This window comes from Mycobacterium yunnanensis, assembly GCF_025823185.1.
Lineage (GTDB): Bacteria > Actinomycetota > Actinomycetes > Mycobacteriales > Mycobacteriaceae > Mycobacterium > Mycobacterium yunnanensis.
In genome coordinates this window covers 1,298,624-1,355,220 of the sequence record NZ_JACKVK010000008.1, presented here as the reverse complement: position 1 = coordinate 1,355,220, position 56,597 = coordinate 1,298,624, and the positions used below count along the sequence as shown (strand labels likewise).

Sequence of the window (56,597 nt, the reverse complement as noted above, 5' to 3'; positions counted from 1 at the left end):
CTTGTGCCACGATGGAACTGGGTTCGACGGCGCTCTCGTCATTGGACAGCGCAACACTCAACTTCATTGCGCCACAATCCCGTTCGTGCTGAACGTACCACGGTTGCGGATTCCGAACCCATTCGATGTCATGCGCCGAATGGTAGAGTCTGACATCTATGTCAAGGTCAAGCCCCATGCCGCGCGTGGCGTCGACGACGATCTCGATCGGTGAGCTGTCGTCGAGGTCGGGCGCCTCTCCGCGGATGCTGCGCTACTACGAGCAACAGGGTCTGTTGGACCCCGTTCGCGCCGACAACGGCTACCGCCGGTACCGCTCGGACGCCGTGACGACCGTCGCCCAGATTCGCGGATTGCTCGACGCAGGCCTGCCCACGGACACGATCCGCACGATCCTCCCGTGCGCACACGGGAGCGAGCCGACGATCGACCCCTGCCCCGAGATCCTGGCCTCCCTCACCCACGAGAGAAGGCGGCTCGACGAACGGATCCGGCACCTGTCCGCCAGCCGGGACACGTTGGACCGCTACCTCACCGCCACTCATCAAGCGCTGCGCCAGGAATGAGCGAGCCGGTTGGACTCGCGGGTCATCTGGCCATCGCCAGAACGTCGCAGACCAACCGCGACGCGTAGTCGTCGTCGACCTCCAGCGCGAACGCGATGCGGTGGTAGAGCGGCGAGATGACGTGATCGAGGATCTGCTCAACCGTGGGTGCCGACTCCCCGCGCGTGCGGGCGCGACGCACCATCTCTGCGACTTGCCCGCGCCGCGTCTCCATGACCGGGCAGCTCGACACCAACTCCGCCCGTGCGGAAACCATGGCGCGCAGGTAGCGGGTGCGCTCGGGCCGGGTGATGTCGGCGGCGATCACGGTCGCCCACTGCGTCAAGTCCTCGGACAGCGATCCGGTGTCGGGGGGCACGTCACCGTCACCGGTGAGGGCGGCGACCGCGACCTCCTCGAGTAGCGCGTTCACGTCGTTCCAGCGTCGGTACAGCGTGGTCGGGTTGACCCCCGCGCGTTCTGCGATGACCGGAAAGCTGATCCTGGTGGCGCCCTCGCCGACGAGTTGGCCGACCGAGGCGTAGACCGCGGCCATCACCCGACTGGCCCGCCCCCCTGGACGGCTCGTGGCGCGATTGGTCATTCCGCGATTGTACGCAAAGGACTTTGCTTTTACGGCGCGGTGCCGTAGCGTCCCAAAAGCAAGGACTATTGCCTTAACGGGAGAATCCATGTCCGACCACTCGAACGCAAACTTGACCTCACGCCTCTTCGGCACGCCCCGTCACACCACCCACTTCCTCGAATGTGGGCCCGACGACGGGCCACTGATGCTGTTCGTCCACGGCTGGCCGAGCATCGGGCTGATGTGGCGCGCGCAGATGTCTGCGTTCGCCGCCGACGGATGGCACTGCGTCGCCCCCGACCTCCGCGGCTACGGCGGATCGTCGATGCCCGAAGCGGACGACGCGTACACCGTCGACGAGGTCGTCGCCGACATGATCGAACTCCACGATCACCTCGGCGGTGACCCGGCGGTGTGGGTCGGGCACGACTGGGGCAGCGTCGTGGTCGCCGACCTGGCCGCCCACGAACCCAACCGATGCCGCGGCCTCGTGCTGACGTCGCTGGCCTACTACCCCGAGGGCCACGCCCTGCAGACCGTCGTCCCGTTGGTCGACAGGTCGATATACCCGGCCGACGAATTCCCCGACGGCCAGTGGGATTACTACCGCTACTACGTGACCCACTTCGCGTCGGCCGTCGCCGACCTCGATGCCGACCTGAGGTCGTCGTTGGCGTCGATATTCCAGCCGGGCAATCCGGCCAACGTCGACGAGGTGTCGCCGAACGCTCTGGTCTCGCGCAACGGCGGCCGCTTCGGCGCCGCGCACCACGCCCCGCCGACCGAGCCCGACCCAACCATCTGGCCGCCGGACGACTTCGACGTGCTGGTGGAGACATTCCGCGTCAACGGTTTTCGCCCGAGTTGCGCCTGGTACGTCAACGATGAGGCCAACGTCGCCTATGCGCGCTCAGCCCTCGACGGCGGCCGTCTGTCGCAACCAGTGCTGTTCGTCAACGGAGACTTCGACCAGATTTGCAGCATCACCGGCAACCATCAGGGCGACGCGATGCGTGCCGCGTGCTCGGACCTCACCGAAGCATCCCTACCCGCCGGGCACTGGCTGCCGCTGGAGCGAAAGGGCGAGCACGTCGACCTCATCCGGGCCTGGCTGCGGGAGAACGATCTGTAGTGCGGCGGACCGGAATAGTCCTGGGCGTGTTGGCCGCTCCGGTGTCCGTCGCGATCGGGGCGCCCTCGGTAGCCCTACCGTCGGTGGCCCCGGCCCTGGGGGTGTCGTTCTCCGCGACCGAGTGGATCATCTCGGCGTGGTCGTTGGGCGCAGCGGTGGCGATGCCGCTGGGGGGACGAATCGCCCAGCGCTGGGGGCTGCGCACCACGCTGGGTGTCGCGGTGGTGACGATGGCGGTCGGGTCGATCGGCGCCGCGACGGCGCAGAATCTCGTCGGCGTGGTGGGGGGTCGGCTGTTCGGCGGATTGGGTGCCGGTGCCATGGTGATCTGCGTCTACGCGTGCATCGACCAGACCTTGGATCGACGGGGTCGGGTCAGCGCTTTGGCGACGGTCGCGGTCTGCCAGACCACCGCGTCAGGGAGCGGGAGCCTGATCGGTGGTCTGCTCACGGCCCATCTTGGTTGGCGGGCGACGATGGCTGTGCCGGCAATGGCGTTGGTGGCGCTCGTCCCGGCGTTGCGGCTCACTCCCGGTGACGCCGACCGCGGCCAGCGCGTCGACGTGACCGGCGCGGTGCTGTTGTCGGTACTGGCGGCGGCCACCATCACGCTCCTGCACAGTGCGACGGCAGACCTTCCGCGGGCGGTGCCGTTCGGCATGGTCGCCGTCACCATCTGCGCGGCAACGGCACTGGTGTGTCATGTGCGCAGACACCCCACGGGTTTCGTGCCGCGCGACGTCGTGACCGCACCCGGACTGCTGTCGGGAGCCGTCGTGGGGCTGACGCTGTTCGCCGGGTACTACGGAGTGCTGAGCACCGCGCCAGAACTCCTTGCACGACAACATGTGTCCACCCTAGGGATCGGACTTCTCCTGCTCCCCGCAGCGGTCTGCGGGATCGTGACCGGGCCCGCCCTGGCGGCTTTGTGGCGTCGCCGCCGACCCCTGTGGCAGACCACCGCGCTACTGGGAACGGTCACGGCGATCGCGGCTCTGATGGCCGGGTGGCGACCCCATCCCGCGGTGGTGGCTACCGCCGTCGCACTGGCCACCGTCGGCTTCGCCGCCGCTCAGGTGATCTTGGTGGGTCGCGTTCGCGACTTGGTCGACCCCGCCGACCGAGCCACGGCCGCAGGCCTGTTCAACTTCATGCTCTACAGCGGCGGGTCGATCGGTCCAGCGCTGGCGGGCGGTCTGTCGGCGGTGTCGATGCAGCTCGCGCTGAGCGGCGTCGCGGCGGTGGCAATGGCCGGGACCGTCACCAGCGTGCTCACCCGCCTTCGAGCGAGGCCGGAGAGGTCCGGCACGGACAGACCGCTCACCTCACGGCTGCGGCGATGATCAGCTCGGCAGCTGCGTCGACGCGTGGCCGGTCCCCCGTCACCAAGCCGTCCTGGCACAGACCGCGCAAACCCGACACGACCAGTGTCGCGCGCGCCCTGGCCTCGGCCCGCGGCCGCCCCAGGGAGACCAGCACCTCGGCGATGGGGTCGAGCATCACCTCGACCGACGTACTCGCGTAGGGCTGGTAAGTATCGGGGTCAGTGGTGGCCAGGCTAAGCACCTGCAGCATCATCCTGACGGTGTGGCGCTGCCGACCCCGCGTGATCGCCCGCCACAACGCGGTTGCCGCCGTGACGAATTCGGCATCGGTGGTGACGCCGTCGAAGATCGCACCCGCGTCCGGCCTGCTCGCACCGAGCGCCTGAGCCAGAAGCTCGCCCCGATCCCCGAAGTAGTAGAGCAACATGCGCTTGCTGGTGCCCAGCGCCTCGGCCATCGGCGCCAGGGACATGTCGCCGACCCCGCGGTCCTGTAGGTAGCCGACGACGGCGCGGAGAAGCTCCGCACGCTTGAGGGGATCCGGTGTGCGCGCCACCACTTGAATGTATCGATCGGTACGTCTATGGTCAATCGTGTGCCGATCGGTACATCATTGGACAGTTACGGGAGGTTCGTCGTGACGAGCAACGCATCACTGCGGGTAGCGGTCGTGGGAGCAGGCATCGGAGGGCTGACCGCCGCCATCGCCCTTCGCGCCAACGGCGTCGACGCCACCGTCTACGAGCAGGCCTCCGAATTGAAGGCCCTCGGCGCCGGGGTGTCGATCGCCACCAATGGGTCACGCATCTTGACCCGGCTCGGACTCGGGGATCAGCTGGCAGCCATCGCAGTTCGTTCTCGCACTACGTCTTTCGCACGTGGTCCGGCGAGCCGATCGCCGGAGAACCCTCGACGCTGTCGTTCGGGGACCCGACGCAGACCTGGTTCCTGCACCGCGGCGAGTTCCAAGCCGCCCTCTGCGCCGCCCTGCCCGCCGACGCCGTCCGGTTGGGCCGGCGCGTCGTCGACGCGGTGGAACGCCGGGACGCGATCGAGGTGTCCTTCGCCGACGGGACTGGCGCGGAGGCCGACCTCGTCGTCGCCGCCGACGGGATTCACTCCCGCCTGCAAGCGATGGTCGGCAAAGCGGCCCAACCGGTCAGCGAGGGTGTGATGGCCTACCGGGGCCTCATCCCCGCCGAGCGCCTGAACGGAATCGCCGACATGGACGCCAGCTCGATGTGGCTCGGCCCCAACCGAAGTTTCCTGGCCTACCCCGTCTCAGCGGGCGCCCTGCTGAACGTCGTGGCCTTCACTCCAACGAACCTCGACGTCGTCGAATCCTGGACCGCCCCCGGCGACGTGCGCGACGTGGCCGCCGAGTACGCCGGCTGGGAGCCCACCGTTGCGGGCATCGTCGACGCCATGGACCAGACGTTCCGGTGGGGTATCTACGACCGCGAGCCGCTCCCCCGTTGGACGGCGGGACGCGTTGCGCTGCTGGGCGATTCGGCCCACGCGGTGACTCCCCACCTCGGCCAGGGCGCCAACCAGGCCATCGAGGATGCGATCACGCTGGCGGTCCTTCTGCGGGACTGCGGGCCCGCCGACCTCGAATCACGGCTGAAGTGCTACGAGGACCTCCGCCTCGACCGCACCCGTCAGGTTCGCGCCGGAGCACGCGAAGCCGGCCGCACCTACCGCTCCGCCGACATGACGCCCCGCGCCCAAGCGGAGCGGATCGCAAGCATCTTCGACGGCATCGCCGTCGACGCCTACGACGCCGAGAACGTCGCCGAGGAGGCATTGGCCTCCGTGTGACACGTCGTCGGTCTACCGTGAGATGCATGACCGGCGCCGACGCATTTCACCCGGACTTTCCCGACGACCACGAGCACCCCGCGCCACGCAATCGCGTTCGGCACGTCAGATCCTCTGAACTCGACGCGAGCACGGCCCAGTCCGAGGGGATGCGCCGGTTCGCCGCTCTCAGCGGGGCCACCGTGGGCACCGAGAAGCTGTGGATGGGCGAGACGATCGCCGGACCACGGACCGCGTCCGCCAACCATCACCACGGCGACTCCGAGACGGTGATCTTCATCCGCGCCGGGCACCCCGAATTCGTGTTCCTCGACGGTGCCGAAGAAGTCCGCATCCGCACCGAACCCGGTGACTACGTCTTCGTCCCTCCGCACCTGCCGCACCGCGAGGAGAACCCCGATCCGACCACCCCGGCGGAGATGGTGATCGCGCGCAGCAGCCAGGAGGCCATCGTGGTCAATCTTCCTGCGCTGTACGCACTCTAGGGCTCCCGCCGCCCCCGGAGGTTGAGGTGACGGCACAGCAAGAGGAAGGCCGCCGGAACAGCCATCATCACCAGCAGTTGGAACAGGTTGCTCATGAGCCATGCCTACCCGTGCGACCGGGCCGACCGCCACCGCCTCTACGAAATCAATACGGCGGCCGAAGGGTTCGTTGACGCCACCGATGTCGCTGTGACGCAGACGGGGGTGTAAGGGAACCGTCAAGATGGTGGCCGCGACCCCCGTCGTCGGCTGCAATGGCTCCATGAGCTCCCCTGGGGTCGGCGACTCGGCTCGGTTGGCCATCGTCATCGGCGCCTTGGGCGTGGTGTTCGGTGACATCGGCACCAGCCCGATCTACACGTTGCAAACGGTCTTCAACCCCACCGACCCGCACCCCGTGCCGTTGTCCGACCAGAACGTCTACGGCGTCGTCTCGCTGATCTTCTGGTCGGTGATGACGATCGTGACGCTGACCTACGTGGCGCTGGTGATGCGGGCCGACAACCACGGCGAGGGCGGCATCATGGCGCTCATCACGCTCCTGCGCCGTTGGGCCACCCGCGGCGGACGACGGACCGCGACGACGCTGGCCGCGTTGGGAATCTTCGGGGCCGCCTTGTTCTTCGGCGACAGCATGATCACCCCGGCGATCTCCGTGCTCTCGGCCGTGGAGGGCGTGAAGGTCATCGCTCCTGGCTTCGAGGCGTGGATCGTCCCCGTCACCACGGTGATCATCCTCGCGCTCTTCGCGGTGCAGCGGCACGGCACGGCGGCCGTCGGCAGATTCTTCGGGCCCGTGATGGTCGCCTGGTTCGTTGCCATCGGGGCATGTGGCGTCGTGGGCATCGCGGACAACCCCGCCATCCTGCGCGCCCTGTCCCCGACCTATGCGGTGTCATTCCTGTTCGGACACTTCGACATCGCCTTCTTCGCACTGGCCGCCATCGTCCTCGCGGTGACCGGCGCCGAGGCGCTCTACGCCGACATGGGCCACTTCGGCCGCAAGGCGATCACCCGGGGCTGGCTGCTGCTGGTGCTGCCCGCCTGCACCCTGAGTTACCTGGGCCAAGGCGCGCTGGTGCTGGCGGACCCCGACGCCGTTGCGGCACCGTTCTTTCTCCTCATACCGGACTGGGCTCGCATCCCCATGGTCCTGCTCGCCACCGCCGCGACGGTGATCGCGTCTCAAGCCGTCATCACCGGCGCCTTCTCGGTGGCCTCACAGGCCGCGCAGCTGGGGTACCTGCCGCGTCTGCGCATCCAACACACTTCCCCGTCGGTGATCGGTCAGGTCTACGTGCCCTGGGTCAACGGAGTCTTGATGGTCGCGGTGGTGGCCCTCGTCCTGGCCTTTCAGAGCTCGGCAGCGTTGGCGTATGCCTTCGGCATGGCCGTGACCGGGACGATCACCATCACGACGGTGCTGTTCCTCTACCTGGCCCACACGCGATGGCGTATCCCGCTGCCCGTCGTCCTGATTGGTGGCGGCGTACTGCTCGTGATCGACGGATTGTTCCTCGCCGCCAACATGACCAAGCTGGTGCACGGAGCGTGGCTGCCGTTGCTGATCGGCGTCGTCGCCTTCACCGTGATGACCACCTGGCAGCGCGGTCGCGCCATCGTCACCGACGCCCGCGAACGGCTGGAGGGTCCGCTTCGCGACTTCGTCGTCGGTCTCGCCCACCGGGATCCGTCCCTGGTGCGAACCCCGGGAACGGCGGTGTTCCTCAACCGCGGCAACGACACCGCGCCGCTGTCGATGCTCAAACTCGTCGAACACACCAACGTGCTCCACGACCATGTGGTGATCCTGTCCGTCGACGTCGAACCCGTACCCCGGATCGCCGACGCCGACCGGATCGTCGTCGACGATCTCGGCCTGACCCACGACGGCGTGTTCCACGCCAGCCTGCGGTACGGCTACATGGAACGCCCCGACGTGCCGGCAGCCCTGCGGCTCATCGATCCCGCACGTACCGAAGGACCCGTCGACCTGGCTCGCGCGTCGTTCTTCCTGTCGAAGGTCGACCTGAGTCCCGGGCCAGGGCACGAGATGGCGGCGTGGCGAAAGCGATTGTTCCTCACCACGTCTCACATCGCGGCCGATGCGGCGAGCTACTTCAACCTTCCCCTGGACAGGACCGTCGTCGTCGGGTCGCGCATCGAGGTCTGACGAGTCAACGAATCGTCAATGTTCGTCGCGTGGGTGTCAAGATCCCGTCTGGACGCGCGACATTCGTCGTCGTGCGTTTCACGATCGTGTTTCGGGGCCACCGTCGTGGCGCACTGACGAAGGGGACGCCCGATGCACGCTCTCACCTTGGACTGGCGGCACCGGCGCGGGTACTCATTGCAGCGCGCGGTCGCCAACCCCTTCGCCGCCGCGGTCGAGCAAGCCGTCGACGGTAATCCGACGGTCGATCAAGTGCGCAGCCGGCACGAGGCGTTCCGGTCGGCGTGCACGCTCGGCGTCATGACGTGTTCGGCGGCCCAACTCGACGACCCGGCCCTGGCGGCCTGGGTCCGCAGCCGTGGAGTGAGCGTCGAGGTCGTGAGCATCGAGCAACTCGACTTCGCCATCTCTGCAGGCATCCGTCCCGCGCACATCGTCGTCCAGGGCAGCGAATCGGCCGCCGCGCCCCTGCGCAGGGCCGCCAACATCGGAGTCGGCGGCTACGTCATCGGGTCGGCGGGGCAGGCGGCCGTCCTCGCGACGGCCGTAACCCGTCGGACCCCCATCGTCGTCGACGTCACCGACGACGACGGGGCGCTCGAGCACGCCATACGCCGCACCAGTCCTCTCGAGCTGGTCGGCGTGCGGATGAGACTCGTCGGCGGCCGCGTCTCGCACCTCGGCGAGGCGACATCGGCCGTGATGGCCACGATGGCCGACGTCCGACTGCGCCACGGAATCCTCATGACCCGGCTCAACCTCGCCGACGTCGAAATGCGCGGCCTCACTCCAGGTCTCGTTGCCCGCAGCGCCGCCGCCATCGAGGACGCCGTGGACGAATCGTGCGCCCGACACCGCTTCCCCCGGCCCATCGTCGTCCTCTCCCCACCGACGAACCCGACGAGGCCCTAAGTGGGTGACGGTCGAAATCCGTCAAGGTCCGCACCGGCGGCGTAAGGGAAGCGTAAAGAGCGCCGGTAGCGCCGTTTTCGAGAGCTAGCTTTCAAATCGGTGGCCGTCGCGCGAGCGCCGAGGCCGCCGCGAGTGGGGCGTCCGCCCTCTTGCCCCCTGAACGGAGATGAAATGTCGGTGTTGCTGTACATCGTGCTGACGGTGGCGATCTTCGCGCTGCTCGGCCTGGTGCAGAAGTTGGTCGAGGGACTGTGAGCATCCAAAACGCGATCGGCCTCGTGCTGGCCGCAGGTCTCGCGGTGTTCATGGTTGCCGCCCTGCTCTTCCCGGAGAGGTTCTAGTGAGTTCGACGACTGCGGGCTTGGTCTTCCTCGCCCTCCTCATCGTGGCGCTCGCCGCCGTGCACGTTCCCCTTGGTGACTACATGTTCCGCGTCTACGACTCGGAGAAGGACACCCGCGTCGAGCGGCTCATCTATCGGGTCATCGGCGCCGACCCGAAGGCCGAACAGAGTTGGGGCGCGTACGCCCGCAGCGTGCTCGCGTTCTCGGCCGTCGGCATCCTGGCGCTCTTCGCGCTGCAATTGCTGCAGGGCAAGCTGCCGCTGCACCTGAACGACCCGGCGACGCCGATGACCCCGGCACTGGCCTGGAACACGGCCGTCAGCTTCGTCACCAACACCAACTGGCAGGCCTACTCCGGTGAGAGCACCCAGGGGCACCTCGTCCAGATGGCCGGTCTGTCGGTGCAGAACTTCGTCTCCGCCGCCGTCGGCATGGCCGTCGCGGTCGCGCTGGTCCGCGGTTTCGCCCGGCGACGCACCACCGACGTGGGCAACTTCTGGGTCGACCTGGTGCGCGGCACGATTCGCATCCTGCTCCCGATGGCACTCATCGCGGCGGTGATCCTCGTCGCCGGTGGCGCGATCCAGAACTTCCACCTGCACGACCAGATCGTGACCACCCTGAACGGGACGCAGCAGACCATCACCGGTGGCCCCGTCGCCAGCCAGGAGGCCATCAAGGAACTCGGCACCAACGGGGGCGGCTTCTACAACGCCAACTCCGCGCACCCCTTCGAGAACCCCACGGCGTGGACCAACTGGGTGGAGATCTTCCTGCTGCTGGTCATCTCGTTCTCGTTGCCGCGCACGTTCGGCCGGATGGTCGGCGGGCCGAAGGGTCGCAAACAAGGTCTAGCCATCGTCGCCGTCATGGGCGTCATCGCCACGTTCAGCGTGTCGCTGATGATGCTGTTCCAGATTCAGGCCCACGGCACCGTCCCGACGGCGGTGGGCTCGGCGATGGAGGGTGTCGAGACGCGCTTCGGCGTGCCGGACTCGGCGGTCTTCGCCAGCGCGACCACGCTGACGTCGACCGGCGCGGTCAACTCCTTCCACGACTCCTACACGAGCCTCGGCGGGTTGATGACGCTGTTCAACATGCAGCTCGGCGAAATCGCCCCTGGTGGTACGGGTTCGGGTCTCTACGGCATGCTGATCCTGGCGATCATCACGGTGTTCGTCGCCGGGCTCATGGTTGGACGCACCCCGGAGTACCTCGGCAAGAAGATCACCCCGAGGGAGATCAAACTCGCCGCCGCCTACTTCTTGGTGACCCCGCTGATCGTCTTGACCGGCACGGCCGTCGCGATGGCGCTGCCCGACCAGCGCGCCTCGATGCTCAACACCGGTCCCCACGGCCTGTCGGAAGTGCTGTACGCCTTCACCTCCGCGGCCAACAACAACGGCTCGGCCTTCGCCGGCATCAGCGTCAACACCACCTGGTACAACACCGCGTTGGGCCTGGCCATGGTGTTCGGCCGCTTCCTGCCAATCATCTTGGTGCTCGCGCTGGCCGGCTCGCTGGCCCGGCAAGGAAGCACCCCGGAGTCCGTCGGGACGCTGCCGACGCATCGGCCGCAGTTCGTCGGCATGGTCGTCGGCGTCACCGTCATCCTCGTGGCCCTGACGTTCCTCCCCGTCTTGGCGCTTGGTCCCCTCGCTGAAGGAATCCACTGACATGTCCACCCCCACAATCGATTCGACCCCAACCGAGCTCTCCCACCACACCCCGGCGAAGGCCGGCGTCAAGGGCGGGCTGCTGGATCCGAAGATGCTTTGGCGCTCCATGCCCGACGCCGTGAAGAAGCTGGATCCGCGCACCCTGTGGCGCAACCCGGTGATGTTCATCGTCGAGGTCGGTGCCCTGTGGGCATTGGTGTGCACGGTGCTTGACCCGTCCTGGTTCGGCTGGCTCACCGTCGTCTGGCTATGGCTCACGGTGGTCTTCGCCAACCTCGCCGAGGCCGTCGCCGAAGGCCGGGGCAAGGCCCAAGCCGACACGCTGCGCCGCGCCAAGACCGACATGGTCGCGCGACGACTCGACGGCTGGGCCCCCGGTGTGGCGGGCACCGAGGAGGAAGTGGCAGCCCCACTGCTGCGCCAGGGGGACCTGGTGGTCGTGGAGGCCGGTCAGGTGATCCCCGGTGACGGTGACGTCGTCGAGGGCATCGCCTCGGTGGACGAGTCCGCCATCACCGGCGAGTCCGCTCCGGTGATCCGTGAGTCCGGTGGAGACCGGTCCGCGGTCACCGGCGGCACCACGGTGCTGTCGGACCGCATCGTCGTGAAGATCACCCAGAAGCCCGGCGAGAGCTTCATCGACCGGATGATCGCGCTCGTCGAAGGCGCCAACCGCCAGAAGACGCCCAACGAGATCGCGTTGAACATCCTGCTCGCGGCGCTGACCCTAATCTTCGTCTTCGCCGTCGCCACCCTGCAACCGATGGCGATCTTCTCCAAGGCCAACAACCCCGGCGTCGCAGACTCACTGGCGCTCGACGCCAACGGCGTCACCGGCATCGTGATGGTGGCCCTGCTGGTGTGCCTCATCCCGACGACCATCGGCGCCCTGCTCTCGGCCATCGGCATCGCGGGCATGGACCGCCTGGTGCAACGCAACGTGCTTGCCATGTCCGGACGCGCCGTCGAGGCCGCCGGAGACGTCAACGTGCTCCTGCTCGACAAGACGGGCACCATCACCCTGGGCAACCGGCAGGCGGGTGAATTCCTGCAACTCGACGGCGTCACCCCCGAACGATTCGCCGATGCCGCCCAGCTCTCCAGCCTGGCCGACGAGACGCCCGAGGGCCGTTCGATCGTGATCTACGCCAAGGAACGCTTCGGCTTGCGGGCCCGTACGCCCGGGGAGCTCACCGGCGCGCAGTGGGTCGAGTTCACCGCCGCCACCCGCATGTCGGGGGTCGACCTGGAGGACGGTCACCAGCTGCGCAAGGGTGCGGCCGCGTCGGTCGCCGAGTGGGTCCGCGCCAACGGCGGAACGGTCTCTCGGCAACTCGGCACGCTGGTCGACTCGGTGTCCTCCACCGGCGGCACACCGCTGGTGGTCGGTGAACTGCGCAACGGCACGGCCACCGCCCTCGGCGTCATCGCGCTCAAGGACGTCGTCAAGCAGGGCATGCGCGAACGGTTCGAGGAGATGCGCCGGATGGGCATTCGCACGGTGATGATCACCGGCGACAACCCGTTGACCGCCAAGGCGATTGCCGACGAAGCCGGCGTCGACGACTTCCTGGCCGAGGCCACCCCCGAGGACAAGCTCGCCCTGATCAAACGCGAACAGGAGGGCGGCAAGCTCGTCGCGATGACCGGTGACGGCACCAACGACGCGCCCGCCCTGGCGCAGGCCGACGTCGGCGTCGCCATGAACACCGGCACGTCGGCGGCCAAGGAGGCCGGCAACATGGTCGACCTCGACTCCGACCCGACCAAGCTCATCGAGATCGTCGAGATCGGCAAGCAGCTGCTGATCACCCGGGGCGCCCTGACCACGTTCTCCATCGCCAACGACATCGCCAAGTACTTCGCGATCATCCCGGCGTTGTTCGTGACGTTGTTCCCGGGCCTGGACCTGCTCAACGTCATGCGGCTGCACAGCCCGCAGTCGGCGATCCTGTCCGCGGTCATCTTCAACGCCATCGTCATCATCGCGTTGATCCCGTTGTCGCTGCGCGGTGTGCGCTACACCCCCAGCAGCGCCTCCAAGCTGCTGAGCCGCAATCTGCTCATCTACGGCGTCGGCGGCATCGTCGCCCCGTTCGTCGGCATCAAGCTCATCGACCTGTTGATCCAATTCCTCCCAGGGATGTCCTAAACATGAACGTGCAGAACCTCATCCGTCAACACTGGGCCGCGGTCCGCGCCCTGCTGGTGCTCACCGTCGTCACCGGGGTTGCCTATCCGCTGGTCGTGTGGGCGGTGGCCATGCTGCCCGGCCTGAACACCCGGGCCAACGGGTCGATCGTCGAGGTCGCGGGCAAGCCGGTCGGCAGCTCGCTGATCGGTCAGCTCTTCACCGACGCCGACGGCAACCCCATCCCGAAGTACTTCCAGAGCCGGCCGTCGGCTGCCGGTGACGGCTACGACCCGCTGTCGACCAGCGCGAGCAACCTCGGGCCGGAGAGCATCGTGGACACGCCGGCCGACCCGTCGCAGCTCAAGCCCGGCGGCGACCCTTCCGAGGCCGGCTACAAGCCCAGCCTGCTGACCGAGGTGTGCTCCCGCAGTGTCGCGGTCGGAACGGTTGAGGGCCGCAACGGCTCTCGCCCGTTCTGCACCGGTGGCGGCGTCGGCGCCGTGCTGTCGGTCATCGGTCCGCGTGACGCGCAGGGCAACGTCGTCAGCCCGACCCGGGTGATCAGTGTCAACGAGCCGTGCACTACCACCAAGGCCCCGTTCCTCAACAGCTACGAGGGCGTGAAGGTCGAATGCGCCACCTTCGGCGAGGACTACGCCATTGGCCAGATCGTGCCGATTCACGGTGCAGCCAGCGGCGATCCGGCCGTGCCCGCGGACGCGGTCACCGCCAGCGGCAGTGGGTTGGACCCCGACATCTCCCCCGCCTACGCCGACATCCAGGTCGACCGGGTGGCGAAGGCCCGCGGCATCGGCGTCGACCAGGTCCGGGAGCTGTTGAGCGCCAACACCGATGGACGCGTCCTGGGCTTCATGGGCGAACCGACGGTGAACGTGCTGCAACTCAATCTGGCCCTGGACCAGAAGTACCCGGCGAAGAGCTGACCGATGACGGGTGCCTCGTGACCCCGACCGCCGACCGCGCCAAGTCGACCCCGGCCAAGACCAAGGTTCTGGTGGTCGACGACGACGCGCAGGTGCTACGTGCGCTGCGGATCAACTTGTCGGTACGGGGTTACGAGGTCATCACCGCCGCCTCGGGGGCGGCGGCGCTGCATGCGGCGGCCGAGCGCCGACCCGACGTCGTGATCCTCGATCTCGGACTGCCCGACATGTCCGGCGTGGACGTGCTGGAGGGGCTGCGCGGGTGGATGACCGCGCCGGTAGTCGTGCTCTCGGCGCGCACGGATCCTGGTCAGAAGGTGGAGGCGCTGGACGCCGGTGCCGACGACTACGTGACGAAGCCGTTCAGCATGGACGAATTCCTCGCCCGGCTGCGCGCAGCGGTGCGACGTGGCGTGACGACGGCCGGTGCCGCTCAGCCCGTCGTACACGCGGCCGCGTTCAGCGTCGACCTGGCGAACAAGAACGTCACCCGCGCCGGGACCAACGTGCACCTGACCCCTACCGAGTGGGGAATGCTCGAGATGCTGGTCCGCAATCCGGGCAAGCTGGTGGGGCAGGAAGACCTGCTCAAGGAGGTGTGGGGACCCAGCCACGCCACCCAATCCCATTATCTGCGTGTGTATCTCGCACAACTTCGCCGCAAGCTCGAGGACGATCCGTCCCAGCCCAAGCACTTGCTCACCGAACCGGGCATGGGATACCGGTTTCAACCGTGACACGCGAAAGGGCCGACGGGCGCGAGGCGCCGTCGGCCCTTCACCGTCGGAATCAGGCCGCTGCGATACGGCCGGAGGTGGCGGCGGCCGGGGTGAGGGTGACGGCCGGCCGGGCGAGCTGCCACCGCGCGCAACCCTCGGTGAGGGCGTCGTCGACGGCCGAGACGATGGAGGACAGCTGGGCGCCGTGGCCCTTGACCCAGATGTCACTGGACCCGCCGCTGAGCATGATGCGGTGAATCGGTGAGCCGCAGGTCTTCAGCAGCGCCGAGCGGCACAGCAGCCGCTCGGCTTGCGAGGCCCACTCCACTGCGCCGCCGGAATCGTCGACGTCGCCGTGCAATCCGATGACCTTGAGCCTGCGGTTGCCCAGTACCAGCGGGGCGTCGTCGTCGAGGTAGACGTACTTGGTGCGTTGCGCAACCTCACTGAGACGGCCGATGTGACGTTCGGTGGACACGATGAAGCGGAAGACACCGAGGTTCACGGCACGACGGATGGAGTCCGTCTGGACACCGCACCGGAAGACGACCTGCGTGGGGCGCACGCCGTTGAACTGGACGAGGTCCAACTCCTCCTCGTCGCGAGCGGTCACGGTGACGCCGTGGACTCGCACCCAGGCCGCCAACTCGCGATCTCGCAACGTGGCGGCGGGCACGCCGCACCCCGCGCCGGCGAGGACGTTGCGCATGAGTCGAATCGACTCGTGGAGTAAGGGAACGGAATCGTCGGTGTCCAGAGCTAGCGTCATGTCCTCAGGTCTACGCCGGGCGACGGCCGCAAGACCGGGTCCATACGCAGCTCTGACGACGGGTCGGCGAATACTTACGCCTCCTTGACCCCGACAGCTGATGCCGTGTGGCCGGCTCACGCCCGGGTGTGGGGGTCGTCGCCGTCGCCAGCGCGGCGAATCTGAGGCCACTGGCCAGATGTGTGGCATAGCGGGCGGAGAACGTGCCCCAACGATCGCTCGGCCTCGCAAGACTGGGAACTGCGTCGAGGACCCACTGGTGGATCACCTCGACGGACCCTTCCCCCGCCGGCTCTGCAGCCTCGGAGACGCCCCACCTACCGGCGATCGGCCCGTGCCGATCGCCGCCGAACGAGGAGCACGCATGCCGTCAGTCTTGATCACCGGCTCCAACCGCGGAATTGGGCGAGCCATCACCGGGGAGTTTCGTCGCCGCGGCTACCGCGTCGTCGCCACCGCGCGAGATCCGCGCTCACTGGCAGCGCTCGACGTCGACCAGCGCCTCGCCCTCGACGTGACCGACGACGCCAGCGTGACCGCCGCCGTCGACGCCGCCGGTGACATCGACGTCGTAGTGTCCAATGCGGGCGTCATCTTCTACGCCGCCGTCGAGGCCACCCCGTTGACCGCGCTTGAAAACGTGTTGCAGCTCAACACCATTGGCGCCATCCGCGTAGCCCAGGCAGTGCTCCCCGGCATGCGTGCGCTGGGCCGCGGGCGCCTGCTGTTCATGTCCAGCGTCGTCGGACGCATCGTCCTACCACCCGGTGCCGCTTACGCGGCGACCAAGTGGGCGCTGGAAGCCCTCGTCGAAGCGCTGGCCATCGAGATCGAGCCCTTCGGAGTGAAGGCTGCCCTCTTGGAACCTGGTGCGGTGAGTTCGGGTGCGTTGGACGACGTCACGACCTACGCGCTACTCGACGACCCCTATGCGGGCCAATCCTCTGGCGGCGGAGCGCGGTCCGAGCTGATCACCCCCGAGCAGGTGGCCGTGGCAGTCGCCGACGCGGCCGAGACCGACCCGTTGCCCCTGCGAATCCCGATCGGCGATGCGGCTCTGCGACTCCTTGCCGCCCGCAAGCGCGCTCCCGACGATGCCCCCTTCCGGCCGGACAAGACGTCATGACGGCCGCGATACTGATCACCGGGGCAAGCGGTCTGTTGGGCACGCACGTCGTCGAGTCCCTGCTGACGCGGGTAGCCGCCAGGCACGGTGGCCGCGTTGTGCCGCGATCCGACGGCTCCCGACGATCTCGGCGTACGTGCGGTCGACGTCCGATGAAGACCGGCCGCAGGGCAGGACGGTCGTGTCGCGGCATTCCAAGCAGAACGACAGTGACACCGAGACACCCCGGTGCAGACGAAGGGAACACGAGCGTTGAACGGCGAAGATCGCAACCTGCACCCCATCTTGGTCACGGGTGCCACCGGCGGCCACGGCAACACTGGCGAACACCTCGTCCGACGATTGACCGCTGCGGGACATCCGGTACGGGTGCTGTCTCGACGACCCAACGCGCGGACTCGGCGAATGACCGAGCTAGGGGCGGAACTCGCTGTCGGTGACCTGCACGACCGACGCACACTGGTTCCGGCGTTGCAGGGTGTCGACCTCGCCTACTTCGTCTATCCGATCGACGACGGAATCTGTTCAGCCGCTGCCAACTTCGCCGCCGCGGCGCGGGAGGCGGGACGCTACCCACGCACGGTGGTGATGTCCATGGGCCCCGCGAATCCCGAGCATCCCAGCGCTCTCGGCCGGGCGCAGTGGCTAGCCGAGCAACTCCTTGGCTGGGCCGGGTTGAACCTGACCATCCTGCGCGTCGCGGCTCTGTTTCACGAGAACATCGTCGCGCTCCACGCTCAGTCGATACGACACGACAACACGATCCGCAACTGTTTTGGCCAAGGGGCGGTGCCCTGGATCAGCGGTCGTGACGCCGCCGACCTCGCTGCGACGGCGCTGCTGAATCCTGAGGTCTTCGGGTCGGATCCCGTCCAGTACGTGTCTGGATCCGAGGACGTTGGCCATGCGGAGATTGCGCAACTGCTTACCGACCTCCTGGACCGACCGATTGACTTCGAATCCGTCGGTATGGAGCAATGGCGTGAGGAACTGGTCGACTTGTCCGACATGGACGACACTGGGACGGTGAACCCAGCAATGGCCCAGCACATCTCGGCGGTTGCCGCCCGGATCGCTCAGAACGCCCCGACGACGACCGCCGATCCCGATCGGCTGGAGCATCTGATCGGACGCCCGTGCACCCGGTTGCACGCATTTCTCAGCGCCAACCGCGACGCGTTCGGCACGCCGCTTTGAACGAGCCCGTCGAGCGTGCGACGGCCCTCCGCGGCGACGCGCCGCACCGCATTGGTGTACTCGTCGTCCCGGACAGCGTGCCACTGGAGGTACTGGTCAGTCAGTCGGTATTCGGACCACCCATTCCGGCAGTCGCCGACGTGATGGGCATCTCTCGCCAATTGCCGTACGAGGTCGTCCTGGTCGGCGAGCGTCCACGCTTCGTGCTGGCGCGGGGGGTGGACGTCGGCCCATTGGCCCCGCTGGACTCGTTGCAGGACTGCGACACCGTGATCGTGCCCGGCGTCGCCGAACCGCTCGTCGAGCGAAGTGCGGAGCTGCTCGACGCGCTAAGGAAGGCCGCCGTGACCGGCGCCCGGATGGTGTCCTTCTGCGGCGGTGCATTCATCCTCGGCCAAGCCGGCGTGCTCGACGGTCGTACCGTCACCACGCACTGGCTGCTGGAGCCGGAGTTTCGCGCAAGGTTCCCGCACATCAGTCTCGACGTCGGCAAGCTTTACATCGACGACCCCCCGGTACACACCTCTGGTGGCATCATGGCGGCTACCGATCTGGCGATTCACCTCATCGCGCTCGACCGAGGCCAGGCCGTCGCCAACGACGTCGCCCGGGTGCTGGTGAGTGCCCCGCAACGCGACGGCGGCCAGGCACAGTTCGTCAAGGACCAACTGCGCAGCGACGGCAGATCTTCCGTCGACGGACTGTTGCGATGGGTCAGAGACCACCTGCACGAACCCATCACCCTCGCCGACCTCGCCCGGCACGAGCACCTCAGCGAGCGAAGCTTGGTTCGTGCCTTTCGCGCGGAGGTGGGAATGACCGCGCTGCAATGGATCACCCGCGAGCGGATCAATCGCGCCAAGGTGCTTCTCGAGACGACCGACTTTCCCGTCGGCGACATCGCCGTCATGGTCGGCTTCGGGTCGCGCGAGACCCTGCGCCGCAACTTCGAGCGGATCGCCGGCACCACCGCCGGCGGCTATCGTCGGATGTTCCGCGACCGGAGCGCCGACGTCGCGGGAAGAATTGCCTGAGGGCCGTGCCCCCGGCCTCGACGCCAACGATTCCGGCCCTCGATGCCCCGAAACGATCAGCCAGCGTCCCCGAGTGGATAGGGTAACCGTCTCGGAACCGGCTGTCACCACCCGAAGGGCGACAGGGGCAGTTCCCGCTGATGGACGAAAGGGTCTCGCGTGCAACAGAACACGGCACCAGCCGCCACGTCTCACCTGTCGCGGTCACTTGGACTTTGGGCAATCGTCGGGCTCGGTCTTGGCTACATGACCCCCATGACGGTCTTCGACACGTTCGGCATCGTGTCGGAGGAGACCAACGGCGTGGTGCCGCTCGCCTACCTCGTCGCGCTCGTCGCCATGGTGTTCACCGCGGTCAGCTACGGCCGGATGACCCGGGTCTTCCCCTCGGCCGGGTCGGCCTTCACCTACGCCTCGGAGGTCATCCACCCCAACGTCGGCTTCCTCGTCGGATGGTCCTCGTTGCTCGACTACCTGCTGTTGCCGATGGTCAACGCGGTCATCGGGCGGATCTACTTCGAATCGTTCTTCCCGGACGCCCCGTCGTGGATCTTCGTCCTCGTCTACGTCGCGATCGTCACCGTCCTCAACTGCTGGAGCATCAAGGGCACGTCGAACGTCAACGGCGTGCTCGTCGTCTTTCAGACGGTGCTCATCGGCGCCTTCGTCGTCCTGACCTATCTCTCGTTGTCGCGCGGCCTTGGCCAGGGCACCGCCCTGACGCTCGAACCGCTGTATCACGCCGGCGTGGACATGGGGGCAGTCATCGCCGGCGCCACCGTCGTGTGCTTCTCGTTCATCGGGTTCGACGCGATCACGATGTACAGCGAAGAGGCCAAGACGCCCAGCACCGTGCCGAAGGCCATCGTCCTTGCCCTCCTCATCGGCGGTGCGATCTTCCTTCTCGGGGCATGGTTCGCCCAGAGCGCATTCCCCACGCTCGACGGCTTCGAGGTCACCGACGACACGCTGCCGGAGCTCGCACTCAAGGTGGGCGGCGAGTTCTTCAAGATCCTGTTCGTCTCGGCGGCGTTGGCCGCCATGTTCGCCTCGAGCCTGTCCTCGCACGCCAGCGTCTCCCGCATGATCTACGTGATGGCCCGCAATCAGACGGGCCGCATCCCGCGCTTCCTGTCCTACATCCACCCCAGGTTCCTGACCCCGCTGCACGCCGTGCTGATCGTCGGCGCCGTGTCGCTGCTGGCCTTCAGGTTCACGCTCGAATTCGTCTCGGCGATGATCAATTTCGGTGCCCTCATCGCCTTCACCGTCGTCAACCTGACCGTGCTCCTCTACTTCGCCGTGCACCAGAGGAAGCGACACACGCCGGTGGAGATCTTCACCAACATCGTGCTGCCCGTCATCGGCATGTCCCTGACGGCGGTGCTGTGGCTGAACCTGCACTTCGACGCGCTTCTCTACGGTGCCATTTGGTTCGTCATCGGCCTCGTACTGCTGGTGTACGTCACCCGCGGGCTGCGCAAGCCCCTCACGATGAGGATCGAAGAGGAAACCCTCTCCGAGGAGGGCACCCCGATCGAGCACGTCGAGCACGGCAAGAGAGGTGCGGACGAATGAAGCTCGTCGTCGGTTACCTCGCCACCGCAGGCGGTGCCGATGCGCTGGCGCTTGGAGTGCGACTCGCCCGGACCCTCGGCGCCGAGCTCGAATTGCGAATGGTGTTGTCGCCCGATGACGTCACCACGCCTCGCATCACCGCCGACAAATTCCACGACGTGCTCGCCGGGCAGAGCTCGGCCTGGCTCGACGACGCCATGGCCCTGGTGCCCGACGACGTTGTGGCCAAGGCCGAGGTGCTCATCGGGGAGTCCGTCGCCGAAGTGCTTGGCGAGGAAGCACTCCGGCTGGGCGCCGAGGCCCTGGTCGTCGGCGGATCCGGCGGCGGTCTGGCCGGCAGCCTGGCGCTGGGTTCCTTCGTCGACGACCTGCTGCACTCGGCACCCGTGCCGGTGGCGGTGGCGCCGCGAGGAACCCGGCACTCCGAGGTGCAGCGCGTCCGCAGCGTCACCTGCGCGATCGGCGATCGCCCCGGCGCTGCGCGCCTACTCGACATGGCGGTCGCCGCGAGCCGAGCCACCGGAGTGCCGCTGCGGTTGGTCTCGCTGGTGGCGCTCGACAAGCACGGTGAGGAGGGTGTCGAGGCCGCTCGCGCGCATGCCTACGCCACTTTGGCTGCCGTGAAGTCCACCCTCCCAGAAGGCGCTGCGGTCACCGCCATCGTTGCCGACGGCGACACGGTCGAGGCAGCCGTCGACGGACTCGACTGGGACCCAGCCGATCTGCTGATGCTCGGGTCGAGCCGCCTGGCCCCGCCCCGCCGTCTGTTCATCGGTTCGACCGCGGCCAGGATCTTGCGGGTCCTGCAGGTGCCCATCGTCGTGACTCCCGGCGAGGACGCCGCCCCGGGCACGTAGTCACGGCCCTCGTCGGCGCAACCGGTCGGCGTCGAGAAGAATCGACGCCATGGCCCTGGACCGAACCCGACCCACCGTCACCGTGTGCCGGGGATGCTGCTGCGGCACCGCGAAGAAGCACCCCGACACCGACCACCCAGCTCAGCTCGGCGTGCTGCGCGATCTGATGCGCGACGTCGCCGATCTGCGGGTCACCGACTGCCTCGGGCCGTGCGAGCGTTCCAACGTCATGGTGGTCACGCCGTCGGACGGCGGACGCCGCTGCGGCGGACGGTCGACCTGGCTGGGCTACGTCTTCACCGACGACGCGGGATCGGACATCGCCGACTGGTTGCGCGAGGGCGGGCCCGGATTGGCCGAGTTCCCGCGAAGCCTGCGGCGGTATCGATTCACGAGATCGAGAAGGCGTCGTTGACGACGGGCATCAGCTCGAGACTGCGCAGCTGCCGCGGTCGACGGACGTCGGCCCTGCACCGCTGGGCCGGATGTCGAAGTCGAAGATCGCCGTCGGCAGATAGAGCGAGCAGCACGCGTTCGGAATGTCGACGACACCGCTGACCCGGCCTTCGATTGGCGCCGCGCCGAGGAGCAGGTACGCCTGGGGGCCGGAGTAGCCGAACTTCTCCAGATAGCGCACCGCGTTCAGGCAGGCATTGCGATAGGCGACGGTGGTGTCGTTGTACAGCTGAGTGTCGGTGTCGTGGTCGACGCCGATCCCGATGAACGTCACGAATTCCGAGTACCGCGGTTCGACGTTGCCTGGCATGAGGATCGGGTTCGTCGTCACGCCGTAGGTCTCCATGCCGCCCTTGATCAGGTCGACGTGGAAGTCGATGAAGCCGCCCATCTCGATGGCGCCGCAGAACGTGATCTCGCCGTCGCCTTGGCTGAAGTGGAGGTCGCCGCCGGAGAAGAGTGCGCCCGGCACGTGCACCGGATAGAAGACTCGCGAGCCGCGGGTGAAGTTCTTGATGTCGTGGTTGCCGCCGTTTTCGCGGGCCGGTACCGTTCGGGCGCCCTCCCGACCGATCTTGGCGAGCACCTCACCGGTTGCCGTGCCGCCGAGCACCGATTCCTCCAGCGGGGGCAGGGCCAACGCCGGTATCCGGCCGGGGTCGGTGTCGATCAACGCCTGCTCGCGGCGGTTCCACTGCGACAACAGTTGTGGTGACGGTGCGGTGCCGAAGAGTCCCGGATGGGTGATGCCGGTGAATTCGACACCGGGGATGTGCCGCGACGTGCACTTCTGGCCGGAGAAGTCCCAGATGGCCTTGTAGGCGTCCGGGAAGTAATCGGTGAGGAAGCCGCCCCCGTTGGCCTTGGCGAAGATGCCGGTGTACCCCCAGCCCTGTCCCGGTAGGTCACCGACTTCTTGTGGCACCGGGCCCAGATCGAGGATGTCGACGACGAGCAGGTCGCCGGGCTCGGCGCCTTCGACGTAGATGGGGCCCGACAACATGTGGGCATGACTCAGGTCGACGTCGCGCACGTCGTTGGCCGAATCGTCGTTGTGGATCTGTCCGTCGGTCCACTCCCGGCATTCCACCCGGATCGACTGTCCGGGTCGAACGTTGACCGCCGGCGGGATGTCCGGGTGCCACCGGTTGTGACCGGGTACCGCCTGGTCGCGCATCGAACGGGCTTGGTCCACGGTGAAGACAACGTCGGGCACTGGGGTTCCTCTCGTCAGGGGCGCGGTAACCGGGCGTGCCGCGGATCGGTGGTGATCGGCGTGGCTCGGCGCGAGCGGCCCGGCACCGACCGCACGACCGCCGGCTCGCTGGCGCTCGCCGCCGCGGCGTCGTGTCGTCGACGCAGGTTGGGATCGAGTGCGTTGAGCCCCGGTGCGCCGAACACGCGTCGCGCCGGGGAGGTGCACTCGGGGCATCCGGCGTCTGCAGAGACCGCCGACATCGGTCGGTTCAGCTCGAAGCTGCCACAGGAGTCGCAGTCGTAGGTGTAGGTCGGCATGGCCGCTCCATTGCAACACGACGGGTGTCGGCATGCATCTCGCGCAGGGCGCCCATTGCACCTCGCGACAGTGAATGTTGCCGCCGCGCAGCACTATTCGGTCGTTGTTAACACTGTGGGTCCGACGGGCGCCGTTCACCCTTCTCCACGTCAACGTTGGGTCTCGGCGTGCGGTCGGAAATTGGTCGTTCGTCGGGGTTTGGCGCCCCTGCCGCGGGGCACTGCGCCCCGAGACACGACGAGGAGCACCATGCCTGCAACCACCACACGCCGCCAACTCCGCGAATGCCTCGACGACGTCGACTTTCCAGCGGACAAGGACACTCTTCTATCAGCGGCCGAACGCCGCTCCTGCGACGACGACACCATCCGGGCGCTGCGATCGATCCCGCCCGAGACCTACGCCGGATTCGCCGAAGTGCTCGCGTCCGTCCCGCTGACCGACGACGTCATGACCAATGGCGAGAGGGGTGCCGCGCACCGAGTACACGCCAAGCCGGGTGTCACCCAAAGGGACCGAGACGTGCCACCAAATCCGATCACCGAGGAACTCGGCGAAAACCGCAAGAAGTGAGGGCTCGTCACCATGAGCGGACCCATCAGCCCCGACCCGGTGCGGGAATGGCGCCCTGACCACCTACCGGTCTACGTGTCCAACGGGCTGATCGGGTTGCGGTTCGAGGCCGTGCCGCTGCACGGCGTGGCCACGGTGAACGGCTTCGTCGGCCCGGACCCCCGCGACGAGGTGGAGTCGCTGTTGCCAGTCCCCTACCCGTTGACCGGTGACGTGGTCATGGATGGCATCCCGATCTCGGCATTTCCCGCCGGAGCACTGCTGCGCGAGCAGCGGTACGACTTCGCCCGTGGCGAGGTGCGCACTGCGCTGGCCGTGACCATCGGGGGTGTGCGCGCCGACGTCGGCGTCCTCACGGTGTGCAACAAGGCCTTCCCGACGATCGCGATGCAGGAGGTGACCGTACGGGTCGACTCCGGTTGCGAGCTCGAGCTGTCCGCCGGCGTCGACGCCGGCGGGCCGCTGGGCATCCCGTTCCTTGCCGAGCTGGGTTCCGACGGCCGGTACGGGTCCGCGGACGGCGTGCTGGGCTGGCGCGAACCAAGCGGCATGTCCTCGTGCGGCTTCGCCTGGGCCACCGAGCTCGCCGGCGCCGAAGGCTGCACCCCCGAGTTCAGGCACACCGTCACAGGCCGCACCACGACCGCCTACCGGATCGCGGCCCAGCCGGGCCGCGAGTACCGGCTGCGCCAGCTCACCAGCGTGGTCACCGACGCGTTCCACTGGGAGCCGCACCTGCAGGCAGTCCGAATGCTCGACGACGCGTCGCAGCGCGGCTTCGACGCGTTGCTCGCCGAGCACGCGCAGCGGTGGGACGAACTGTGGCGCGGCCGCGTCGAGCTGACCGGCGCGCCCAGCCGGTGGCAGGCGCTCACCGACGCGGCGTACTTCTACCTTCAGACTTCGGTTCACCGCGCCTCACCGGGCCACACCTCGCCGTTCGGCATGGCCTACTGGCCGGACTACCACTACTACCGCGGCCACGTGATGTGGGACATCGAGACCTTCGCGGTGCCCACCCTGCTCCTCACCCAACCCGACGCGGCGCGGGCGCTGCTGGGCTACCGCCGTTCCCGACTGGGTGGTGCGCGTTCCAACGCCGAGGCGCAGGGATACGCCGGGGCGCAGTTTCCGTGGGAGAGCGGCCCCCGCACCGGCCAGGAGGCGACCCCGATGGGCGGGGAGGCGCCGGCCACCGAGCATCACGTCAGCGCCGACGTGGCGCTGGCCCTTGCCCAGTACGTGCACGCCACCGGGGACGACCAGTTCGCCCGCGAGGCGACCTGGCCGGTGCTCACCGAGGTCGCCCGATGGATCGCCAGTCGCGTTCGGCAGACCGGACGGGGCTACGAGTTTCAGCGCGTGGAGGGGGTTGCGGAGACGGGCGGACCGGTGAACAACAACGCCTTCGTCAACATGTCGGCGGCCATGGCGCTACGCGAGGCGACGGCTCTCGCCTCCGAGCTCGGCTTCCGCGCGAACGACGTGTGGACGCGCATCGCCGACGACCTCGTGCTGCCCAGGAACGCGGACGGGGCGATCGTCAACCACGACGACTACAGACCGGACGAGCCGAAGGGATCCACCCCCGAGGCCGCCGCCGGACTCTTCCCCGTCGGTTATCCGGTCGACCCGGAGACGCAGCGGCGCACCCTCGCCGCGGCCGTCGGCAACGTCGACGACTACCTCGGTTCACCGATGCTGTCGGCCGTTGCCGGTGTGTACGCGGCGCGACTCGGCGAGCGGGACCGGGCGCTCGAGCTGTACGAGCGCGGCTTCGCCGAGTTCGTGCAACAACCGCACGTCGTCGTCTGCGAGTACAGCCCGTCGGTCTACCCGGACCAGCCGCGCGCGGGCCCGTTCATCGCCAACATGGGCGGTTTCCTCACCGGCTGCCTGTACGGGCTCACCGGGATGACTCTGCGCGCGGGCGATCCTGCCGGCTGGTGCAGCGGACCGGTGACGATGCCGCAGGGCTGGGACGGCGTGCACGTCGACCGGCTGTGGGTCCGCGGCCGTCCGGCGACGCTGACGGCCGTCCACGGTGAGGACCGCGCGCGACTGGACTTCGCGTGATCGCGGACGCCGAGGGCTGCGCCCATTCCGGTTGACGAACGAGGTCTTCGTCCTCAGTGGTCTCACAGCGCTGCGCTGCAATCGTGGGCGTCATCGGCACCACATCCACCGTGGCGCCACGAGAGGAGCACCGAGATGCAGAAACGTCGAACTGTGGCAGCGGGATTCGCCGCGGCCACCCTCCTTCTAGGCGGGGCGGGCGCGGTTGCGGCCGCCACAGTGATGAATGGCCCGGCCCCACAGGGGCCGGCCACCTCAGATGCCCCCGACGTCCCCGGGGCCCCGGACACCCCGGAGCCAGGCGACACCCCCGATGCCACCGACGCACCGGACGTTCCTGGGGTGCCGGACACCCCGGAGCCAGGTGACACCCCCGACGCGCCACCGCCGGCGGCTCCGACGCGGTAGCGGTCGACCGTCACGGTCGGCCGCTCCCCCGCGCGCCAACCGTGACCGGTCGGCCTCTCGGCCACACTGGTAGTGGACACGTCGCGAATGGAGGATGACACGGGTGAAGGTGCTCATCGTCGAAGACGAACCCCGGTTCGCCGCCACGCTGTGCATGGGCCTGCGGGCCGAGGGCTTCGTGGTCGTGCACGTCGACGACGGGGTCGACGGCCTGTGGGAGGCAACGGAGAACCGCTACGACGTCATCGTTCTCGACATCATGCTGCCTGGCATCAACGGCTACGAAGTCCTTCGTCAGATGCGGGCCAAGGAAGTCTGGACGCCGGTGTTGATGCTGACGGCCAAGGACGGCGACTACGACCAGACCGACGCGTTCGACCTCGGCGCCGACGACTACCTCTCCAAGCCGGTGGCGTTCATCGTCCTCTTGGCTCGATTGCGCGCGCTACTGCGGCGCGGGGCGCCCCAACGGCCCGTCGTGATGACCGCCGGCTCACTCACCCTCGATCCTGCGCGACGCGTCGTGGAACGCGCGTCGGTCCCCATCGAGCTGACGCCCCGCGAGTACGGCGTCCTGGAATACCTGATGCGCCACAAGGACACCGTCGTCACCAAGAACGAGATGCTGCAACACGTCTGGGATGCGCACTACACCGGACCCGACAACGTCGTCGAGGTGTACGTCGGGTATCTGCGCCGCAAGATCGACACGCCGTTCGGCACCACCACCATCACGACCGTCCGTGGCGCCGGCTACCGACTTGACTCCGGTGAGTTCACCACCGGAAGCTGAACGCTGACCAGCGTGCCGCCACCGGGCCGGTCCCGGATCTCCACGTTGCCGCCATGCGCCGCAACGACTTCCGACACGATCGCCAAACCCAGACCCGCTCCCCCACTCCTGCGGGCGCGGTCGTAGTCCAGCCGAACGAACCTGTCGAATACCCGTTCACGATCGTTCTCCGGGATTCCCGGGCCGTCGTCGGCAACCGTCACGATGGCCCTGCCCCCTTGGATGCCCACGCGAAGCTCGACCCGTGACGTGGCGTGACGCGCGGCGTTCTCCAGCAGATTCCTCAAGACCCGGGTGAGGCCGCCAGGATCGCCGACGACCCGCGTCGGAGCCAGATCCGCGTCGACCGTCTTCGTCGTCTCCCTCATCAGCCGCCCCAGCTCGGCGGAGGCGATGTCGTCGAGGTCGACGTCCCGGTGGCCCAGACTGAGTCCACGTTCGTCGGCTCTAGCGAGGAGCAGCAGATCCTCGACGAGCGCCTCCATCCGCTGCGCCTCCGGCCGCAGCGTCGACGTCGCGAGCTCCTCGTCGAGGAACTCCGGATGCGCCGAGACGACGTCGAGCGCAGACAGGATGGCCGCCACCGGACTGCGTAGCTCGTGTGATGCGTCGCCGACGAAGCGGCGTTGAGCATCGTGCCCCGCTTCGATGCGCGCCAGCATCTCGTTCATCGTCACCGCCAGCGCGGAGATCTCGTCGTAGTTCCGTGGCACCGGAACCCGTTCGGAGAGATCGGAAGTGCTGATGTCGGCCACCCGGGTTCGGATCGCGTCGACCGATCGCATCGACCTGCCCACCAACAGGTATGCCGCACCGGCTGACACGGCGATCACGATGGGCGCCGCGGCCGCCAGCAGCACCACCACCGTCTGAACCGTCGTCTCGACCCCTTCACTGCCGGCGCCGACCAGCACCGTGTACCGCCCGCCCTTGCCGTCCACGGTCTGGCCGCTGATCCGCATGTCGCCGTCCGGCGAGGCGTCGTCGGGCAACCCGGCCTGCAGCCTTGCCCCGATGGAGCTCGGCGCGACCAGCGGTGTGGCCGGTGCCGTGGGCGACCGTTGGACGACCGTCCCGTCGGGACCGATCACCTGCACGGCGACGATTCGCTGATCCGTGGACACCAGCGCGGCGTCGAGTTCGGCTGCGGTGTCGAATTGCAACGCCGCCACCACGTCTCGAACGCGGCCAGAGGCGGCGTCGTCGACTCCGGAGAGAAGGGAGCGGTACAGCACGATGGCCAGTCCGGAGCCCGCCACTACCAATGCCATCAAGACGACCGTCGCGGAGACGAACGCCGACCGCGCCGAGATGCCCCAGTAACGCGGGCTCCACCACGTCCGCGGCTGTCTCATCTTCGGCAAGGGCGCTGCACCTGCGTGGTCGGCACGGGCACTCCCCGTCTCTGCGTTGGCGATCCGTCGCGGCGCGACTGTCCGGATCATGCCACCTGGGGCACCGTCGACGCTGGTGGCTCGGTGAGCCCGTCGACGCTGACCGCGCGCGCCGGCATCACCCGGTCGAGCACGGCCGCGCCGCTGAGCACCGCAGCGCCACCGAGCAGGCATCCGCCGACGACGTCGGTCAACCAATGCACACCGAGGTACAGCCGGGTCAGCGCCACCAGTGCGGTGGCCACGAGGACGACGCCGGCCAACGCGGCCTTGATCACCCACGCACGGTTCGTTCCGCACACCACCGCGACGATGCCGACCAACGCCAGGGTTCCCGTGACGTGTCCGGATGGATAGGACTGGTCCACTTCGAGCAGCAACTGGACCGCTCGCGGTGGCCGGTGCGCGCCGACGATCGTCTTGGTCAGAGTGCTCGCGCAGTACGCCACCGCAAGGGTTGCCGCCACGACTGCTCCAGTTCCCCACGAGTGCCGTCGCCAGAGAATCACGCATGCCACGAACGCCAGCACCGCCATCGCGACCGGACTGCCGGCGTTGGTGATCGCGATCGCCGCGGTGGTGATTCCGTCGCGGCGGTGATCCACGAGCCACCCCAGCACCTCGTGGTCGAGCGCGGTCCCCGCCGTCGCGCGGTGCGAAACGACTGCGAGCCCGATGAAGCCGACCAGGAGCGCACACGGACCCAATGGGACGCGGGTCCCTCGGGGCGTGTCGTCACAGTTGGGGTTCGCTGTCGAAGATTGGCTCACCGACGCCAGCATCGGCGGACGCCGCTGAGACGACGCTGAGAGCGACTGGACCTTCTCAGCGGGCCTTCAGCGGGCAGCCCCTATCTTCCGGCGTCATGACCGAGTCGACGAGATCCGAGGCCACCACCGCCCGACGCACGACACTGAGCAAGGTCCCCGAGATCACGGTGTGGTTCTGGATCATCAAGATCCTGTGCACCACCGTCGGGGAGAGCTTTGCCGACTGGATCAACATGACGTTGGGTGTCGGTCTGTCGTGGACTGCGGTGATCTTCACCGTCGTGCTCGTCGCGGTTCTCGGTTGGCAGCTCAGCCTCGACCGCTATCGGCCCTTCGTGTACTGGCTCACCGTCGTGGTGATCAGCGTAACCGGCACGCTCTACACCGACATCCTGACCGACGACCTGGGCGTCCCCCTGGCCGTCAGCAGCGCGGTGTTCGCCGCGGCCCTGGCGGTGGTCTTCGCAGCCTGGTTCGCACGCGAGCGCACGTTGTCCATCCACAGCATCACGACCCTCCCGCGGGAGGCGTTCTACTGGCTGGCCATCTTGGTCACCTTCGCTCTCGGGACCGCCGTCGGCGACTGGACCTTGGAGATCACGGGCTGGGGACCGGGCGTCTCGGTGCTCCTGCCCGCCGGGTTGATCGTCGCGATCTTCATCGGCTGGAAGCTCGGCGCCAACGCCGTACTCTCGTTCTGGCTCGCCTACATTCTCACCCGCCCGTTGGGCGCGAACCTCGGTGACTGGCTTGGCTTTCCGAAGGATCAGCAGGGCCTCGGTCTTGGCGTCGCGATCACGAGCGTCATCTTCCTGGCCGCCATCCTGGCCACGGTCGTGTACCTCACCGTCACCCGCGCCGACGTCATCGAGAAGACGTCGGCATCACGCGAGGCGAGCCCGGCACGGGAAAAGGTGATGCTGGCGTACTTCGCCGCCGTGGCCGTCGCCGCCGGCGCGCTGCTCACCTGGGCCAACGCGCAGCCCCACGCCACGGCCTCGGCCGAGTCCGAATCCGGCCCAGTCGTCGACGCTCCCATCGCACCGGGGCAGGCATCCGCACGGTTCCCGGCCCAGGACGTCGCGAACTTCCGCACGATCACCGGAGGCATCCTGGCAAAGGTCAAGGCGGGTGACCAGTCGGGAGCCACCGCGGGCGCCAAGGACCTCGAAACGGCATGGGACGACGGACAATCCAGGCTCCAAGCCATCGACGGAACTACCTGGACCGCCGTCGACGGACGCATCGACGCCGTGCTGACCGCCGTCCGGGATCGCACCCCGGACCCCAACACCGAAGCGCAGGCACTCCACGAACTTCTGGCCGCGCTTACGTGATCGGCGGCAACCAAGGACACGAGGGGTCGAGCAGTCGTCAATAGTCTGCGAATGCCGGCAGCTCGTTCCAGCTCGGCCATGTCGTCTCCCACACTCGCGAGATGCGACCGTCGACGAACGCGGCAATCAGCACGACTTCGATGCGGGTCGGCTCCTCCCCCGGCCTGCTCGTGGTGATCCACACCCGACCTGCGACCTTGTCCGCCGATTCCACCCAGGCCTGCTCGTCGTATTCGATCGAGTAGGAGATATCGGTGGTGTACAAGCCTCGGTGGCTCTCTGCGAAGGCCTCGTAATCCTGAGTGAGCCCGTTGGAGAACATCACGAACGTCGGATCGTAGAACCGTTCGATCGCAGTGGCATCCTTGCGCACCACCATGTGGTCGAACATCTCTCGCAACAGTGCAACGCTCATGGCGTGCAGTCTGCTCGGGGTGTCCAAGGGCGTCAATGCCGTGACCCGCAAAGGCCACGACTCACCCGCGCAGCGTCTGGTGCGGGCTCTCGCCGTATTCGGTGCGGTAGTAGACGGCGAACCGGCCCATGTGAGCAAAACCCCAGGCACGTGCGATCGCGGCGACGGTGGTGTGCGCGCGGTCGGCGGCAATCAGTTCGAGGTGCACGTGGTGTAGCCGCACCCGGCGCAGGTACTCCATTGGGGTCTGGTCGCGGTGCTTGCGGAACATGTACTGCAACGCTCTTGGTGTCACGAACACCGACTCCGCGACGTCGGTCAGCGCTATGTCGCGATAGGCGTTGTCTTCGAGGAACGCGATGGCGCGACGCAGCAGCACGGGTGTGCTGTCGTGACGGTCCTCGATCGTGGTCTCACGTTCGGCATCGTTGGGAAAGGCCGTCAACATCGTTGCCGCAACGTGGTTTTGCGTCGCACTGACGATCAACGGGTGCGTCGCGATGTCGGCGAGCGCCGCCATCGCGACCACGTGATCGACGACGGCGGCGACGCGCCGGTTCGCAGTCTCGGAGATCGGCACCACGCAGGTCAGCGCGACGTGCCCGGCGGCGTTGGTCGCGACCCGGTCGAACAGCGAACGATCGAGAGTGAGAACGTCGTAGCCAACGCGGCCCACCCGACCGGTTACCCGGCGGCCCTCTACGGCCCCGCCAACTCCGACGTCCCCCGGCCCGTAACGATCTACGTGTTCGCCGTCGATCTCCACCACCCCGGCCCGCATCCGAAACAGCGTGAGGTGTTCAGGAGGCGCCATTTCATAACGCATCGTGTATCCGGATTCGATGGAGTCGACGGGCAATGAACCAATCATCGACCGCACCACACGGGTTCTGGTCGGCAGGCCGCGAGCCACGCTGAGGCGCACGCTGGCGAAAGTCTCGCTGATCGCGGCCTCGGCCTCGGCAAGGTCGGTGGTGTCGAGCAGGACGGTGCGCATGTGTCGACACCTCCCCAGCTCGACGCACGGTGACGGGGCCCGCGCAGGGCACGCCGCTGAATCGATTATCGCTCTTCAACCCCTGCTAGCACAGGGCGAGCCTGTCTCGCGTGTAGAGAAGGAAGACATTCCTCCGGGCGGCTCGTCGACGTCTGACCCCACGTCGTCTAAAGCTGTCTCCCCCGATCGGGGGACATGGGTTTCGTCCGGTTCCGCGACCGATCACCGGACATACGTCGCCGCCTCGCCGGGGCACAGTAATGACATCACCCGGCACCAGCCGCGGACACCACGAAAGACCAATCTAGACAGGGGATCTGCCATGACCACCACCACCCGGATGCGCCGCGTCGCCGGCGGAGCCGTCCTGGCCGCCGCGTCCGCTCTGATCGCGCTGGGCGCCCCCGCCATCAGCCACGCCGACGCCACCCCCGGCCCCGGCATGGGATGCGAAACCATCCACTGGGGCTTCCTCGGAAACGACCGCCGTCAGATCTGCGACGGCCCCAAGCAGTCCGACGGCACCTGGCAGCGCACCCGCACGGTGTACACCCCGGCATCCAACCCGCCACTGACCTGCTCCACCTACACCTACTCGTGGGGCAGTAGCACCACCACCTGCCGCGGTGGATCCCCGCTCCCCCAGGTCACCCAGGCCCAGGACACCTACCCGGTGGCACCCGACACCGTGCTGCCCGACGAACCCGGCTGGCTGCCTCCCTTCACCGACAACATCCTCTAACGGCGAGGGCACCTCGCCCGCTCGATCCGCCTTCGGCGTCACTCAGGCACGACCCCACCAATCCACGTAGGAGCAGAACCATGAAGATCAACTTCCCTTCCATCCCCCTCGCTGTTGGCGCGCTGACGATCGCTCTCGCGGGAGCAGTCATCGGCATGGCTCCGGCCAACGCCGAAACGGGCGTGTTCGTCACAACCCAGTCGGGCGCCACGACCTGCAACCTGCTCAGCAACCAGGTGGCTTGTGAACATGCCAGCGGCTTTTGGCAGACGGCCGGCCGCTACGGCATGGCAGTGGTCGGCCAGGACGGCACCTTCCAGTGGATCGACGGTGACATCGGGACCTGTGAGCCCGACTGCGGCGGTGGTCCGACGGTCCTCACCTACGGCACCGAGTACCACATCAAGGGCTGGACCATCGAACCCAGCTCCGATGGCACCAGCTTCACCAACGACAGAAGCGGTCGCGGGATGTTCGTGAGCATCCAGAACGTCGATTCGTTCTGACGGTCAGAGCGCCAGTTCACTAACGGCATGAAAACGGCCCCCGGAGAGATCTCCGGGGGCCGTTTCAACTAGTAGCGGGGACAGGATTCGAACCTGCGACCTCTGGGTTATGAGCCGGGTACGGGCTCGTTTAAGACGACCGCTCAATCGCATACGTGCTGCTCAGAGCCCTTGGGGTGTCCGTCTTGTGTACTGACGTCGCGCTGCCCTTAGCTAGTTTCGCAAAGTTTGGTTCCCAAATCTGTTCCCAAACTTGCCCCCTGCGAGGAATGATTCGCGGCACCGGGGGTCACTCCCCAGCTCGTCGTCCGCACGAGTCCCTAACGGTTGAGCAGCGTCGTCAACAGTTGCGTCAACCACCTCCTCGCCGCAGCGAGGTCACGATCGACGAGCAGTTGCACGGTCACTCCGTCGTACGCGGCGACGACGGCACGGGCAGCATCGGGTATCGAGCCAATGGACTTGGGAAGGCTCAGTTGGTCGCCGACGGCCCGGAGCCGCTGCTCGACCACTTCCCGGAGTTGCGCACGGTGCGCGGCCAATCGTTCGGCAATATCCGGGTGGCGGGCGGCATGCAGAAGAAAGTCGGTCTTGATGAGTAGCCAGTCGCGGTCGAGTAGCAGTGTCGCAGAAACCTTTTCAATCGCCATGTCCACATCAGTGGCGTCGGCCTCCAAGAGCAGTGCGTCCGCGATTTGTGCGGCGATCACTTGAGCGCGTTCGTCGTAGAGCGTGAAAAACAACTCGTCGAGGCTCTCGAATTGCGAGTAGAACGCTCCCCGGGTGTAGCCGGCGGCCGAACAGACGTCGTCGATGCGGACCATGCCGAAGCCCTTATCGGCGAACACTCGAAACGCCGACTCCAGCAACTTGGCGCGGGTCTCCGCACGACGCTTCGTCACCCGAGGCTGCATTCGCTGCGCTCCGGCCCGTCCCAGCGGTTCCCTCGCCCGTGCTGATTCTGTCATCTCCACCACATATCAATACGCTAACGCATCCGATGCATTAACGTATCGGATACACACTTATTCAACTCTTCAAGGAGTATCACCGATGGACGTAGACGTCATCGTCGTTGGCGCAGGCTTAGCCGGACTGGTCGCCACCCACGAGCTGACCAGTCGGGGAAAGAAGGTGATGATCGTCGACCAGGAGAACCGGGCCAACCTCGGCGGTCAGGCGTTCTGGTCCTTTGGTGGCATGTTCCTGATCGATAGCCCCGAGCAACGCCACTCCGGGGTGAAGGACTCCTTCGAGCTTGCGTGGAACGATTGGCAGGGCAGCGCCAACTTCGACCGCCTCGACGACCAGGACTACTGGGCCGCCAAGTGGGCGCGGGCCTACGTGGAGTTCGCCGCCGGGGACAAGCGCGACTACCTGACCAGCCATGGCATCTCGTTCCTGCCGACGGTCGGATGGGCTGAGCGCGGGGACCTGCGTTCCAACGGCCACGGCAACTCCGTGCCCCGCTTCCACGTCGCCTGGGGCACCGGCACCGGCGTGGTCGGACCCTTCGTCGATTCGGCCCTGGCCGCCGAAAAGCGCGGACTGGTGCAGTTCCATCACCGCCATCAGGTCGACGAGTTGGTCATCACCGACGGCACCGCCACCGGGGTGCGCGGCACCGTGCTGGCACCCGACGACGCCGTCCGTGGTGCGCCGTCCAACCGAGACGCGGTCGGCGAGTTCGAACTCACTGCACAGGCGGTCATCATCACCACTGGCGGCATCGGCAGCAACCACGACATCGTGCGACGGAACTGGCCCAAGGCCATGGGAACCGCACCCAGGTCGATGATCACCGGGGTGCCCGCCCACGTCGACGGTCGCATGCTGGGCATCGCCGAGGCCGCCGGGGTGCGACTGGTCAACAGTGACCGCATGTGGCACTACACCGAGGGCATCCAGAACTGGAATCCGATCTGGCCCAAGCACGCCATCCGCGTCCTGCCCGGCCCGTCGTCGATGTGGTTCGACGCGCTCGGACGGCGGCTACCGGCCCCGTTCCTGCCCGGCTACGACACCCGCGGCACCCTCAAGTACCTGCGCACCACCCCCGACATCGAGCAATACGACCACTCCTGGTTCATCCTCACCCAGAAGATGATCGGCAAGGAGTTCGCCCTGTCGGGCTCCGAACAGAATCCCGACATAACCAACAACGACAAGAAAGCCCTCCTCAAGGAGCGCGTCATAGGCAAGGGGGCACCCGGGCCGGTGGAGGCATTCAAGGAGCACGGCGCCGACTTCGTGGTATCGACCAACCTCGAAGACCTCGTCGCCCGGATGAACATGCTCACCGATGAGCCACTACTGAACCCCGCCGCCATCCGCGGCCAGATCGAATCCCGCGACCTCCAGATGGCGAACCCCTTCTCAAAGGACGCCCAGGTGCAAGGCATCCGCAACTCACGACGCTTCCTCGGCGATCGGATCGCACGGTGCGCAGCTCCGCACCGCATTCTTGACCCCGATGCCGGGCCACTGATCGGAGTTAAGATGCACATCCTGACACGAAAGACATTGGGCGGCATCCAAACCGACCTGTCATCACGCGCGCTCGATGCCGGTGGGCAGCCCATCGACGGCCTCTACGCCGCCGGTGAGGTCGCCGGGTTCGGCGGCGGCGGAGTGCACGGCTACAACGCGCTGGAAGGCACCTTCCTGGGCGGCTGCATCTTCTCCGGCCGCACCGCGGGCCGCGCCGTCGCAGCCACGCTCTAACCCGCCTTCCACCGATTCAGTCGAGGAGACCCAGACATGTCCTGGCAGATGGATCTGGTCAGAATCTATGCCCGCGCCACTCGCCGCCCCCGCCTCACGAGCGAGAAGGCAGCCGAGGCCTTCCTGGCGCGGCCCAAGGAGACGTCGAACCCACCGAAGTGGCTGCCACGCCACCATGACGTGGCCCGACGAGTCGTCGACGGCTTCGACGTCTACACCGTACGACCGAAACGTACTGTGTCCCGGTCATCCTCGTCCACCGGCGGGATCATCTACGTACATGGCGGCGCATACGTCAGTGAACTGCAACACGAACATTGGAGGCTGATCGCCGACCTCGCCGACGCCGCCGAAACTACCGTGACTGTGCCGATCTACGGCCTAGCCCCCGACCACCACGCAGCCGAAGCAAGCGCACTGATGCAGTCCGTTCTCGGCGACGTCAGCGCCGACGGCCCGGCCTACCTCATCGGCGACTCCTCCGGCGGGGGTCTGGCATTGGCCTCAGCCATCACCTGGCTGGTCAACGGTGGCCCACCGCTCAGTGGCCTGACGCTCATCTCACCATGGCTCGACATCGCGCTACGCAACCCCGACATCGACACCGTCGCACCTCGCGACCCCTGGCTAGCCCGCGACGGTGCCCGCCTATGCGGACGTCGCTGGGCAGCCGACCTGTCCCTCGACGACCCCCGAGTCAGCCCGATCTTCGGAGACCTTCACGGCCTACCGCCCGTCGATCTGTACATCGGCACCGACGACATCCTCATGCCGGACTGCCGAAAACTCCGCGACGCCCTACCTTCCGGCACTCTCACCTACCACGAGGAACCCGCTGCCATTCACGTCTACCCGTTACTCCCGACCCCAGAAGGCCGCGCCGCACGCCGTGAGCTCGTCGGCAACGTGGCCGCCCAAATCTCCTGATCAGGACAGACATCCGCGACGAACGCCACCATGCATCACCCATAGTCGCCATCAGCCAAACCCAGTAGACCGTTGCGAAACGCGACCTGTCTCGGTGAGACCGTCGCAAAGCTTTAGTTCTGAGATTTACGCGACGCGCTGCCATCCGTCATCAGCAGACTTAGAGATACCCGACGAACCTCCCAGAAGAGGTGCAGTGGCACCGGACGGTCGGCGCTAGTGTCAGGTGATGGCAATCTTGTTGCTGCACAGGTCCTCCGGGGACATCGTGCTCGAAACCGGCACTGCGGTGGAGTACGCCCGCAATCATGGATTCGATATGGTGCTGGCCATCCTCGATGGTGACGACTGCGTCAAGCTGCTGCACGAAGGAGATTGGGTCGCCACGGCCCAGCCCGTCGTCCTCTGAGGGCGCTCGGGCGCGTCAACGCAACCCGGTTCCAGCCACCGTCAGAACTCGATTCCGCTGTCGCGGCCAAGGTCTCGACTCCGACTGGCGGTGCGGGACTGCTCCCGCCCGTAAGCCTGCGCCATCGACGCACGCCATCTGCCGACGGCCCGCTGCCACTCGTCGTAGGCGGTCTGCCGGTCCTGGACTGCGGAGCGCCGTCGGTCGAGAAGATCTGACACCCGCTCTGGAAGCAGGGGGTTGGGTGTGTGGGCGGCGATGTGGTGGGCGGTGACGGGGACGTCGTCGTGGGTCGTGATGATGGCGCGCGCGAGGCGGCCGGCCTGCTGACTGGTGCCACGCTGCAGGACGTGCGGGCCTTCGGTGCCGGCCGGGCCGTACTCCTGTTCGGTGCTGCGTTCGTATAGGTAGGCAATGTTGGCGTCCCGGGCGCGCGCTGCTTACCACCGCGCTGGCCGAGGCGATGGATTACCTGGCCGCGCACGCAGACCCGAGCGTCCGTGTTGCCCGGTGACCATCGAGACGTCGCTGGGTCCTAGCGACGCCATGCATCCAAGCCCCGGCTCCACTTCCCGTAAAACGATAGCGAAGCTAATGTTCCCAAAAAGGTTCCCATTTGCATGAAAACGGCCCCCGGAGAGATCTCCGGGGGCCGTTCTGCCTAGTAGCGGGGACAGGATTCGAACCTGCGACCTCTGGGTTATGAGCCCAGCGAGCTACCGAGCTGCTCCACCCCGCGACGGGTGAACACAAGGTTACCGAGCAGCCCCCATACCTCCAAATCGTATGGTCAGCGCATTACGGACGCCGGATCGTAGCGTCGGGCGAGCGCCCTCAACCAGTGCAACGCGTCCTCGTCGTAGCAGCGTCCGGGACGGCCCGGATCGTCCGACGCCGCGAAGTTCGGCATCTGCCCGCCGGTCGACCACGGCGCCACCGCAGCCACCACGTTCGCCGCGTGGCCGGGGACCGCCTCGGCGACCGGCGGGGCCAGTACGCCGATCACCGACAGCCCGTAGGCGGCGTTGCGGTGGCAGAACGCGCTGCGGTGCCGCGGCTCGCGCGCCAACGCGCCACCGAGGAGCCGCAGTTCGACGAGCGTCTGCGGTGACCCCGACCCCGGCCCGCACGCCGCGAGGATGGCCTCGACCGTCTCGGCACGCAGCTCACTCAGCAGGGCGTGGCCCTCGTGACAGGGCATCGGATCCACCGGATCGGCGTGCACTGCACCGATCGCCGCGTACGGCATCACCCCGACGGCGTCGATCAGCACCGGGGCGGCGTCGCGGATCGGCTGTAGCAGGCGCTGCGCCTCCGCGTGGTCGCCCACCGCGGTGTAACGCACCGCAACGGTCATCCGGCCGGCCAGCGGCTCCGGAATGCCGGGCAGCGGCGGCAGCTGCTGAATGCAGATGGACGTGTTCACGGTCTCGGGCAGATCGGCCGTCCACCGCTGCCACTCCCCCAGCACCCGGGCGGCGTGTGAACCGTCGAAGAACACTGCGCCACCGTAGAATTCGGCGATCGGCAGCAGGTCGATCTCGACGGCGGTGACGACGCCCAACATCGACTTGCCGCCTCGCACGCCCCAGAACAGCTCGGCGTGCTCCTCGGGCGTGACCCGCAGGATCTCGCCGGCTCCCGTCACCAGCTCCACCGCCCGGACGTAGTCGGCGGACAACCCCACGGTGCGCACCAGAGGGCCGACACCGCCACCGGTCAGGAACCCCACCACGCCCACCGCGGGTGCGGATCCACACAGCGGCGCCAGACCGTGGGGAGTCGCCGCGTCCAAGACCGTCTGCCACCGGACGCCTGCGCCCACCCGCGCCGTCCGCGCGACCGGGTCCACTACGCACTCCGACAGGCCCGCGGTCGACACCAGCACCGTGTCGGCGCCGACGGGCACGGCCCCGTGACCGGTCGCCTGCACCGCCACCCTCAGCCCCCGGGCGCCTGCAAAGCGCATCACCTCGGCGACGTGGCCGGCCGTGGCCGCCAGCACGACGGCACCGGGCCGGACGGGCACGGCCACGTTCCAGGGCGTCGCGCGGTCGTAGACGCGCTCTCCGGGCAGCGCCACGGGGGCGCTGACATAGCTGCGCAATTGCTCCATGCCGTCGTTCTCGGTCATGGTCAGGGAGTTCATCGGTGGTCCTTTCAGCGGTCGTGACGTTCGCCGAAAGGATCGACCAGGGTGCTTGGACAATTCTTGGACGCGCAAACCAAGAACCGACCAACGGCGTCACGCCAGCGCGAGCGCGGCGGCCTCGACCCTGCGCATCCCCAGGCGACGTGCCTCGGTGGCCGCCTGGGTCGCCAGCTCGCGCCGCTGCGGGTCGCCGTCGCACAGTTCGGCCGCGACCAGCGTGCACCTCACCAACGTCGGCGCGCCGCCGGTGCGCTCGGCGATGCTGCGAGCCCGCGTCAGGTCGACCCGCGCCCGCTCGCGATCGCCGGCGAGGAGGTGCAGCCGCGCCGTCGCCAGCGCGACCGGACCCACCACGCCGATGTGTCCGAGCACCGCGATGCGGTCGCCGAAGGGCGCGAGCTCGTCCTGCAGCGGTTGCACGTAGCGGCTCAGGCCTTGGTCGGCGGCGAGGTGGGCGAGCAGCACGAGGTGGCCCAGGGTGGTCCACACGTGCGTCCGCGCCCGAGTGGCAAGCCAACCCGCCAACGCGGCGTCCGCGGCGTCGGCCACCTCCGGACCGTCGGCGATGGACAACAGGGCGGCCCGTACCAAGTCCGCCATCCTCTGCCCGCCGGTCTCCGGGGTGGCCACCAACGTGAGCCACTCCGGGTCGACGGGCCCGCCCGTCTCCCGCAACAGCGAGATCTCGGCCATCAAACCGCTTCCCGCTCCGTACAGTTCGGTCTGCTCGTGGACGTGGGTGGCGGTGCGGTGATGACGATCGGCTTCGGCGAAGTCGCCGCGCCAGATCGCCAGGACCGCCTCCATCCACCGCAACTGGACGCGTGACACCGGCAGCACGAGCGCCTCACTGCCCTCGATGCCCACCGCGAGCCGACGAGCCACGGCGTCCACGTCGGCCAAATTCATCTCGGCCATCGTGCACACCGAGTTCGAGATGACCCAGTCCTCTCGAGATCGACTGTGCTCCAACGCGTTCAGTTCGTCGGACCAGCGGAGGATCTCGTCGCTGACGGTCGACACCCCGGAGTAGGTGATCAACCGGCCCGTCAGCACGTCGGCGAGAACGTCCGGGTCGCCGGTCGCGCGCGCGAGACGCTCGGCCTGATCTAGATGCGCCGCAGGCACTTCCGGATTCGGGTCGTAGTAGTGCCCGACCGCCAGCGCAGCCAGGATGCGCGCCCCCGCACCGGCGTCGCGGTCGGCCACCTTCGCCGCCTCCTCCAGCGCCGAGAGCAGGCCGCCGGGATCCTCTCCCGGCGCGAGCCACGGCCACGCCCCGCTCGCGCGCAGCAGTGCGCTGGCCACCAATCCCGCCGTCGTCGTCCGCCCCACCCGCAGCGCTTCGGTGAGGTACCGCTGCACCGTCGTCAGCACCAATCGTCCTCTGCCGGCCCGTGAATGGGCCTCCAACATTGCCACGACCAGCGCGTCACGCTCCGACTCGTCGCGCGCCGCTGCGGGCAGGCGGTCGAAGGCGTCCAACGCCGCCTGCCACCACGTCGCGGCGATGTCGGAACTCCACCGCTCGGTCGCGTCCTCGGCCGCCCGCCGACAGGCCTCGACCACCACGCCGGGTTCCACCAGCGGTTGGGCCGCCACCAAGTGCGAAGCGCGGCGCGTCAACGCGTCGGCCCCGACCCCGTCGGCCAGCACCTCGGCGACCCGGGCATGCAACCGCCGCCGGTGCAGGGGCGGCATGCCGTCGATCAGCCGGTCGCGCAGCAACCCGTGGGCGAAGGCGTACCCGTCGCCGGTGTGCGACGGCACCACGATGCGTTCGTCGGCCGCCTCGTCGAGGTAGTCGGCAAGGGAGTCGAGGTCGAGGCGGGTCGACTTGGCCAGCACGGTCACGTCGACGTCGTCACCCACGACCGCCGCGGTGCGCAGCATCTCCAGCACGGCGGGGTCCAAACCGGCGAAGCGCCTGTCCAGCACCGACTTCACCGCGACGGGAATCTCGTTGCCGTGGCGCTCGTCTCGCGGCAGCCGGGCGTATTCGCACACGAAGAACGGGTTGCCGCCGGTGCGCTCGGCCAGCGTTGCCGCTTCGTCCGCGGAGACGGCCTCGTCGGCGATCTGAGTCGCCAAGACCGCCACGTCCTGCGACGTCAGCGCGGGGACCTCGACGTGGCGGTTGTGGGCACCGCGGGCGATCGTGCCCAGTAGCCGCTGCAACTCCGGCGTGTGGTCGCCGTCGCGGACGGTCAGCACGAAGGCGACGGGATGCTCGCGCAGCGAACTGGCCACGTAGGAAAGACAACTCGTCGATGCCGAATCCGCCCACTGCACGTCGTCGACGACGACGGCCCGCACGTCCGGCACCGACTCGAGCAAGCCTTGAACACGTTCGTAGACATGGAATCTCGCCGTGTCCGGGTCAGCGTGCTCCGGCACGCGCAGCACCTCGTCGGCGTCGGCGCCCAGCACCCGCACCAGCTGCCGCATCGGCCACCACGGCGGCGTCGCAGACTCGTCGGGGCAGCTGATCCACACGACGCGTCCGCCGTCCTCGCCGACCTGGTGCGCCACCTCCTCGGCCAATCGAGTCTTGCCGATCCCCGGCGGCCCGGACACCACCAGCCAGCCGGTCGCACCGCGGGACACGGTACCGAGAAGCGCCGTGGCCGTGGCCAACTCGCGTCGTCGCCCGACCATCACGCCTGGCCGCGGCAGCTCATCGGCGTCGACCGACGACGGCACCGTCATGGTCGGCGTGGCCACCTCCGCGGCGCCGGTCCACCCGGGCTCGCGCGGCCAGGCGGCCAGTTCCGGCGCCTGACGCAGGACGGCGGTCTGCAGCTCCCGCAACTCCGGGCCGGGCTGCAACCCGAGCTCGTCGTCGAGCACCCGGGCGTGACGGACGAAGGCCTCCAACGCCTCCGAGGTGCGGCCGGCCCGATACAGCGACACGACGTGCAGCCAGCAGGCCCGGTCCGACAACGGATCCGCCGCGCTCAGCTGCGCCGCAGCCGCCAGCGCCAAGGGCACCCGTCCCAACGCCAACAGCGCGGTGATGCGGTAGTCGAGACAGTCGCGGCGCATCTCCTCGGCCGCCGACGCCTCCGCCGCGACCCACGGCTGATCCCGGAGGTCCTCTAGAAAGGGGCCGCGCCACGACGACAGGGCCACCTCGGACTGCTCGAGCGCCACGGTCCAGTCGTGGGCCTCCACCGCCGCCGCGGCACCGTGCACCGCCGAGGCGAAGACCGTCAGGTCCACGGCATCCGGGTCGACGGCGAGGTAGTAACCCGGTGACTGCCGGACGATCGGCGACGCCCCGGCAACCCGGGGCGCGTCCACACCGTCCGCCCCGCCGCGAAGGGCTCGACGCAAGTTCGACACGTACGCCTGCAGACTGGCCGTCGCGCTGCCCGGGACGTCGTCGCCCCACACCGCGTCGGTCAGCCGGTCGACCGAGACGACGCGACCCCGGGCCAGCAACAGCATGGCCAGCACGGCGCGCTGCTTGGCGGGCCCGACGTCTACCCGTTCCCCGGAATCGGCGCGCACCACCTCCAGTGGCCCGAGCAACCGATACCGCACCGGAGCAAATCTAGGGGACTACTTCGCCTCGCGATACTTGGCCATGGCGTCGTCCAGATTCTGCAGCGCCTGACCGTACTCGGCGAAGTTGCCACTCTGCTGCGCGGTCTGCATGGCGTCCAGAGCCGTCTGGACCCCTTGGAGCGCAGCGGCCTTCGCCGCCGACAACTGCGTCGGTCCGCCGGGGATCGCCACCGGGGTGGGTACCTCGGGGGCCTGGGCCTGCTGATTCGCCGGTGGCTGGGCCGGCGGCTGACCGGGCTGCGGGTTCGCCGCCGGGGCAGGCGCCTGACCGTTGGGCAGCAGCGTCGGAGCGGGCCCGGTCGCCGTGGCACCCGCACCCGCGCCGAACAATTCGTCGAGGGCGTCGCTGACCGTGGGGCCGTAGCCGACCTTGTCGTTGTACATCATCGCCACGCGAATCAAGCGGGGGTACGACGACGCCGCGTCACTGGCGCCCGGCGAGGCGTACACCGGCGCAACGTAGAGCAAGCCGCCCTGGGCCACCGGCAACGTCAGCAGATTGCCCCACCGAATGCGGTTCTGGTTGTCGCGGCCGATGACGCCGAGGTCCTGGCTGACCGCGGTGTCGGTGCTGATCGCGTTGAACGCCAGCTTCGGACCGTTGACCTGACCGGGGATGGTCAGCACCGTGATCTTGCCGTACGTCGACGGATCCGAACTCGCGCTGATGTAGGCCGCCAGGAAGTCTCGGCGGAACCTGTTCATCGCGCTGGTCAATTGGAACGACGCCGAATTGTCGTTGGAGGCAATGTCCTTGGCCACGATGTAGTACGGCGGTTGGAAGCTGCTGGCCGTCGGGTTCGGGTCGAGCGGCACGTCCCAGAAGTCCGACGTCGAGAAGAACGTCACCGGATCGTTGACGTGGTACTTCGCCAGCAGTGCCCGCTGCACCTTGAAGAGGTCCTCCGGGTAGCGCAGGTGCTGCTGCAGTTCCGGCGAGATGTCGGACTTGGGCTTCACCGTGCCGGGGAACACCGCCTCCCACGCCTTGAGCACGGGGTCGGACTCGTCCTGCGCATACAGCGTGACGGTGCCGTCGTAGGCGTCGACGGTGGCCTTGACTGAGTTGCGGATGTAGGACACCTGCTTGTCGAGGGCCAACCGGTTCAGCGCCACCTCGTTGGAGTCGGCGGTCGCCGAGGACAGCGACGTCAGCTCCGAGTACGGGTAGTTGTCGAGGGTGGTGTACCCGTCGACGATCCACACCATCCGCTTGTTGACGATGGCCGGGTAGACACTGGTGTCGGTGGTCAGCCACGGCGCCACCGCCTCGACGCGCTGCGCCGGGTCCCGGTTGAACAGGATCTTGCTGTTCTCACCGATTACGTTGGAGAACAAGAAGTTTCGCTCGGCGTACTTTGCGGCGAACACGCTGCGCGCGAACCAGTTGCCGACCGGCACACCACCACTGCCGGCGTAGGTGTAGTTCTTCGTGTCGGTGTTGGTCTCGTAGTCGTACTCGCGGTCGGTGCCGTTGCGGCCGACGATCGCGTAGTCCTCGGCGGTGTCGGCGATGACGGGGCCGTAGTAGATGCGCGGCTGATCCAGCGGGGCGGGCCCTGGTGATACGACGCTGCCGTTGGCACCGACGACGCTCGCCAGGAACTCCGGGTAGCCGCCGTTCTGGTTCGGGTCGTTGGCCACGCCGCGGACGGTGTTGGCCGGGGAGGCGATGAAACCGTTGCCGTGGGTGTAGACGGTGTGGCGGTTGATCCAGTCGCGCTGGTTCTCGATCAACCGGTCGGGGTTGAGCTCGCGGGCCGCGACGACGTAGTCCCGCAGGTTGCCGTTGGAGTCATAGCGGTCGATGGAGAGCTGGTCGGGGAAGGAGTAGAAGTTCTTGCCCTGCTGAAACTGCGTGAAGGCCGGGCTGACGATGGTCGGGTCCAGCAGTCGGATGTTCGACGTCGTCGCCCGGTCCGAAGCCACCTGCTGCGCGGTGGTCGCGGCGTCACCGCTGTAGTCGCGGTAGGTGACGTTCTGGTCGGTCAGCCCGTAGGCCTGCCGGGTCGCGGTGATGCTGCGAGCGATGTACTCGCTCTCCTTCTGCGCGGCATTGGGTTTGACGCTGAACTGCTCGACGATCAGTGGCCACCCCGCACCGACGATCAGCGAGCTCAGCAGCAACAGCACCACACCGATGGCGGGGATCCGCAGATCGCGCAGCACGACGGCGGAGAACACCGCGATCGCACAGATGACCGCGATCGCCAACAGGATCAGCTTGGCGGGCAGTACCGCGTTGATGTCGGTGTAACCGGCGCCGGTGAACGGCTTGCCGCCACGGGTGTGGCTGAGCAGCTCGTAGCGGTCGAGCCAGTACGCGAATGCCTTCAGCAGCACCAGGGTGCCCACCAGGGTGACCAGTTGCACCCGCGCCGAACGGCTCAGCGCACCGGTCCGCCCGGCCAGCCTGATGCCGCCAAACAGGTAGTGCCCAAGCAGGTTCGCCACCAGCGCCAGGAACGTGGCGACGAAGAGGAAGTTCAGTACCAGCCGGTAGAAGGGCAGATCGAAGGCGTAGAAGCCGAGGTCCATGCCGAACTGCGGATCGGTGACGCCGAAGTCGCCGCCGTGCAGGAACAACTGCACCTGAACCCAGTAGGTCTGTCCGACCAGTCCGGCGAGCAACCCGATGAACATAGGCAGACCGATGCCGAACAGGCGCAGCCGCGCCATCACCGACGTGCGGTACCGGGCCACCGGGTCGTTGGGTCCCACGGTGGGCACGAAGACCGGGCGGTTGCGATAGGCCAGCGCCATGCCGGCGAACACCACACCGCCGATGAGCAGCGCCGTCACCAGGAAGACGATCAGCCGGGTCACCAACGTGGTGGTGAACACCGACCGGTAGCCCAACTCGCCGAACCACAGCCAGTCGACGTACGTGTCGACCAGGCGCGGGCCGATCAGCAGCAGTAACACCACCGCAAGGGCGAACCCGATCAGAATCCGGCTACGTCGAGTCAGCTTCGGCATTCGCGCCGCAGGCCGCATCCCCACTCGTCAACTCCAGTCGGTCATCACGCCGCGGTTCGGCGTGCCATAACTCTACGCATTCACACCAAAGCGATCTCTCAGCAATGCGGCGCTTCGCCGCCAGCCGAATAGGTCTTCAAAGCGTCGATCGCGCCGGTCAGGTCGTCCACCTTGATCAGCTGCAGACCGTCTTCGTGGGCGGTGTTGGCCTCGTCGCAGTTCTCCGACGGCACCAGGAACACCGTCGCCCCGGCCTCCTTGGCCGCATAGATCTTGTGGGTGATCCCGCCGATGGGGCCCACCTTGCCGTCGACGCTGATGGTGCCGGTGCCCGCGACGAACTTCCCGTCGTTGAGGTCACCGGTGGTCAGCTTGTCGACGACGGCCAGGCTGAACATCAGCCCGGCCGAGGGGCCGCCGATGTTGGCGAGGTTGAAGTCGATGGTGAAGGGTGCCCACGGCGCCTCGGCCACGCCGACACCGAGGAAGCCGTAGTCACGATCGTCGTTCTTGCCGAGCATGATCGTCGCGGTGCCGATGTCGCCACCCTTGCGGCGGTAGTCGACCACCAGCTGGTCACCCGGTTTGGTGGTCTTGAGGATGGCGGTGAACTGCTCGAGGTTGGCCACCGGCTTGTCGTTCACCATGTCGATGGCGTCGCCGTCCTGCAGCTTGCCCACCGACGGGCCGGGGTCCGTGACGCTCTGCACGGTGACCGCCCGCGGGTACTTCAGATAGCCAAGGGCGGCGTATTCCGCGCTGTCCTCGGACCGCTTGAAGTCGCTGGTGTTCTCCTTGTCGATGTCGTCCTTGCTCTTGTCCGGCGGGTAGACCAGGTCGCGGGGCACCAGTTGTTCGGTGCCCGACATCCACAGCCGCAGCGCCTGGCCCAGCGTGAGGCCGTCGCTCTGGCTGACCGTCGTCATGTTCAAGTTTCCCGAGGTGGGTTTCACCTCGGTGCCCTTGATGTCGACGACCTCCTTGCCTTCGACCTCGCCGAGGGTGTTGAAGGTCGGGCCGGGACCCAAGCCCACGAACGGCACCTGCACCGCCGACAGCAGCAGACCGAAGGCGACGATCGGCACCAACGCCACCACCAGCGTCATCATGCGCCGGTTCAAACCACCCATCACGGTGCCCACAGTAGGGGTCGGTCTCGACCCGTTCACTCTCGGCGTGACCGCGACCCCCCGCCGGCGGCATCCGGTGAGTACCGTGGACGCCATGCCTGACCAGCCTTTCGGCTTCTCCGCCTCTGACGGCAAGGGAGATGACCGCGACAAGGACGACCGCAAGGACGACCCGAACGCCGCGTCGTCAGCGAATCCGTTCGGGTTCGGTGGCGGAGACTTCGACATGAACAACCTCGGACAGATCTTCTCCAAGCTCGGCGAGATGTTCAGCGGTGCGGGCACCTCGATGGCCGGCGGCGCGGGGGCTGGGCCGGTCAACTACGACCTGGCGCGGCAGCTGGCCTCCAGCTCCATCGGTTTCGTCAAGCCGGTGCCCGAGCAGACCAGCACGGCCGTGGCCGACGCAGTGCGGTTGGCCGACACCTGGCTCGACGGTGTCACTCCCCTGCCCGCGGGCACCACCAGTTCGGTGGCGTGGACGCCCAGCGACTGGGTCGACAACACGTTGGCGACGTGGAAGCGGTTGTGCGACCCGGTCGCCGAGCAGATGTCGACGGTGTGGGCGCAGGCCTTGCCCGAGGAAGCCAGGGCGATGGCCGGCCCGCTGATGGCGATGATGACGCAGATGGGCGGCATGGCCTTCGGGTCGCAGCTCGGCCAGGCGCTTGGCACGTTGTCGCGAGAAGTGTTGACCTCCACCGACATCGGACTACCGCTAGGCCCCAAGGGCGTGGCCGCGCTGATGCCGGAGGCCATCGAGTCGCTCGCCGAGGGACTCGAGCAGCCGCGCAGCGAGATCATGATGTTCCTCGCCGCGCGGGAGGCGGCCCATCATCGCTTGTTCAGTCACGTGCCGTGGCTCGCGGCCCAGCTGCTCAACGCCGTCGAGGCCTTCGCCCGCGGCATGAAGGTCGACATGAGCGGCATCGAGGACTTCGCCCAGGGCTTCAACCCCGCGTCGCTGTCGGACCCGACGGCCATGGAACAGCTGCTCAACCAAGGGATCTTCGAACCGAAGTCGACGCCCGAGCAGATCGCGGCGCTGGAACGTCTCGAGACGCTCCTCGCGCTGATCGAGGGTTGGGTGCAGACCGTCGTGACCGACGCCCTGGGTGACCGCATCCCCGGCACGGTGGCGCTGAGCGAGACGCTGCGCCGTCGCCGCGCCACCGGCGGACCCGCCGAGCAGACGTTCGCCACGCTGGTCGGTTTGGAACTGCGACCCCGCAAGCTGCGGGAGGCCGCGGTGCTCTGGCAGCGGTTGACGCAGGCCGTCGGCTCCGACGCTCGCGACGCGGTGTGGCAGCACCCAGACCTGTTGCCGGGTTCCGACGACCTCGACGAGCCAGCCGGTTTCATCGACCGCGTGGTCGGTGGCGACACCAGCGGAATCGACCAGGCCATCGCCGAGCTCGAGAAGGACTTCGAGGGCAAGGGCCCCGACACCGGGCCTGTGGATAACTAAATCGCCGCTGGGCGGTTCCGTGGCAGAGTCGGCGCATGCCGAGCCACACGCTCAATCCGGCGATGCCGGTGCTCGTCAGACCCGACGGCGCCGTGCAGGTGGGCTGGGATCCGCGGCGCGCCATGCTCGTCGAGCCGCCGGACGGCATGTCCGCCGCCGCCTTGGCCGACCTGTTGCGCGCAATGCAACGCGGGGCGAGTGCGCGGGAGCTGTGCGCGCTTGCCACCGACCGGGGCATTGCCGACGTCGCCGCCCTGACCGATCTGGTCACCTCCCTCGTCGACCGGGGTCTCGCGACGCCGACGCCACCGCGCACGCGGTCGGTGGCAATCCGCATCCACGGTCGGGGTCCGCTCTCGGACCTGCTGACGAGCGCGCTGCGCTGTTCGGGTGCGCGCGTCAGCCAGAGCAGGCTCAACCGCGCGGGGATCATTCCGGAGGCGACGGATCTGGTGGTGCTCTCCGACGTCCTGGTCGCCGACCCGCATCTGCTGCGCGAGCTGCACCGCGACCGGATACCGCATCTGCCGGTATACGTCCGCGACGGCACGGGCGTGGTCGGGCCGCTGGTGATGCCCGGGGTGACCAGTTGCCTCGGCTGCGCGGACCTCTACCGCAGCGACCGCGACGCGGCATGGCCGGCGGTGGCCGCCCAGTTGCGCGACGCCGTCGGCAGTGCCGGGCGCGCCACGTTGTTGGGCACCGCGGCGCTGGCGCTGAGTCAGGTGGACCGCGTCATCGCCGCCGTCCGGGAGTCCGGCGGCGACAGCCAGGCCGCAGACCCGCCGCCCACCTTGGACACGACCCTGGAGTTCGACGCACGAACCGGGTCGACGACGGGCCGACGGTGGCAGCGTCATCCGCTGTGCGCGTGCTGACACCTGCGCTGTTTGGCGACGGCGAACGTGCCGACCACGTCGGCGAATCGCTTGACGCCGCAGGGTCGTTCGGCGCCGATGGCAGGGTTGGCCACCGTCCACCGACCCCGCGATCGCAGCAATGTCAGCACGGGGCCCGGCACGTCCAGCACCCTCGTCGTCGACGGTCCGTCGCCGACGACGTCGACGTGCAGGGGGCGACCGTCGAGGCGGGAGACCGTGATCGTCCCCCGCGTCTTCGACACCCGGATGCGACCCACGTCAGCCGGGCCGCCGGCACCAATCACGATGACACCGCGGCGCAGCGGGACGCTGAGTACTACCGTCCCGTCGTCCATCTCGTCGAGACGTCCGGAGCCGAACGGCTCAATTATCGCTGCCGACATGGCTTCTCGCGTCCCACCACGTGCTCAGCGGGGCGTTCCAGTCACCGGCCTCCAGCCACCGGCACACCGCTCGAACACCCTGCGGGCCAACGGGTCCGAGCCGACGGGCCGGGCCGTGGGGGCGTCGGTCGACGCCACAGGGCTGCACCACGACGGTGACCGCGTCCAAACCGGGACTGGCGCATCCGTGCCGCGTGACGAGGCAGTCGGTGGTGACCAGCATGCCGTGCGGGCAGCGGCGGACCGCCGCCTTGAGTGTCTCGAGCGTGGGTGAACGCCCGTCGGGCGTGCAGACCGTGCACACGACCACGGTGAAGGGATTCACCGCCCGGCCCTCTCGGCAGCCCGAATTCGGGCGACCACGGCCTCGATGCCGTCGCGGTCGACGACCTTGATGCCCTTCGCGCTGACCCGAAGGGTGATCCGGCGCCCCTCCGACGGCAAGTAGTAAGTCTTGCGTTGCACGTTGGGCGACCAGCGGCGGCGCGTGCGACGCCCCGAATGGGACACCGCGTTGCCGAAACTCGGTGCGCGACCGGTGACCTGACAATGCGCCGACACGTACGCCTCCTTATTGACAATCATTTTCGACAAGAGTCGTCTCGGACTGTACTGTCCGGTGGGCACTAATGACAATCGTTTCCATCAAGGAGGAGCATGTCGAGAACCCCGGTGCTGCTGGTGGCCGGCCAGGGCGACACCGATGCCGTGACCACCACGCTGATGCGACGGCCCGGAACGCTCGTGGTCGCACACCGATTCGACGGTCACGTCGTTCGACGCCGCGTGACGACGACCCCGGACGGCACCCCGGTCACCCACGAGGCGGCTCTCGAGCTCGCGCACGGGTGCGTCGCCTGCACCATCCGCAACGACCTGTTGGTGCTCCTTCGCCGCCTGCACCGGCGCGACGACGTCGCACGCATCGTGGTGCGCCTGGCGCCGTGGCTCGAGCCCGAACCCATCTGCTGGGCGATCGAGCACGTCGAGGTCAGGGTCGGCCCCGGCTACGTCGACGGGCCGGCCGCTCGCGACGTCGCCGTCGACGCGGTGATCACGTGCGTCGACGCCCGTCGTTGGCTCACCGACGCCCTCGGCGACGACGAGCTCTCCGACGGACGGACCGTCGCCCAGGTCGTCGTCGGTCAGGCCGAGTTCGCCGACGTCCTCGTCCCGTCCCACCCCGAGGCCACCACGCTGGCCGTGCTGCGGCGCCTCGCCCCGCGCGCCCGGATCACCGTCGGCACCGACCGCCTCGAGATGGCACTGGCCCACCTCGAACCCGACGCCCGTCGTGGCCGCAGCGACGGTCCACACGGCCCGCTGCTCGCGGGTCAACCGCCGCTTGCCGGCGACGGCGCCGTCGCACTCGTCGAGTTCTCCGCCCGGCGGCCGTTCCACCCGCAACGGCTGCATGCCGCGATCGACCTGCTACTCGACGGTGTGATCCGCGCCAAGGGACGGCTGTGGCTGGCCACCCAACCACGGCGGGCGATGTGGCTGGAATCCGCTGGCGGTGGCCTGCGCGTGGACTCCGCAGGCGACTGGCTCGCCGTGATGACCCCGTCCCAACTGGCCTACGTCGACCCACAACGCCGCGCGCTCGCGAGCCTCATCTGGTCCGAGGAACACGGCGACCGACACACCTCGATGACGGTCCTGGTGTGCGGCGCCAACGCCGACGACATCCGTGCCGCCCTTCACGCAGCGCTGCTGACCGACGCCGAGATGGCCGCGCCCGAGCAGTGGCTTGGCTATCCCGATCCGCTTGGCGAATGGCACCAGGATCCCTGCGACGACCGCACCGACGCCGACGCGGACGACAGCCTGGGCAACCGGCGAGCCTCGGAGTCCTGAAACCGTAGCCACGCTCGATGGCCCGCCCCCAGCTTCGTCGTGGATGATGGTGGGGTGGCAGACATCAAGCGCGGACGAGCAGCTCGCAACGCCAAGCTCGCCAGCTTGCCGGTCGGCATCGCGGGCCGAGCGGCTCTGGGCATCGGCAAGCGGCTGACGGGATCGTCCAAGGACGAAGTCAACGCCGAGATGATGGAGAAGGCCGCCAACCAGCTCTTCACCGTCCTCGGCGAACTCAAGGGCGGGGCGATGAAGGTCGGTCAGGCCCTGTCGGTGATGGAGGCGGCCGTCCCCGAGCAGTTCGGCGAGCCCTACCGCGAGGCGCTCACCAAATTGCAGAAGGACGCCCCGCCGCTCCCGGCAGCCAAGGTGCACCGGGTGCTCGACGCTCAACTCGGCACCAAGTGGCGCGACCGATTCACCTCCTTCGACGACACCCCCATCGCGTCGGCGAGCATCGGCCAGGTGCACAAGGCCGTCTGGTCCGACGGCCGCGACGTCGCCGTCAAGATCCAGTACCCGGGCGCCGACGAGGCCCTGCGGGCCGACCTGAAGACCATGCGCCGCATGGTGTCGGTCTTTCGGCAGCTCTCCCCCGGCGCCGACGTTCAGGGCGTGGTCGACGAACTCATCGAACGCACCGAGATGGAACTGGACTACCGGCTGGAGGCGGCCAACCAACGCGCCTTCGCCAAGGGATATCGCGACCACCCGCACTTCGTCGTGCCCGCGGTCGTCGCCAGTGCCCCCAAGGTGGTGGTCGCGGAGTGGATCGAGGGCATCCCGATGGCCCAGATCATCCGCAGCGGCACGCCCGATCAGCGCGACGTCATGGGCACGCGGCTGTTCGAACTGACCTACGACGCCCCGAATCGCATCGAGATGATGCACGGCGACGCGCACCCCGGGAACTTCATGCTGCTGCCCGGCGACAAGATGGGCATCCTCGACTTCGGCGCCGTCGCACCGATGCCCGGCGGCATGCCCGTCGAACTCGGGCTCATGGTGCGCTACGCGCTGGCCAAGGACTACGAGAAGCTCTTGCCCACCATGGAGAAGATCGGCTTCATCCAGAAGGGCGCCAAGGGCGAGCAGGTCTCACCCCGCGAGATCGACGAAATGCTGCGTCAGTACGTCGAACCGGTGGAAGTAGACGAGTTCCACTACACCCGAAAGTGGTTGCAGAAGATGGCGGCGGCCAACATGGACATCTCCGCCGATGCAATCAGGACCGCACGGGCCATGGACCTGCCTGCCAACCTGGCCATCCCCATGCGCGTGATCGCGTCAGTGGTGGCGATCTCGTGCCAGCTCGACGCGCACGTGCCCACGAAAGAGCTTGCGCTGAAGCTCATTCCGGGCTTCGCCGACGAGGCGTCCTGACCCCAGCAATACGTGGGTTCAGAACGCCTCGCGCCGACTAGGCGGCCGCCGGGTTGGCACCCGGGCCCTTGTCGTCCTTGCGTGGTCGACCCCTGGGCCGCTTGCGCGCCACCACCGCGCCGCGGTCGATGATCTCGCCGCCCCAGACGCCCCACGGCTCTTGACGTTCCAGCGCCTCGGTCAGGCACTGGCGTCGGATGGGACACTCGGCGCAGAGCACCTTGGCCTGCTCCAGTTCCATCGGGCTCTCGGCGAACCAAAGATCCGGGTCGTAGAGGTGGCAGGGCACTGTCGGGAGCGGACGTTGGCGGCATGTCTGCGATGACATGTCCAAATCACCTTCTTCCTGGTCCAATTCGATCTTCAGTGACGTCTGAGGGATCTGAAGACCAGGAGTTCGGGTGTCCCCGAAAGCAATCTGGCCACGGATCCGGTGAATGTCGGGTCCGTGGCCATGTGGCTTTCGTGGGTACCTAGGTGGTGCCCCGATTCACGGACGCGACAGTCGCGGCGGCGGCGCGTCGCTTGGACGCCGGAATGGCGCCACGCATCGCGGCCATCGGATGCCCTGCCGGCGTGGCGGGCCCAGCGACGGCGAGGGGCGACGACGTGACGACGGCGTTGGCGACGGCTACGCCGGAGTTGATGTAGATCACGCTGCTCCCCTCCCTTCGAATCGACCGGATTAGACGTCTATGAGACTAAACGCTCGCCCGGGAATAGGACAAGCGATTTTCTGACCTGCACTTTCGCCCGTCACCGGCGCCCCTTGACCAAGGCGAGCACGTCCGGACCGAACTGCTCCAGCTTGCGAGCGCCGATGCCCGGAATCGAGACCAGTGCGGCCTCGTCGGCGGGCAGTGTCTCGGCGATGGCGATCAGGGTGTTGTCGGTGAACACCACGTAGGCGGGCACCTTCATCTCCTTGGACGTCTCGAGCCGCCACTCCTTGAGCTGGGCCAGCAGCTCCTCGTCCACATCCGATGGACAGGTCTCGCAACGACGCAGCATGATCGACGCCGACGTGGACAACGCCCCGTTGCAGACGCGGCACCGGGGGGTCGCGCCCCGCTGGCGCCGCGGCTTGCTCGGACCGTCGTCCGACGTGGCCTGCGGGGCGACGCCGTTGAGGAACCGCGACGGACGACGACCCTGCCGACCCCCGGGGGTGCGCGCCAGTGCCCAGCTCAGCGCCAAATGCACACGCGCCCTTGTGATTCCGACGTAGAGCAGGCGCCGCTCCTCCTCGACCTGCTCGCTGTCGGCGCCGCGCGCCAGAGCATGGGAGATGGGCAGTGTGCCGTCGGCCAACCCGACCAGGAAGACCGCGTCCCACTCCAGGCCCTTGGCCGCGTGCAGTGAGGCCAGCGTCACGCCCTGGACCACCGGTGGGTGCCGGGCGTCGGCGCGCTGACGCAACTCGGCCAGCAGCGACCGCGTGTCCAACGACGGCCGCAGCGCCACCTCCTCTTCGACGAGTTCGACCAACGCCGCCAGAGCCTCCCACCGCTCCCGCGCTCGGACGCCCTGCGGCTCCTCCGCGGTCAGTCCCAGCGGTTCGAGCAGCTCGCGGATCACCGGCGGCAGGTCGGCACCCACCGCGTCGACGCGGTCGGCCGCGCGCTGCAACGCCACCAGCGCCTGCCGGATCTCCTGGCGGCTGAAGAACCCCTCCCCGCCGCGAACCTGGAACGCCACGCCCGCCGCGGTCAGCGCCTCCTCGTAGACCTCCGATTGCGCGTTGATGCGGTACAGCACCGCGATCTCGGCCGGGGCGGTGCCCTCGCGGATGAGCTTCTTGATGGACTTCGCGACCGCCGTGGCCTCGGCGACCTCGTCGGGATACTCGCCGAACGTCGGCGTCGGCCCCGGGTCACGCTGGCCGATCAGGTGCAGCTTGCTGCCCGCCATCCGGCCGCGTGCCATGGAGATCACCCGATTGGCCAGCGACACCACCTGAGGCGTCGACCGGTAGTCGCGCTCGAGACGCACCACCGCGGCCTCGGGGAAACGGCGCGAGAAGTCCAGCAAGTAGCCGGGAGTGGCACCGGTGAACGAATAGATGGTCTGGTTGGCGTCACCGACGACCGTCACATCGTCACGTTCGCCGAGCCAGGCGTTGAGCACCCGCTGCTGCAGCGGGGTGACGTCCTGGTACTCGTCGACGACGAAGCAGCGGTACCGGTCGCGGAACTCTTGGGCCACGGCCGCGTCGTTCTCGATGGCCGCCGCGGTGTGCAACAGCAGGTCGTCGAAGTCGAGGAGGGTGGTGCCGTCGCGACGGGCCTTCATCGCCTCGTAGCCGGCGTAGACCTTGGCGACCTTGGCGGCGTCGAGCGGAATGTCACGGCTGACCTCGGCCACCGCCGCCGGGTACGCCTCCGGGCTGATCAACGACGACTTGGCCCACTCGATCTCCCCGGCCAGGTCGCGCACGTCGTCGGTGCTGGCCTGAATCGACGCCCGGTTGGCTGCCTGGGCGACCACGCCGAACTTGCTGTCGAGCAACTCCCACCCGGTGTCGCCGACCACCCGCGGCCAGAAGTACTGCAACTGACGCCGCGCCGCGGCGTGAAACGTCATCGCCTGCACCGCACCCGTGCCGACACCGTCGGCACCCTTCTCGTCCAGGGACCGCAGCCGGCCGCGCATCTCACCAGCGGCTCGCGAGGTGAACGTCACCGCCAGCACCTGACCCGGCGCAACGTGACCGGCCGCGACCAGATACGCGATGCGGCGGGTGATGGTGCGCGTCTTGCCCGTGCCGGCACCGGCCAGCACGCAGACCGGGCCGCGCGGCGCCTGAACCGCCTCGCGTTGCTCGTCGTCGAGGTCCTCGATCAGACGATCGAGAAGGGTGGAGGAGGCCTCGGGAGCCTGGGACGGCATGGCCTCCATCCTGACAGGCACCGGTGACACGCGCCGCTCCGACGCCCCGCGACGAATGGGACGACATGGCCCGGCGGTAACGTTGACACCGCTATGACTGGAAAAGACGCGCAGCTGACCATGTACTCGACGACGTGGTGCGGCTATTGCGCACGACTGAAGACCGCCCTGAAGTCGGCGGGCATCGGCTACACCGAAGTCGACATCGAGGCCGAGCCCAGTGCCGCCGAGTTCGTCGGGTCGGTCAACAACGGCAACCACGTGGTTCCGACGGTGAAGTTCGCCGACGGCTCCACGCTGACCAACCCCAGCCTGAAGCAAGTTCAGGCCAAGCTCGCCGGCTGAGTCAGTCCGCGAAGGCCCAGCTTTCGATGATCTCGCGTGCGATCGAGATCGACCCCGGCAACAGCAGCCGCGACTCCGACTCGCTGTTCCAATCGCCGTCGGCCAGCGCCTCCTGAACCTCGGCGCGGGTGAACCACCCCGCCTCGGCGATCTCGCC

At 67.9% G+C, this 56,597-nt stretch carries 56 protein-coding genes, 1 tRNA gene and 1 pseudogene (2 of these 58 running past the window's edge); 35 read left to right on the top strand and 23 right to left on the bottom strand.

What is annotated here, in order from left to right; translation table 11 throughout:
• A protein-coding gene (locus H7K45_RS16475; RefSeq protein WP_263996866.1) for a TIGR03619 family F420-dependent LLM class oxidoreductase crosses the window boundary here: on the bottom strand, positions 1 to 67 show its 5' end (the start). It extends 758 nt beyond the left edge of the window; the window shows 67 of its 825 coding nt (coding positions 1-67); it begins with the start codon at positions 65 to 67; its stop codon lies off the left edge, out of view.
• A 109-nt stretch (positions 68 to 176) separates the two neighbouring features.
• Between H7K45_RS16475 and H7K45_RS16470 the strand changes: the two genes are divergently transcribed.
• Positions 177 to 566, top strand: a complete 390-nt coding sequence (locus H7K45_RS16470) for a MerR family transcriptional regulator (protein WP_263996865.1) — start codon at positions 177 to 179, stop codon at positions 564 to 566.
• A gap of 22 nt (positions 567 to 588) precedes the next feature.
• Here the strand turns inward: H7K45_RS16470 and H7K45_RS16465 are convergent, their stop codons facing one another.
• The gene (locus H7K45_RS16465) at positions 589 to 1,149 is read right to left on the bottom strand and encodes a TetR/AcrR family transcriptional regulator (protein WP_263996864.1); all 561 of its coding nucleotides are present in this window, start codon (positions 1,147 to 1,149) and stop codon (positions 589 to 591) included.
• Positions 1,150 to 1,237: 88 nt separating this feature from the next.
• Here H7K45_RS16465 and H7K45_RS16460 point away from each other — a divergent pair, with 88 nt between their 5' ends.
• Positions 1,238 to 2,263 (top strand): alpha/beta hydrolase, encoded by a 1,026-nt coding sequence (locus tag H7K45_RS16460; RefSeq protein ID WP_263996863.1) that lies wholly within the window; start codon positions 1,238 to 1,240, stop codon positions 2,261 to 2,263.
• A gap of 26 nt (positions 2,264 to 2,289) precedes the next feature.
• Positions 2,290 to 3,606: an MFS transporter gene (locus tag H7K45_RS16455; RefSeq protein WP_263996862.1), complete on the top strand. Its 1,317-nt coding sequence runs from the start codon at positions 2,290 to 2,292 to the stop codon at positions 3,604 to 3,606.
• Here the strand turns inward: H7K45_RS16455 and H7K45_RS16450 are convergent.
• Positions 3,584 to 4,144 (bottom strand): TetR/AcrR family transcriptional regulator, encoded by a 561-nt coding sequence (locus H7K45_RS16450; RefSeq protein WP_263996861.1) that lies wholly within the window; start codon positions 4,142 to 4,144, stop codon positions 3,584 to 3,586. The two genes, H7K45_RS16455 and H7K45_RS16450, sit on opposite strands and share 23 nt — an antisense overlap.
• A 27-nt stretch (positions 4,145 to 4,171) precedes the next feature.
• Here H7K45_RS16450 and H7K45_RS31530 point away from each other — a divergent pair.
• The 11 genes and pseudogenes from H7K45_RS31530 to H7K45_RS16400 form a co-directional block, all read left to right on the top strand.
• Positions 4,172 to 4,408, top strand: a pseudogene (locus H7K45_RS31530) (NAD(P)-binding protein); the annotation flags it as partial.
• Positions 4,409 to 4,620: 212 nt separating this feature from the next.
• On the top strand, positions 4,621 to 5,409 hold the full coding sequence (locus tag H7K45_RS16445; RefSeq protein WP_263996860.1) for an FAD-dependent monooxygenase: 789 nt from the start codon (positions 4,621 to 4,623) through the stop codon (positions 5,407 to 5,409).
• Positions 5,410 to 5,435: 26 nt separating this feature from the next.
• On the top strand, positions 5,436 to 5,894 hold the full coding sequence (locus H7K45_RS16440) for a cupin domain-containing protein (RefSeq protein WP_263996859.1): 459 nt from the start codon (positions 5,436 to 5,438) through the stop codon (positions 5,892 to 5,894).
• Between the two features lie 262 nt (positions 5,895 to 6,156).
• Positions 6,157 to 8,067, top strand: a complete 1,911-nt coding sequence (locus H7K45_RS16435; protein ID WP_263996858.1) for a potassium transporter Kup — start codon at positions 6,157 to 6,159, stop codon at positions 8,065 to 8,067.
• Positions 8,068 to 8,199: 132 nt separating this feature from the next.
• Complete coding sequence (locus tag H7K45_RS16430; RefSeq protein ID WP_263996856.1) at positions 8,200 to 8,979, top strand: type III PLP-dependent enzyme domain-containing protein; 780 nt, start codon at positions 8,200 to 8,202, stop codon at positions 8,977 to 8,979.
• 99 nt (positions 8,980 to 9,078) lie between these two features.
• On the top strand, positions 9,079 to 9,234 hold the full coding sequence (locus H7K45_RS16425) for a hypothetical protein (protein WP_263996855.1): 156 nt from the start codon (positions 9,079 to 9,081) through the stop codon (positions 9,232 to 9,234).
• Entirely contained in the window at positions 9,231 to 9,320 is a 90-nt protein-coding gene (gene kdpF / locus H7K45_RS16420; RefSeq protein WP_263996853.1) for a K(+)-transporting ATPase subunit F, read from the top strand. The genes H7K45_RS16425 and kdpF overlap by 4 nt, the downstream gene beginning before the upstream one ends.
• Positions 9,320 to 10,999, top strand: coding sequence for a potassium-transporting ATPase subunit KdpA (kdpA, locus tag H7K45_RS16415; protein WP_263996851.1), 1,680 nt, complete (start codon positions 9,320 to 9,322; stop codon positions 10,997 to 10,999). Before kdpF ends, kdpA begins: the two co-directional genes overlap by 1 nt.
• Before the next feature lies 1 nt (position 11,000).
• Entirely contained in the window at positions 11,001 to 13,154 is a 2,154-nt protein-coding gene (kdpB, locus tag H7K45_RS16410) for a potassium-transporting ATPase subunit KdpB (RefSeq protein ID WP_263996850.1), read from the top strand.
• A gap of 2 nt (positions 13,155 to 13,156) precedes the next feature.
• On the top strand, positions 13,157 to 14,080 hold the full coding sequence (locus tag H7K45_RS16405; RefSeq protein WP_263996849.1) for a potassium-transporting ATPase subunit C: 924 nt from the start codon (positions 13,157 to 13,159) through the stop codon (positions 14,078 to 14,080).
• A gap of 17 nt (positions 14,081 to 14,097) precedes the next feature.
• A complete protein-coding gene (locus H7K45_RS16400; protein ID WP_263996848.1) occupies positions 14,098 to 14,817 on the top strand; it encodes a response regulator in 720 nt (239 codons plus the stop codon).
• Between the two features lie 52 nt (positions 14,818 to 14,869).
• Here H7K45_RS16400 and H7K45_RS16395 read toward each other — a convergent pair whose 3' ends face one another.
• On the bottom strand, positions 14,870 to 15,568 hold the full coding sequence (locus H7K45_RS16395; RefSeq protein ID WP_263996847.1) for a hypothetical protein: 699 nt from the start codon (positions 15,566 to 15,568) through the stop codon (positions 14,870 to 14,872).
• Between the two features lie 364 nt (positions 15,569 to 15,932).
• Here H7K45_RS16395 and H7K45_RS16390 point away from each other — a divergent pair, with 364 nt between their 5' ends.
• The 6 genes from H7K45_RS16390 to H7K45_RS16365 all read left to right on the top strand — a co-directional run bounded on the left by H7K45_RS16390 (position 15,933) and on the right by H7K45_RS16365 (position 21,775).
• Positions 15,933 to 16,694 (top strand): SDR family NAD(P)-dependent oxidoreductase, encoded by a 762-nt coding sequence (locus tag H7K45_RS16390; RefSeq protein ID WP_263996846.1) that lies wholly within the window; start codon positions 15,933 to 15,935, stop codon positions 16,692 to 16,694.
• 228 nt (positions 16,695 to 16,922) lie between these two features.
• Positions 16,923 to 17,891 (top strand): NmrA family NAD(P)-binding protein, encoded by a 969-nt coding sequence (locus tag H7K45_RS16385; protein WP_263996845.1) that lies wholly within the window; start codon positions 16,923 to 16,925, stop codon positions 17,889 to 17,891.
• Positions 17,888 to 18,925, top strand: a complete 1,038-nt coding sequence (locus H7K45_RS16380; protein ID WP_263996844.1) for a GlxA family transcriptional regulator — start codon at positions 17,888 to 17,890, stop codon at positions 18,923 to 18,925. The genes H7K45_RS16385 and H7K45_RS16380 overlap by 4 nt, the downstream gene beginning before the upstream one ends.
• Positions 18,926 to 19,084: 159 nt before the next feature.
• Complete coding sequence (locus H7K45_RS16375; protein ID WP_263996843.1) at positions 19,085 to 20,503, top strand: APC family permease; 1,419 nt, start codon at positions 19,085 to 19,087, stop codon at positions 20,501 to 20,503.
• A complete protein-coding gene (locus H7K45_RS16370) occupies positions 20,500 to 21,360 on the top strand; it encodes a universal stress protein (RefSeq protein ID WP_263996842.1) in 861 nt (286 codons plus the stop codon). The genes H7K45_RS16375 and H7K45_RS16370 overlap by 4 nt, the downstream gene beginning before the upstream one ends.
• Positions 21,361 to 21,409: 49 nt before the next feature.
• Positions 21,410 to 21,775 (top strand): (2Fe-2S) ferredoxin domain-containing protein, encoded by a 366-nt coding sequence (locus H7K45_RS16365; protein ID WP_263996841.1) that lies wholly within the window; start codon positions 21,410 to 21,412, stop codon positions 21,773 to 21,775.
• Positions 21,776 to 21,784: 9 nt separating this feature from the next.
• Here H7K45_RS16365 and fmdA read toward each other — a convergent pair whose 3' ends face one another.
• A complete protein-coding gene (fmdA, locus tag H7K45_RS16360) occupies positions 21,785 to 23,032 on the bottom strand; it encodes a formamidase (RefSeq protein ID WP_263996840.1) in 1,248 nt (415 codons plus the stop codon).
• 14 nt (positions 23,033 to 23,046) lie between these two features.
• Positions 23,047 to 23,331: an FmdB family zinc ribbon protein gene (locus tag H7K45_RS16355; RefSeq protein WP_263996839.1), complete on the bottom strand. Its 285-nt coding sequence runs from the start codon at positions 23,329 to 23,331 to the stop codon at positions 23,047 to 23,049.
• A gap of 250 nt (positions 23,332 to 23,581) precedes the next feature.
• Here H7K45_RS16355 and H7K45_RS16350 point away from each other — a divergent pair, with 250 nt between their 5' ends.
• The 4 genes from H7K45_RS16350 to H7K45_RS16335 all read left to right on the top strand — a co-directional run bounded on the left by H7K45_RS16350 (position 23,582) and on the right by H7K45_RS16335 (position 27,182).
• Positions 23,582 to 23,905 carry a DUF2795 domain-containing protein gene (locus H7K45_RS16350; RefSeq protein WP_263996838.1) on the top strand — a complete coding sequence of 108 codons (324 nt, stop codon included), beginning with the start codon at positions 23,582 to 23,584 and terminating at the stop codon, positions 23,903 to 23,905.
• Positions 23,906 to 23,917: 12 nt separating this feature from the next.
• Complete coding sequence (locus H7K45_RS16345) at positions 23,918 to 25,981, top strand: glycoside hydrolase family 65 protein (protein ID WP_263996837.1); 2,064 nt, start codon at positions 23,918 to 23,920, stop codon at positions 25,979 to 25,981.
• 135 nt (positions 25,982 to 26,116) lie between these two features.
• Entirely contained in the window at positions 26,117 to 26,389 is a 273-nt protein-coding gene (locus H7K45_RS16340) for a hypothetical protein (RefSeq protein WP_263996836.1), read from the top strand.
• Positions 26,390 to 26,492: 103 nt separating this feature from the next.
• Entirely contained in the window at positions 26,493 to 27,182 is a 690-nt protein-coding gene (locus H7K45_RS16335) for a response regulator transcription factor (protein WP_263996835.1), read from the top strand.
• Here the strand turns inward: H7K45_RS16335 and H7K45_RS16330 are convergent.
• Together H7K45_RS16330 and H7K45_RS16325 are read right to left on the bottom strand one after the other, a co-directional pair.
• Positions 27,143 to 28,537: a sensor histidine kinase gene (locus H7K45_RS16330; protein WP_263996834.1), complete on the bottom strand. Its 1,395-nt coding sequence runs from the start codon at positions 28,535 to 28,537 to the stop codon at positions 27,143 to 27,145. The genes H7K45_RS16335 and H7K45_RS16330 overlap by 40 nt on opposite strands.
• An 86-nt stretch (positions 28,538 to 28,623) precedes the next feature.
• Positions 28,624 to 29,283 carry a phosphatase PAP2 family protein gene (locus H7K45_RS16325; RefSeq protein WP_263996833.1) on the bottom strand — a complete coding sequence of 220 codons (660 nt, stop codon included), beginning with the start codon at positions 29,281 to 29,283 and terminating at the stop codon, positions 28,624 to 28,626.
• Positions 29,284 to 29,441: 158 nt separating this feature from the next.
• Here H7K45_RS16325 and H7K45_RS16320 point away from each other — a divergent pair, with 158 nt between their 5' ends.
• Entirely contained in the window at positions 29,442 to 30,683 is a 1,242-nt protein-coding gene (locus H7K45_RS16320) for a COG4705 family protein (protein ID WP_263996832.1), read from the top strand.
• Between the two features lie 37 nt (positions 30,684 to 30,720).
• On the opposite strand, the gene H7K45_RS16315 is transcribed toward H7K45_RS16320, so the two are convergent.
• Both H7K45_RS16315 and H7K45_RS16310 read right to left on the bottom strand, forming a co-directional pair.
• A complete protein-coding gene (locus H7K45_RS16315; RefSeq protein ID WP_263996831.1) occupies positions 30,721 to 31,098 on the bottom strand; it encodes a nuclear transport factor 2 family protein in 378 nt (125 codons plus the stop codon).
• A 61-nt stretch (positions 31,099 to 31,159) separates the two neighbouring features.
• Positions 31,160 to 32,095: a helix-turn-helix transcriptional regulator gene (locus H7K45_RS16310; RefSeq protein ID WP_263996830.1), complete on the bottom strand. Its 936-nt coding sequence runs from the start codon at positions 32,093 to 32,095 to the stop codon at positions 31,160 to 31,162.
• Between the two features lie 322 nt (positions 32,096 to 32,417).
• Here H7K45_RS16310 and H7K45_RS16305 point away from each other — a divergent pair, with 322 nt between their 5' ends.
• Both H7K45_RS16305 and H7K45_RS16300 read left to right on the top strand, forming a co-directional pair.
• Positions 32,418 to 32,837 carry a CDGP domain-containing protein gene (locus tag H7K45_RS16305; RefSeq protein WP_263996829.1) on the top strand — a complete coding sequence of 140 codons (420 nt, stop codon included), beginning with the start codon at positions 32,418 to 32,420 and terminating at the stop codon, positions 32,835 to 32,837.
• Between the two features lie 80 nt (positions 32,838 to 32,917).
• On the top strand, positions 32,918 to 33,343 hold the full coding sequence (locus H7K45_RS16300; protein WP_263996828.1) for a hypothetical protein: 426 nt from the start codon (positions 32,918 to 32,920) through the stop codon (positions 33,341 to 33,343).
• Between the two features lie 320 nt (positions 33,344 to 33,663).
• On the opposite strand, the gene H7K45_RS16295 is transcribed toward H7K45_RS16300, so the two are convergent.
• Positions 33,664 to 34,245 carry a TetR/AcrR family transcriptional regulator gene (locus H7K45_RS16295; protein WP_263996827.1) on the bottom strand — a complete coding sequence of 194 codons (582 nt, stop codon included), beginning with the start codon at positions 34,243 to 34,245 and terminating at the stop codon, positions 33,664 to 33,666.
• A 151-nt stretch (positions 34,246 to 34,396) separates the two neighbouring features.
• Here H7K45_RS16295 and H7K45_RS16290 point away from each other — a divergent pair, with 151 nt between their 5' ends.
• The 3 genes from H7K45_RS16290 to H7K45_RS16280 all read left to right on the top strand — a co-directional run bounded on the left by H7K45_RS16290 (position 34,397) and on the right by H7K45_RS16280 (position 37,403).
• Entirely contained in the window at positions 34,397 to 36,067 is a 1,671-nt protein-coding gene (locus H7K45_RS16290; protein ID WP_263996826.1) for an FAD-binding dehydrogenase, read from the top strand.
• A gap of 36 nt (positions 36,068 to 36,103) precedes the next feature.
• Complete coding sequence (locus H7K45_RS16285; protein ID WP_263996825.1) at positions 36,104 to 36,994, top strand: alpha/beta hydrolase fold domain-containing protein; 891 nt, start codon at positions 36,104 to 36,106, stop codon at positions 36,992 to 36,994.
• 229 nt (positions 36,995 to 37,223) lie between these two features.
• Positions 37,224 to 37,403 (top strand): hypothetical protein, encoded by a 180-nt coding sequence (locus H7K45_RS16280; RefSeq protein ID WP_263996824.1) that lies wholly within the window; start codon positions 37,224 to 37,226, stop codon positions 37,401 to 37,403.
• A 665-nt stretch (positions 37,404 to 38,068) separates the two neighbouring features.
• Here H7K45_RS16280 and H7K45_RS16275 read toward each other — a convergent pair.
• From H7K45_RS16275 to H7K45_RS16255, 5 genes are all read right to left on the bottom strand, one after another.
• A tRNA-Met gene (locus tag H7K45_RS16275) sits at positions 38,069 to 38,142 on the bottom strand.
• A gap of 51 nt (positions 38,143 to 38,193) precedes the next feature.
• Positions 38,194 to 39,552: an FAD-binding oxidoreductase gene (locus H7K45_RS16270; RefSeq protein WP_263996823.1), complete on the bottom strand. Its 1,359-nt coding sequence runs from the start codon at positions 39,550 to 39,552 to the stop codon at positions 38,194 to 38,196.
• 96 nt (positions 39,553 to 39,648) lie between these two features.
• Positions 39,649 to 43,101, bottom strand: a complete 3,453-nt coding sequence (locus H7K45_RS16265) for an ATP-binding protein (RefSeq protein WP_263996822.1) — start codon at positions 43,099 to 43,101, stop codon at positions 39,649 to 39,651.
• A gap of 18 nt (positions 43,102 to 43,119) precedes the next feature.
• Positions 43,120 to 46,128, bottom strand: a complete 3,009-nt coding sequence (locus tag H7K45_RS16260) for a UPF0182 family protein (protein ID WP_263996821.1) — start codon at positions 46,126 to 46,128, stop codon at positions 43,120 to 43,122.
• A gap of 74 nt (positions 46,129 to 46,202) precedes the next feature.
• A complete protein-coding gene (locus tag H7K45_RS16255) occupies positions 46,203 to 47,225 on the bottom strand; it encodes a YlbL family protein (RefSeq protein WP_263997043.1) in 1,023 nt (340 codons plus the stop codon).
• 103 nt (positions 47,226 to 47,328) lie between these two features.
• On the opposite strand from H7K45_RS16255, the gene H7K45_RS16250 reads away from it, so the two are divergent.
• Positions 47,329 to 48,702: a zinc-dependent metalloprotease gene (locus tag H7K45_RS16250; protein ID WP_263996820.1), complete on the top strand. Its 1,374-nt coding sequence runs from the start codon at positions 47,329 to 47,331 to the stop codon at positions 48,700 to 48,702.
• 35 nt (positions 48,703 to 48,737) lie between these two features.
• The gene (locus H7K45_RS16245) at positions 48,738 to 49,580 is read left to right on the top strand and encodes a cyclodehydratase (RefSeq protein WP_263996819.1); all 843 of its coding nucleotides are present in this window, start codon (positions 48,738 to 48,740) and stop codon (positions 49,578 to 49,580) included.
• Here H7K45_RS16245 and H7K45_RS16240 read toward each other — a convergent pair.
• The 3 genes from H7K45_RS16240 to rpmB are packed head-to-tail and all read right to left on the bottom strand — an operon-like array spanning position 49,559 to position 50,527.
• Entirely contained in the window at positions 49,559 to 49,966 is a 408-nt protein-coding gene (locus H7K45_RS16240) for a hypothetical protein (protein WP_263996818.1), read from the bottom strand. The two genes, H7K45_RS16245 and H7K45_RS16240, sit on opposite strands and share 22 nt — an antisense overlap.
• Positions 49,947 to 50,291: a hypothetical protein gene (locus H7K45_RS16235; protein WP_263996817.1), complete on the bottom strand. Its 345-nt coding sequence runs from the start codon at positions 50,289 to 50,291 to the stop codon at positions 49,947 to 49,949. The genes H7K45_RS16240 and H7K45_RS16235 overlap by 20 nt, the downstream gene beginning before the upstream one ends.
• Positions 50,288 to 50,527, bottom strand: a complete 240-nt coding sequence (gene rpmB / locus H7K45_RS16230) for a 50S ribosomal protein L28 (RefSeq protein WP_263996816.1) — start codon at positions 50,525 to 50,527, stop codon at positions 50,288 to 50,290. Before rpmB ends, H7K45_RS16235 begins: the two co-directional genes overlap by 4 nt.
• Positions 50,528 to 50,623: 96 nt before the next feature.
• Between rpmB and mrf the strand changes: the two genes are divergently transcribed.
• Both mrf and H7K45_RS16220 read left to right on the top strand, forming a co-directional pair.
• Positions 50,624 to 51,823, top strand: a complete 1,200-nt coding sequence (gene mrf, locus H7K45_RS16225; RefSeq protein ID WP_263996815.1) for a ribosome hibernation factor-recruiting GTPase MRF — start codon at positions 50,624 to 50,626, stop codon at positions 51,821 to 51,823.
• 39 nt (positions 51,824 to 51,862) lie between these two features.
• A complete protein-coding gene (locus H7K45_RS16220) occupies positions 51,863 to 53,206 on the top strand; it encodes a macrolide-binding ATPase MABP-1 (protein ID WP_263996814.1) in 1,344 nt (447 codons plus the stop codon).
• A 37-nt stretch (positions 53,207 to 53,243) separates the two neighbouring features.
• Here the strand turns inward: H7K45_RS16220 and H7K45_RS16215 are convergent, their stop codons facing one another.
• From H7K45_RS16215 to H7K45_RS16205, 3 genes are all read right to left on the bottom strand, one after another.
• On the bottom strand, positions 53,244 to 53,534 hold the full coding sequence (locus tag H7K45_RS16215) for a WhiB family transcriptional regulator (protein WP_263996813.1): 291 nt from the start codon (positions 53,532 to 53,534) through the stop codon (positions 53,244 to 53,246).
• Between the two features lie 145 nt (positions 53,535 to 53,679).
• The gene (locus H7K45_RS16210; protein ID WP_263996812.1) at positions 53,680 to 53,862 is read right to left on the bottom strand and encodes a hypothetical protein; all 183 of its coding nucleotides are present in this window, start codon (positions 53,860 to 53,862) and stop codon (positions 53,680 to 53,682) included.
• Between the two features lie 100 nt (positions 53,863 to 53,962).
• On the bottom strand, positions 53,963 to 56,095 hold the full coding sequence (locus H7K45_RS16205; protein WP_263996811.1) for an ATP-dependent DNA helicase UvrD2: 2,133 nt from the start codon (positions 56,093 to 56,095) through the stop codon (positions 53,963 to 53,965).
• A gap of 93 nt (positions 56,096 to 56,188) precedes the next feature.
• Here H7K45_RS16205 and mrx1 point away from each other — a divergent pair, with 93 nt between their 5' ends.
• Positions 56,189 to 56,440 carry a mycoredoxin Mrx1 gene (gene mrx1 / locus H7K45_RS16200; RefSeq protein WP_263996809.1) on the top strand — a complete coding sequence of 84 codons (252 nt, stop codon included), beginning with the start codon at positions 56,189 to 56,191 and terminating at the stop codon, positions 56,438 to 56,440.
• A 1-nt stretch (position 56,441) separates the two neighbouring features.
• Here the strand turns inward: mrx1 and nudC are convergent, their stop codons facing one another.
• Positions 56,442 to 56,597, bottom strand: partial view of an NAD(+) diphosphatase gene (nudC, locus tag H7K45_RS16195; protein WP_263996808.1) — the final stretch only. Its footprint extends 807 nt past the window's final position; 156 of the gene's 963 nt are visible here — the last part of the coding sequence; its start codon lies beyond the right edge, outside the window; it ends in the stop codon at positions 56,442 to 56,444.

Coding starts and splice junctions, on each gene's coding strand:
- H7K45_RS16470 (WP_263996865.1), top strand. CDS start 177: ATGCCGCGCGTGGCGTCGACGACGATCTCGATCGGTGAGCTGTCGTCG.
- H7K45_RS16465 (WP_263996864.1), bottom strand. CDS start 1,149: ATGACCAATCGCGCCACGAGCCGTCCAGGGGGGCGGGCCAGTCGGGTG.
- H7K45_RS16460 (WP_263996863.1), top strand. CDS start 1,238: ATGTCCGACCACTCGAACGCAAACTTGACCTCACGCCTCTTCGGCACG.
- H7K45_RS16440 (WP_263996859.1), top strand. CDS start 5,436: ATGACCGGCGCCGACGCATTTCACCCGGACTTTCCCGACGACCACGAG.
- H7K45_RS16435 (WP_263996858.1), top strand. CDS start 6,157: ATGAGCTCCCCTGGGGTCGGCGACTCGGCTCGGTTGGCCATCGTCATC.
- H7K45_RS16430 (WP_263996856.1), top strand. CDS start 8,200: ATGCACGCTCTCACCTTGGACTGGCGGCACCGGCGCGGGTACTCATTG.
- kdpB (WP_263996850.1), top strand. CDS start 11,001: ATGTCCACCCCCACAATCGATTCGACCCCAACCGAGCTCTCCCACCAC.
- H7K45_RS16405 (WP_263996849.1), top strand. CDS start 13,157: ATGAACGTGCAGAACCTCATCCGTCAACACTGGGCCGCGGTCCGCGCC.
- H7K45_RS16395 (WP_263996847.1), bottom strand. CDS start 15,568: ATGACGCTAGCTCTGGACACCGACGATTCCGTTCCCTTACTCCACGAG.
- H7K45_RS16390 (WP_263996846.1), top strand. CDS start 15,933: ATGCCGTCAGTCTTGATCACCGGCTCCAACCGCGGAATTGGGCGAGCC.
- H7K45_RS16370 (WP_263996842.1), top strand. CDS start 20,500: ATGAAGCTCGTCGTCGGTTACCTCGCCACCGCAGGCGGTGCCGATGCG.
- H7K45_RS16365 (WP_263996841.1), top strand. CDS start 21,410: ATGGCCCTGGACCGAACCCGACCCACCGTCACCGTGTGCCGGGGATGC.
- H7K45_RS16355 (WP_263996839.1), bottom strand. CDS start 23,331: ATGCCGACCTACACCTACGACTGCGACTCCTGTGGCAGCTTCGAGCTG.
- H7K45_RS16350 (WP_263996838.1), top strand. CDS start 23,582: ATGCCTGCAACCACCACACGCCGCCAACTCCGCGAATGCCTCGACGAC.
- H7K45_RS16345 (WP_263996837.1), top strand. CDS start 23,918: ATGAGCGGACCCATCAGCCCCGACCCGGTGCGGGAATGGCGCCCTGAC.
- H7K45_RS16340 (WP_263996836.1), top strand. CDS start 26,117: ATGCAGAAACGTCGAACTGTGGCAGCGGGATTCGCCGCGGCCACCCTC.
- H7K45_RS16330 (WP_263996834.1), bottom strand. CDS start 28,537: ATGAGACAGCCGCGGACGTGGTGGAGCCCGCGTTACTGGGGCATCTCG.
- H7K45_RS16320 (WP_263996832.1), top strand. CDS start 29,442: ATGACCGAGTCGACGAGATCCGAGGCCACCACCGCCCGACGCACGACA.
- H7K45_RS16315 (WP_263996831.1), bottom strand. CDS start 31,098: ATGAGCGTTGCACTGTTGCGAGAGATGTTCGACCACATGGTGGTGCGC.
- H7K45_RS16310 (WP_263996830.1), bottom strand. CDS start 32,095: ATGCGCACCGTCCTGCTCGACACCACCGACCTTGCCGAGGCCGAGGCC.
- H7K45_RS16305 (WP_263996829.1), top strand. CDS start 32,418: ATGACCACCACCACCCGGATGCGCCGCGTCGCCGGCGGAGCCGTCCTG.
- H7K45_RS16300 (WP_263996828.1), top strand. CDS start 32,918: ATGAAGATCAACTTCCCTTCCATCCCCCTCGCTGTTGGCGCGCTGACG.
- H7K45_RS16290 (WP_263996826.1), top strand. CDS start 34,397: ATGGACGTAGACGTCATCGTCGTTGGCGCAGGCTTAGCCGGACTGGTC.
- H7K45_RS16285 (WP_263996825.1), top strand. CDS start 36,104: ATGTCCTGGCAGATGGATCTGGTCAGAATCTATGCCCGCGCCACTCGC.
- H7K45_RS16280 (WP_263996824.1), top strand. CDS start 37,224: ATGGCAATCTTGTTGCTGCACAGGTCCTCCGGGGACATCGTGCTCGAA.
- H7K45_RS16270 (WP_263996823.1), bottom strand. CDS start 39,552: ATGAACTCCCTGACCATGACCGAGAACGACGGCATGGAGCAATTGCGC.
- H7K45_RS16250 (WP_263996820.1), top strand. CDS start 47,329: ATGCCTGACCAGCCTTTCGGCTTCTCCGCCTCTGACGGCAAGGGAGAT.
- H7K45_RS16245 (WP_263996819.1), top strand. CDS start 48,738: ATGCCGAGCCACACGCTCAATCCGGCGATGCCGGTGCTCGTCAGACCC.
- H7K45_RS16240 (WP_263996818.1), bottom strand. CDS start 49,966: ATGTCGGCAGCGATAATTGAGCCGTTCGGCTCCGGACGTCTCGACGAG.
- mrf (WP_263996815.1), top strand. CDS start 50,624: ATGTCGAGAACCCCGGTGCTGCTGGTGGCCGGCCAGGGCGACACCGAT.
- H7K45_RS16215 (WP_263996813.1), bottom strand. CDS start 53,534: ATGTCATCGCAGACATGCCGCCAACGTCCGCTCCCGACAGTGCCCTGC.
- H7K45_RS16205 (WP_263996811.1), bottom strand. CDS start 56,095: ATGCCGTCCCAGGCTCCCGAGGCCTCCTCCACCCTTCTCGATCGTCTG.
- mrx1 (WP_263996809.1), top strand. CDS start 56,189: ATGACTGGAAAAGACGCGCAGCTGACCATGTACTCGACGACGTGGTGC.